Raw genomic sequence first — 44,256 nt, forward strand, 5'->3', positions numbered from 1 at the left:
ATACCGCCTTTCACTCCGGTGATGGCGGAGTTGATGAAACAGTCGGCAGCTACATTCATACCCACATGTTTCATGCAGACCAATGAACGTTTACCGGCAAATGACATTCCCAAAGCTGCTTCCATGGCTGTTTTCTCATTGGAACACCAACGGTTGTGGATGTTCTTTTCAGCAGTGATCGGAGCTGTTTGAATATATTCGGTGATTTCTGTAGAGGGAGTACCGGGGTAGGCATATACACCCGAAAGTCCGGCATCCAATGCTGCTTGTGCAATGGCTTCGTCGCCAAGTAAGAGTTGCTTGCTCATATTTGATCGGTTAAGTGTTAGTCATAAATTAAATGATAGGCGCAAATATAGGATTTTGCTTTTATTTTATTATCAGATTAGTTGAATATCTTTCTTTCGTTTAATGCATTCCAATATTTCCTTGCATTTTTCATGTGGTCGGCATAGTTGGATGCAAAGTTGTGAGTGCCTGAGAAATCTTCTTTGGCACACATGTAGATATAGTCATGCTTTGCATAATTCAACACGGCATCCAATCCGATAGGTGTCGGTATGCGTATCGGTCCGGGCGGCAGACCGGTATTGCGGTAGGTATTGTACGGAGAGTCGATGTTAAGATGAATATTGGCTATCCTTCGCAAGCCAAAGTCTTGTAAGGCAAATTTAATGGTAGGGTCGGCTTGCAGAGGCATGTCAAGGTGCAAGCGGTTGATGTATAGTCCGGCCACCATCGGTTTTTCCAGATTATTGTTGGTCTCTTCTTCTATAATGGAGGCGAGGGTGCAAACTTCTATAGGTGTCATTCCCATTTGGGTGGCTTTTTCCAGTCGTTCTTGATTCCAGAACTTTTGGTGTTCTTTTTGCATTCGTTCAATGAAATTTTCTACGCTTATATCCCAATATACCTGATAAGTATCAGGAATAAACAGACAGGGAATAGTTTCTTTATTGTATCCTAATTTTTGTTGGAGGACGGGTGAATTAATGGCTTTTGCAATTTCGGCGGAATCAATCATGAGTTGTTTCCCTATGCTACGTGCCAGTCTGTCCATTGTACGTACACTCCCTATGGTGAGGTTCATAGGTTCCTGATGATTTCGGTAAAGGCGGCTGAATACTTTATATACACTTTCTTTGGGGCGTATGGCATAACGCCCGGTGTGTATGTTTTGAGTATATTTGCGGTATTGGATCATCCAATGGAAGCCCGTGAGTTTTTTGGGCTTTCCTTGTTCTTTTACCTTATTATATATAGAGTCTATGGTATCGTCTCGATCTACATAGATGTAAGTTGTCTTTTTAGGGTGGAACTGTGGGGAAAACAAGTAGTAATAGATGATTCCTGCACAACTGATACAGCAGAGGAGCAGTGCTATGGACACACTGATGAGTATTTTTCTTTTTTTCATGTTCCTTGCGACTTTGATTGGGGCAAAGTTAGTAAAATAGGAATATACTTAATGGCTTTGTGTCTGATATTTTATTATGTCCGGTGGAAGGGCTGAGGGGGAGAAAAAAAAGATTGATACTCGGCTTGCCGAATATCAATCTTACAGAAGAGCCGCTAGCCAGACTTGAACTGGCGACCTACGCGTTACGAATGCGTTGCTCTACCAACTGAGCTATAGCGGCAATAGGTTATCGCTTACGGGTCGCAAAGGTACGTTTTTATTTGAATAAACAAAAAGATTTGCCTCTTTTTTTAGAAAGATATTAGAGGGACTATATTTTTGTGTAATTATAGAGTATTTTTCTTTGATAAAAATTGGAAAATATAATAAAAAATCTCATCTTTGTAATCAAACTTTGATACAAAAACGAAAAATGTATTTATTCCTTTTTCTTGGCAAAGACATGAAAGGGGAGATACTGTAGACTTAAACTTAAACTTTAACCTTGACTGATTATGGAATTAAAAAGATTCTGCAAATGTTTCTTTTCTCGTATTGCTTCTAAATGGACAGTGCTGCTGGTGGATGTAGGTGTTGTGATCGTTGCTATGCTTTTTGCATGTGTTTTGCAATATGGCTTATCATTTATGAATAAGGATCCTTTGTGCATATGGTTGATACTGTTTGCTATATTATGCAATGTTTGTTCTTTTCAACTTTTCCACACTTATATAGGGGTTATTCGATTCTCTTCTTTTATTGATATTCGTCGTGTGGTCTTGAGCCTTACATTGGGCTATGGCTTTCTGATTTTGTGCAACCTTTGTTGGGTTGCCATGGGAGGTCGGCAGATTCTGCCAAATAGTTTTCTTTTCATGGCATATATTTTCACATCTTTCATTATGGTATGTATGCGTATTGTAGTAAAGATACTTTATGAATCTGTCATTTTCGATGCACATCGGTGTGAAAATGTCTTTATTTATGGAATTCAAGGGACGGGAGTGGGAGTCGCAGAGTTTTTGAGAATCAACCGTAGTGATTCTTATCGCTTATGCGGGTTTATCTCGGATGAAGCGGATATGATAGGTAAACGTGTTATGGGATATCAGGTATATCCCAATGATAAATTCTTATTTAAACGGTTGAGAGATAAGAATGTGCATATCATTGTCGTCTCTCCAAATAAAATCTCCGAATTGGAACGTTCCGGAATATTGGATAAATTCCATGCCCATCATATTCATGTGCTGACAGTTCCACCCTTGAGCGATTGTGTAGATGAGGGGTTGATAAAGGAAAAGCAAAATGAAGAGATACACAAGAAGACACAGAGGCGCATTGATAAGAAGATGGGGCTGGTTTGTATGGAAGGTTGTAGAATCATGGTAACGGGAGCTGCCGGAATCGTGGGGAGAGAAGTTGTTCGCCAATTGGCTGTTTTGAATCCTTCCCAGTTAATTCTGGTAGATCAGGCAGAGTCCCCTTTGTATGATGTGCAATTGGAACTTGCTGACCGTTGGAAGAATCTGGCTGTTCGTGTATTGGTGGCCGATGTTGCTAATTATACTCGTATGGAAGCCATCTTTAGGGAAATACGCCCACAATTGGTCTTTCATGCTGCGGCTTATAAGCATATGCAGTTGATGGATGACTATGTATCGGAGGCCATTCAAACAAACGTGTTGGGTACGGTCAATATAACTGACTTGTCGGTGAAGTATAATGTAAATCGTATGGTTATGGTTTCTACGGATGGAGCACATCATCCGGAAAACTGCATGGAGTATAGCAAGCGGCTGGCAGAAATATATATACAGTCGTATAGCCGGAGTCTGTGGCGTGAAAGGAAGAACGATACTTGTTTGCTGATTATTCGTTTTGGCGATGTTTACCCAAAGAGAGACTGCAACCTGATGACTTTGTCCGAAGCTTGTAAGCGCATTTTAGAAGTAGGGGCCAGAGGGGAGTCCGGAGAAATATATTTGTTAGATAAAATCAATGATGAAGTTTCAATGCAAGATACACCATTCGTTTTTGAACATGAACTCGTGCGGAAACGTGTGGCTGATTTGATAAAGCATAGTTATACGGATGAGGCTTCTGTTCTGATGGCTGAAATGAAGAAATATGTGCAGAAGTTTGCAAAAAGAGACAAGCTGTTTATACAATCGTTCCGGATTGATATTTCTCAAAAATCATACATCTAAATGTTGTACACTTTTTCTTTTCCCATGTTATTGGAAATCTTTCATTAAACGTCTTGGCTGTTTTAAAAAACCTCTTTATCTTTGCGTCCATTAATGTATTGTATTTTTAATATATCAAAACTCATGCGCTCATTTTTAATCTCGTTTTTCTGTTTCTTTCTTTTCTGTAGCACTGTTTACGCTCAACGTATGTCCGATGAACAGGTTGTGGAGTATGTGAAGCAAGCACAGGCATCTGGAAAATCTCAAAAACAGATGACAACCGAATTGTTACGCCGTGGTGTTACTCAGGAACAAGTCTTGCGTATAAAAAATCGGTATGAATCTACCACCGGAATATCGAAAAGTACGAATGATCAGCTAAGTAGGATACGCAAAGGTGGCCCTGCCATAGGAGAATCTTATGAGGCTGCCGAATTGAAAGACCAAAAGGTTGTTATTGATGAGAAGCGGGAGAGCAGCTCTTTGCCGGAAGTGACATCCAATCGTCAGATTTTTGGCCATAATTTATTCAATAGCAGGAATCTGTCATTCGAACCGAGTGCCAATCTTGCTACTCCTCTGAATTATCGTCTCGGCCCGGGTGATGAGGTGATCATTGATGTTTGGGGGGCTTCTGAAAATACCATTCGCCAAGTAATCAGTCCTGAAGGAAGTATTCAGGTAAAAGATTTAGGACCTGTTCATCTGAATGGAATGACAGTCAAGGAAGCTAATCAATATTTGCAACGGGAATTTTCCAAGATATATGCAGGAATAGGAGGTAATGAGCCTAATTCCCAAATACGATTGACTTTGGGTGATGTACGTACTATCCAAATTAACGTGATGGGTGAAGTCTCTGTGCCCGGTACTTATACTCTTTCTGCTTTTTCCACGATTTTTCATGCACTGTATCGTGCGGGTGGTGTGAACAATATCGGTAGTTTGCGTGCCATTCGGTTGGTACGTAACGGAAAAACGATAGAAACCCTTGATGTATATGGGCTCATCATGAAAGGAAAGATGAACGATGATATCCGTCTTCAGGAAGGTGATGTGATTATCGTAAGCCCCTATCATTCTTTGGTTGAGGTGGTAGGTAAAGTAAAACGTCCCATGTATTATGAGATGAAGTCTACCGAGACTGTTGCTAATTTGTTGGATTATTCCGGAGGGTTTACCGGTGACGCCTATAAAAAAGCTGTACGTATCATTCGTAAGAGTGGTCGCGAACATCAGGTCTTTAATGTTGATGAAATGGATTATTCTGTATTCCGTTTGGATGACGGAGACATGATCACCATTGATGCCGTGCTCGATCGCTTTGAAAATAAGGTAGAAGTGAGTGGTGCTGTCTATCGTCCGGGAATTTATCAGCTGAATGGGGAGGTTAATACTGTGAAGCAGTTGATTAAGAAATCGGAAGGCCTTCGTGGGGATGCTTTCTTAAATCGTGTTTTGTTGAATCGTGAGCGTGAAGATTATACACATGAGATGATCGCTATCGATTTAAACAAACTCCTGAATGGAACTGAAGCGGATATTCCCCTTCGTAAGAATGACCACCTTTATATTCCGAGTATTCATGAATTGAAAGAAGAAGAGACAGTCTCTATTTATGGTGAAGTTCTGAATCCGGGCACTTTTCTTCATGCAGATAATATGACGATTGAGGATTTGATCATTCGGGCAGGAGGATTGAAAGAAGCGGCGGCCAGTACACGGGTAAGCGTCAGTAGAAGAATTAAATCTCCCGGAAGTACTTCTTACAGTACTAAATTGGCCGAGACCTTTATGTTTGATATTAAAAATGGTTTGGTAGTGGGGACGGAGAACTTTAATCTTGAGCCTTACGATGTTGTCCAGATACGTCGGAGTCCTGTCTATCAGGAACAGCGTACAGTCAGCCTTGTGGGAGAGGTTCTTTTCGGTGGTAGCTATACGCTCTTGAAGAAAAACGAACGCTTAAGTGAACTTGTAGGAAGAGCCGGTGGCATTACTCCGGAAGCCTATGTCAAGGGTGCTCGTCTTATTCGTAAACGGAATGATGAGGAGCGTCGTCGCGAGATGGATGCGCTTCGTATGGCTCGTAGTGCTGAGGGTAAAGACAGTATTGTTGTAAAAAAACTGGCGATTTCAGAGAACTATACGGTAGGTATGGATATGGAGAAGGCGTTGGCTAATCCGGGTAGTGATTATGATGTCGTTCTGCGCGAAGGCGATGTGGTTTATATTCCGGAGTTTATCAATACCGTGAAGATCAGTGGTTCTGTGATGTATCCTAACACGGTTACTTGGACGAAAGGAGCAAAGCTGAAGTATTATATCAATATGGCCGGTGGCTATGGTGAGAATGCCAAGAAAAAGAAAGTATATATTATTAATCTGAACGGTACGATTTTCCGTGCTAAAAAATATAGTACGGATTTGATACAGCCGGGATGCGAAATCGTAGTGCCCACAAAGAAGGAACGTCAGGGACTGAAGACCGCTGAAATTCTAGGTATGGGTTCCATGACTGCGAGCATTGCGGCAATGGTTGCTACTGTGGTTAATACCTTAAAAAAATAATAAAGAATCGGAACAATGGATGAAGAACAACTTAATAAATCTGTCCAGCCTCAGGAAGAGGAGATTGACTTGATAGAGCTGGCTCTTAAAGTCTGGACAGAACGTAAATGGGTACTGAAATGTTGTGGATTTGCTGTCATTGTAGGTTTGATAATTGCTTTCAGTATTCCAAAGGAATATACGGTTACCGCTACTATCGCCCCTGAAATGTCTGATAAGAAAGCGGGAGGAGGGCTCTCTTCTCTGGCTGCAATGGCAGGTATTAACTTTGCGACGTCCACAGCCGATGCCATTTATCCGGATTTATATCCGGATATAGTAAGGTCAACTCCTTTTATCACAGCTCTTTTCGATGTTCCGGTGAAAAATTTGGATGGAAAAGTTGACACTACGCTTTATTGTTACTTGGATGAGCATCAACGTGCTCCTTGGTGGAGTATGATAACAACCGCCCCTTTCAAGTTTATAGGTTGGACTGTTTCCTTATTTAAAGATAAAGAAAAAGCAGGAGAGAGCCGGCTCAATCCTTTTCAACTGACAACAGATGAAGCTGAGCTAGCCACGTCGTTAAGCAACCGTATTGGAGTTTCTGTTGATAAGAAAACGGGAGTCACTTCACTTTCTGTCACGATGCAAGATCCCCGTATTGCTGCTTGTATGACTGATACGGTGCTTCGTCGTCTTCAAGAATATGTTACTGAATATCGCACAACGAAAGCCCGTAAAGATTTTGAGTTTCAGCAACAGCTGTTTAATCGCAAGAAGAAAGAATACGAAGAAGCTCAGGAAAACTATGCGAAGTTTTCGGATACCAATAAAAATATTATCCTTCAAAGTTATCGTGCCGAGCAAGTTCGTTTGGAAAATGAGATGAATCTTGCTTATCAGGTTTATACCAGTGTTGCCCAGCAGTTGCAAATGGCGGAGGCTAAGGTGCAGGAGATTACACCGGTCTATACAGTGGTGGAGCCGGCTACTATTCCGATAAAAGCTGCAAAACCCAATAAGCTGATGGTGTTGCTGGGAGTTGTATTTCTTACCGCAGCCGGCTGCATAGGTTGGATATTGTTTGGTCGAGACTTTATTGCCGGCATGAAAGAAAAATTCTGATTAGAAAATGAGGGTGTGTCAAAACTAAAATGACCTCTCCGAAAAGTTACAGAATGTAACTACAAGACCTAAAAAGAGTCGTATCAAGCTCTGTTTTGAGTAATGATGCGACTCTTCTTTTTGCCTTTAAGGATGTTCAACTTTCAAATCAAAAGCTCATCTGGACTAGAATTGGGTTTTGACACATCCTCATAATACAGTCTTTAGTCGAATAAGCTTTTAAATTTCTTGAATATTTTTTCTTTTATCGAACTGTTGGGTTTGAAGTTATCAGAGGTTTCCATTTCTTCCAATGCTTTCTTTTCATCCTTGCTGAGAGTTTCAGGCACATATACACTGATGTTCACCAGTAAATCGCCCGTGCCATACCCATTGACACTTGGTAATCCTTTGCCGCGCAGGCGGAGTACCTTGCCGGGTTGTGTGCCCGATTCAATCTTTACTTTTACTTTGTTGTCTATGGTGGGGATTTCGACAGTACCACCCAAAGCAGCTGTGGGGAAGCTAAGGAGCAGGTTGTAAATCAAATCATTCTCATCACGTATCAGGTTGGGGTCTTGTTCTTCTTCTACAAGAATCAGAAGGTCTCCAGCTACGCCGTTGCGTTTTCCGGCATTGCCTTTACCACTCATAGAGAGCTGCATGCCTTCGGCCACGCCTTTGGGAATCTTCACGGTCACTACCTCTTCACCATATACGATTCCTTCACCGGCACATTCTTTACATTTGTTTTTGATAATCACTCCTTCACCATTACATGTAGGACATGTCGTTCTCGTTTGCATGGTGCCGAGGATGGTTTTTTGGTTGCGGATAACCGTACCGCTACCTTTACATGTGTGGCAAGTTTCTGTGCCATCATTGCCTTCTGCTCCTGTACCATGACAATGTGCACATGGAACATATTTCTTTAACTTGAACTTTTTCTCTACACCGGTGGAAATCTCTTTTAAGTTGAGTTTTACTTTGACACGCAAATCCGAACCACGATAACGACTTTGGTGTGCATCACCATTTCCAAAACCTCCAAAACCGCTGAAGCCTCCACCAAAACCTCCATGTCCACCGAAAATATCGCCAAACATAGAGAAGATATCATCCATGGACATGCTTTCGCCGAAGCCTCCAAACGGTCCTCCGTTACCGGCAGCACCACCTAACCCGGCATGGCCGAATTGATCATAGCGGGCACGTTTGTCCGGATTGCTCAAAACATCGTAAGCCTCTGCTGCTTCTTTGAACTTTTCTTCGGCCGTCTTGTCACCCGGATTTTTGTCCGGATGGTATTGGATTGCTTTTTTGCGATAAGCTTTTTTTATTTCGTCTGCCGTAGCGGTCTTTCCCACTTCCAGTATTTCGTAGTAATCTCTCTTTTCCATACTATTCTACATTATTCTCCAACAACTACTTTTGCATGACGAATTACTTTGTCATTCAATATATATCCGGTTTGCACACAATCCAGAATTTTGCCTTTCAGGACTTCCTCTGGTGCAGGAATAACGGCAATAGCTTCGTGATAGTCTGTATCGAGTGGTTGTTCTTTCGTTTCGATTACTTTTACTCCATTCTTTTCCAATACAGACATGAACTTGTTGTAGATGAGTTCTACCCCTTCTCTCACAGCCGCTACGTCAGTGGCAGTCTCCATGTTTTTGAGAGCACGTTCAAAATCATCTACGACCGGAAGAATGCTACTGATGCTTTTTTCGCTTCCGTTCAGGATAAGCTCCGCTTTTTCCTTCATGGTGCGTTTACGATAATTGTCAAACTCGGCAGATAAGCGCAAAAACTTGTCTTTTTGCTCTTCTATCAGTTCATTAGCCTTTTCTAACTCTTGTGCCAGTCTTTCTTCTTCTGTCAAAGGGGTAACTTCCTCTTCTTGTGTTTCCTCTTTTTCAGCGACCTCTTCAGTACATTCGTCCGGGGCTGTTTGAGTCTTCAGTTCTTCTTCAAAGTTGTTTTCTTTTTTTTTCGGATCCATATTGTTATGTTTATTATTTTTCTAATTAAATACTTAGTTCTGATGGTTGTAATGAAACCAAGTGTTAATAATGTGTCTTTTGCAAAAACCTTGCCAAAGGAGAGTTTTTTTCAAAAAACGTTGCAAAGGTAACACTTTTATGCCAGATTGACAGCGTATTCCTATCTCTTATTCTTGAAAAATGTCTATCTTTGCACTCGCAAATCGCAGATTAATAGGTATTAAATGGTAATTTGTAAATACACATAAAATCGTAAATATAAAGATGATTACAGTTTCTAATGTTTCGGTGCAGTTTGGTAAAAGAGTGTTGTTTAATGATGTAAACCTGAAATTTACAAGTGGTAACTGTTATGGTATTATTGGCGCTAACGGTGCCGGAAAGTCAACTTTCTTGAGAGCTATCTCCGGAGAATTGGACCCGACGACAGGTTCTATCATGTTAGCTCCGGGTGAACGCCTTTCTGTTTTAAGTCAGGACCACTTTAAGTGGGATGCTTTTACGGTAATGGATACCGTAATGATGGGGCACACCGTGTTGTGGGATATAATGAAGCAACGCGAGGTGCTGTATGCCAAAGAAGAGTTTACGGATGAAGACGGATTGAGGGTTTCTGAATTAGAAGAGAAATTTGCCGAATTAGACGGATGGAATGCCGAAAGTGATGCTGCCGCCCTATTGAGCGGATTGGGCATTAAGGAAGATAAGCATTATCTGTTGATGGGCGAATTGAACAATAAGGAAAAAGTGCGTGTCATGTTGGCACAGGCCCTCTACGGCAATCCGGACAACTTGTTGCTGGACGAGCCTACCAATGACTTGGATATGGAAACCGTGACTTGGTTGGAAGAATATCTTTCGAACTTCGAGCATACAGTTTTGGTAGTGAGTCACGATCGGCACTTCCTCGACTCCGTATGTACGCACACGGTGGATATCGATTATGGAAAGATTAATCTGTTTGCCGGTAACTACAGCTTCTGGTATGAATCAAGCCAGTTGGCTCTTCGTCAGCAGCAGAATCAGAAGGCTAAGGCCGAGGAAAAGAAGAAAGAGCTTGAAGAGTTTATTCGTCGTTTCAGCGCGAATGTGGCAAAGAGTAAGCAAACTACCAGCCGCAAGAAGATGCTGGAGAAACTGAATGTGGAGGAAATCAAACCTTCGTCCCGTAAATATCCCGGCATTATCTTTACACCGGAGCGCGAGCCGGGTAATCAAATATTGGAAGTTGCAGGTCTGACGAAATCGTTGGAAGACGGTACGATACTGTTTCGCGATGTCAACTTCAATGTAGAAAAAGGGGATAAGGTCGTATTCCTTTCGCGCGACCCGCGTGCCATGACTGCCTTGTTCGAGATTATTAACGGTAATATGAAGCCGGATTCAGGAACATTCAATTGGGGTGTTACGATTACCACTGCCTACTTGCCATTGGACAATACCGCTTTCTTCAATACGGATTTGAATCTGGTGGATTGGTTGAGCCAGTTTGGTGAAGGCAATGAGGTTTATATGAAGAGCTTCCTCGGCCGTATGCTTTTCTCAGGTGAAGAGGTGCTGAAGAAGGCAAGTGTATTGTCGGGAGGTGAGAAAATGCGTTGTATGATTGCGCGCATGCAGCTTCGCAATGCCAATTGTCTTATTTTGGATACACCCACCAATCACCTTGACTTGGAATCCATTCAGGCCTTCAATAACAACCTGAAAGTATATAAAGGCAATATCCTATTCTCTTCTCATGACCACGAATTTATTCAAACCGTGGCCAACCGTATCATTGAGTTGACGCCGAATGGCATCATAGATAAAATGATGGAATATGACGAGTACATCACTTCGGATCATATCAAGGAGTTGAGACGGCGGATGTATGGAGAGTAAGAAAAGTCATTTGTAAATCAATTTGCTTTTTCCTTCTCCGAAGAGGTTATCGCCCAGTGTGGATATTTTGTTTCCTGTGGCCAATACATAGCGTAGGTTGTTACACCCCATAAAGGCACCATATTCAATGGCGGTCACGGTGGGGGGCAACTCGATTGTTCCGCATAGACGCCCGCAACCACTGAATGCACGCTGCCCGATACTTTTCAGTGCATGAGGAAGCAAGATGCTCAAGAGGTACTTCTTTTGGGTGAATGTATAGTCGGGAATGACGGTGGCATTGCTTCGGGTGAGGTCGATGGAAACCAGATTGGGCATATAGTTGCGTATCAGGATAAAGTCGGCCTCATCCAGCTTGCCTTCGATAGTCAGGAAGTTCACGTCTTTGGGTTGTATGCCGGAGCTTACCAGTTCGCCTGCAAGGCTTCCCATCTGGCCTATTTGCACATATGCCGTTGTCGGTTCGCCTTCGATGAAGGCAAATGTCTCCCATTTCTTTTTAGTCCGGTAGGCGTCGTTGCATCCCAATGGAACAAATACGGCGGTCACACTGTCGGCCAACGCTTCGGGCAGCAGGTTGGGTGCTGTTTTCCTTTTTATTTGGCATATCTTGAGGTTGTTGCAGCCTTTGAAAGCTGCATCCTCAATGTTTTTGATTTTGTCCGAGAGGATGATTCTTGTCAGAGACTCCTTGCCGACGAAAGTGCTGTCGTTGATTTTTTTGCAGAAGGCATAGGCCGGGATGCAATTGGCGGGATAGATATAAAAACGGTCGGGATAAGTGCCGTTTTTACCTGCATACATACTGATGGAAGCGTTGGATATGTCCAAATACCGGAGGTTTTTGAATTCATCTCTCAGGTGTCGGAAGTCAATGGCATTCAGTTTGCCTTGCAAGGTCAGTTGGGTGATTTCGTTGGCTTCAGCTTCGGTCATCAGTTCTACCAGTATGCCCGGTTTGGCAACGTAGTATTTCTCGGCTTTTTGTGCCGAAGCATTGGACATAAGCGTCAGTCCGGCAATCATGAACAATATTCCTTTCAGTTTCATTTCTTAATGATTTCAGATGATTCGAGTTTCCAAATATAAGAAGAAAGGGTAAAGAATGGATGCTGTTTTTCTTTTTATGACTATTTTTGTCGGATATTAATCAATTATGAGCACTTTATGGAAATAGAAGAAAAGGTTGAAATACCTGTAACGAAGGACAAGCGTATCCGGAGGGTGGTAATCGATATCGTCTGTTTTTTTGTATTATTGGTTTTTATAGGCTCTGTTGTCTTCTTGCTTTCATCCTTTCTGAACAGACTGATTCCGCAGATAGCAATGAATAGCACCCTTCTGCTTATTACAGAAGAAACACTGATGCTGGGCAGTGTGTTTCTGTCATCATGGCTTGTGCTGCGATATAACAGGATGCCTCTTTCCGTATTAGGCTTGTCTTTGAGAGGGCGTTGGAAAGATTGGCTTGCCGGCATGCTCTTTGCCATCGGATTGTATATAGTGGGTTTCGGGGCTTCGCTTAGTTTGGGTGCAGTGGCAGTCAGCGGAGCATCATTTCATTTTCCTTCTTTATTGATAAGCCTTTTGTTTTTCCTTCTGGTGGGTGTCACGGAAGAATTGATGATGCGCGGCTTTGTGCTGGGGCGCATGCTGGATGGCGGGGTGAATAAGTTTACGGCCCTGTTTGTCTCTTCCGTGCTGTTCTCGTTGTTGCATTTGTTCAATCCTAATTTCGAGTTTCTTCCGTTCCTTAATATCCTGTTGGCGGGAATTCTTTTGGGAGCTTCTTATATATATACGCGCAATCTCTGTTTCCCTATTGCTTTGCATTGGTTTTGGAATTGGATACAAGGACCGGTATTGGGTTATGAGGTCAGTGGCAATCGGTTTCAAGACAGCTTTCTTACGCTCAGCCTTTCCGGGCCGAACCTTATAAACGGAGGAAGCTTCGGATTTGAAGGCTCCCTCTTTTGCACCATCCTGCTGATAGCAGGTTCAGCGATTATTTTCAGATATTATAGCCGAAAGTGAAGGGCTTATTGCTGTTGCACTCCTTTCAATGTCAGTTGTATCCGTTTCCGGTCCATATCTATGCTAAGAACTTTTACACGCAGGGTCTGATGGATGGAGACCACTTCATTGGGGTCTGATATGAATCTTTCGGCAAGCTGCGACAGATGTATCAGCCCGTTTTCCTTGATGCCTATATCGACGAATGCGCCGAAGTTTGTGATATTGTTTACGATGCCGGGCAGCTCCATGCCTTCCCGTAAATCGTTGATGGTATGCACGTGCTTGTCGAATTCGAAGATTTCTATCGGCTTGCGCGGGTCGCGTCCGGGTTTTTCCAGTTCTTGCAGGATGTCTTTCAATGTAAGCATGCCGACGGTAGGAGAGATATATCGTTCCGGATTGATTTTCATGCGCAACTCCTTGTCGGCTATCAGTTCGGCCACGTTGCATCCCAGGTCTTTGGCCATCTGCTCTACGATGCAATAACTTTCGGGATGTACGGCTGTGTTATCCAATGGATTCTTTGCTTCCGGAATACGCATGAAGCCGGCACACTGTTCGAAAGCTTTGGCACCCATTCTCGGAACTTTCATCAACTCTTTGCGCGAGGTGAATACACCATGCTCTGCACGATAGTTTACGATGTTTTGCGCCAGTTGCGGCCCTAATCCCGATATGTAAGTCAGCAGGTGACTGCTTGCCGTATTCAGGTTGACACCCACCAGATTTACGCAGTTCTCCACGGTTTGGTCCAGCGACTTTTTCAGTTTGGTTTGGTCTACATCGTGTTGATATTGTCCTACACCGATGGACTTAGGGTCAATCTTTACCAGTTCGGCCAACGGGTCCATCAAGCGTCTTCCTATGGACACGGCACCGCGCACCGTGACGTCGTATTCGGGAAACTCCTCCCGGGCAATCTTGGAAGCCGAGTAGATGGATGCCCCCTGTTCGCTGACGATGAAAATCCTTACTTCCCGATTGAACGTCTGTCTTTTCAGGAAATCCTCTGTTTCCCGGCTGGCGGTTCCGTTTCCGATGGCCACGGCATCTATCTTATACGACTCCAGCATCTGTTGTATTTTGGCAAATGCCTCTTTCGGTTTGTTTACGGGCGGGTGCGGATAGATGTTCTCGTTGTGAAGCAGGTTTCCCTGTGCATCCAGACATACTACTTTGCAACCGATGCGGAATCCGGGGTCTATGCCCATCACGCGTTTTTGCCCCAACGGAGAAGCCAGCAACAGTTGTCGGAGGTTTGCTGCAAACACATCAATAGCTTCTTCGTCGGCACGCTCTTTGCTTTGCGTGGCAAACTCTGTTTCAATGGAAGGTTTCAGCAGACGTTTGTAGGCATCTTGTACGGCTTCCATCACTTGTTGTCCGCAGGCATTATTGCTTCGTACGAACCGGCGTTTCAGGTGTTCCAGGCATTCTTCGTCGTCCGGACTGATGCTTACTTTCAGCAGGCCTTCCGCTTCGGCGCGGCGTATGGCGAGCAAGCGGTGCGAACTGCATCGTTTCAGGGGTTCGGAGCAGTCGAAGTAATCCCGATATTTGGCTGCTTCCTCTTCTTTGCCTTTCACCACCTTGGCGGTCAGTATGCCATGACGGGCGAAAGAGTTGCGCACGTTGTTTCTTGCCTGTTCGTCTTCACTCACATGCTCGGCTATAATATCTCTTGCCCCTTTCAATGCGTCGTCCACATCCTTGACATCTTCCTTTACATACCGGGCGGCCTGTTTTTCAGGATGAGGTTCGCGTTGCAGCATCAGTAAAGTGGCGAGCGGTTCCAGTCCTCTTTGGCGGCCAGCTTCGGCACGTGTCTTCCGTTTGGGCTTATAGGGAAGGTAGATATCTTCCAGAGCGGTGTTGTCCCAAGTCTCTTCAATGCGTGCTCTGAGTTCCGGAGTCAGTTTCCCTTGTTCCTGAATGGTGTTGAGGATGGTTTCCTTGCGTTTGGCTGTTTCGTTCAGCTTTTCATATTGTGTCCGGATGGCCTCAATCTGTACTTCGTCCAAACCTCCCGTCACCTCTTTGCGGTAGCGGCTGATGAACGGAATCGTTGCCCCGTCATTCAGCAACTCCAAAGTTCGCTCTGTTTGTCTTTCTGATATGCCGAGTGCGGCGGCTATCATGCGATGATAATTTTGTGACATTTCTGTATCTTTTTTATTCTAACAGAGGGCAAAAATAGGAAAAACAATCGGTTTATCCGATATGTTGCCTCCTACAAATAGCCTTTTCGACAAAGTATCTTGTCGTATTATTTAACTACCTAGGTTCGGGATAAGAAACAGGTCGATAACCTCACCCAACGGCTTGTATCTTAAAATTAAACCTTATTGATTATCAATTGTTTACCTCTTGTCTGTCAGACACTTGCGTCTGTCAAGACAAAGGCTTGCAGTTGTCAAACAGGGGGAAGGCAGTTGGCGCGAAAGGCGCTCTTCTCTTCTGCCTAATCGCTGTAAACCGGTGCATGCAAGAAATATCTGCCCGACAGGATGCAGCCCCTCATCTTTAGCGAAAGCAACCGTCTATCCCGAATTCAGATTAACTGCAATCCGAAATGAGAATCAGTTGTTTCTATGGAGTCAGGGCGATTTCAATACATGCGTTAGTTTTCATCATGGGAAGTAAGGTTTCATTCGGAAGGAGGAGGGGGAAACTTTCTGTCAGATAAAGTCTTGACTAATTCACATAAATAGACTATTAGCGGTGTTCTTTACGCTTGTTTTTGCTCCTTTTATTCCTTTCTTTTGCAAACGTTTTCGTCCTCCATCGTCTAAAAATAATTCTCTGTTATTTCTCCATTACTTTTTGCTTTCTTACCTTTGAACGGAATAATAATTTGTAAATCTAATGTCATGAGGATTCTAAAGGACTATTTTTTTTCGTCTCTCTTGTTGGTGATACTCTGTTGCGGCTTGTCATTCTCGTTGCAGTCGTGCAGTGACGACAAGACCGAAGATATACCGACGGTCATCGGTAACAGTACATCTTCCGGTGTGGTGCTTGGCAGTGAGTATACTTTTACTGCTGCTGCGGGGACACAATCTTTGAGCTTTTATGCAAGCCGGGACTGGACCATTCAAAGTGGTGCCGACTGGTGTAAGTTGTCGGCAACAAGCGGAAAAGCCGGGAATGCCAACGTAAATATTCAAGTTACGGAAAATACCGAAGCGGGCGACCGCAATACGGTTATTACAATAATTGCCGGTGAAACGGGAAATACGGCAAAGAAGGAGATACCCATCGTCCAAAAGAAAACGGATGCCCCGGTTGTAGGATGGAGTGCTGTTGTGGCTTCTCCCGATAGTTGGGATAATCAAAAGCGTGCCGACATATCTTATCAGCTATTGCTCTACTCGTTTGCCGACAGTAACGGGGATAAATATGGTGACATCAACGGTGTGATTTCCAAGTTGGATTATATCAACTCTTTAGGCGTGAAAGCCATCTGGCTTTCTCCCATCCATCCCTCGCCTTCTTATCATGGGTATGATGTGACGGATTATACCAAAGTCAATCCGAAGTTTGGTACTGAAGCCGACTTTGACCGTTTGGTGGCTGAAGCGCGCAACCGTGGCATCAAAATTTATCTGGACTATGTGCTGAATCATACCAGCGTGGAACATCCTTGGTTTCAGGCGGCAAAAACCTCCACAGACAATGCTTATCGCGACTATTATACTTTCTCGCAAGACCCGGTAGCCGATATCAAGGCAGGAAAGATCGACATGATTGCCAGCGAGGGTGCAGGAGGGTATAATGCGGGCGAATGGTTCTCGACAACCACTTCATCGGATGCAGTCAAGGCATGCTATAAGTTTAGATTGGATTGGTCGAATGCTTCCAAACCGACAGTCACGGTTACTAAAGCCGAAACGGCCGATAAAGATAATCCCGACCAAAGCACAACGGGAGCCAAATATCTTTATTTTGGCGAGAGGGTGACTAAGAAGTTTTATGATAAAGGCAATGGCATCTATGAGTTGACGGTAGACTTTGCATCTGCTTGGGGATTTTTGATTCGTACCAGCACTACGGAGTGGGGAAATCACAAATATGGAGCATCGTCTGCCGGCACTAAGGTGAAATTCGGCGAAGCCCTCGCTTTAAAGCAGGGTAATGATGCTAAGGATATCTTATTGGAATCAATGAACCTGTGGTATTATCATTCTCATTTCTATACCGGTTCGTTTGCCGACCTCAATTATGGAAAAGTCGCCAACTTGAAGAATTCACCGGCTTTCAAGGAGGTGGTTGTGGCAGCTAAGGGTTGGGTAGACCGTGGGGTAGAAGGTTTCCGATTGGATGCGGTGAAACATATCTATCACAATGCCAAGGGTACGGAAAATCCTGATTTCCTTAAAACATTCTACGACCAACTGAACAACTATTATAAACAGAAAGGCAATGCGGACGAGCTGTATATGGTGGGCGAGGTGCTTTCCGGTGCTGCTGAGGTAGCTCTTTATTACAAGGGCCTTCCGGCCTTGTTCGAGTTCGACTTTTGGTATCGTCTGGAATGGGCCATCAACAATGCTACAGGCTGTTACTTTGCCAAAGATATTATGGGTTATCAGGAGCTTTATAAAAAAAATCGTTCAAACTATATTGAAGCCACCAAACTTTCCAACCACGACGAAGACCGCACGGCTTCCAAGCTGGGGAGGTCTGTCGACAAAGAAAAACTTGCGGCTGCCGTCCTGCTCACTGGTCCCGGCGAACCATACATTTACTATGGTGAGGAGTTGGGACTTTACGGTATGAAAACGAATGGGGATGAATATGTGCGTGGTCCGATGTTGTGGGGAGACAATACAGTGACTTCATATACGGACAAGATAGACAAGAACGTGGCCTCCAACATTCAATCGGTTGCCGAACAGCAGAAAGACGAAAAGTCCCTGCTCAATGTATATGTTCGTTTTGCCAAGCTGCGCAACACTTATCCGGCTTTGGCGGAAGGCACCATGTCGAAGCATGCGGTTTACAACGAGAACAACTCAACTGTCGGCAAGAACATTGCCGCATGGTATATGACGAAAGGTAGTGAGAAGATGTTGGTTGTACATAACTTTGGCTCGAGTGCTGTGGAGATTGCGTTATCCGACAAGATAGAAAAAGCGGTCGGCTTAAATGGTGATGTACAGCAAAAAACGGCAGACAACAGCACACAGGTCAAGATGGGTGCATATAGCTCCGTCGTATTCAGAATAGCGCAATAAGATAGTGCATTGTCATTCGTAAATTTTTATCAGCATCCGGTTCAGCCAGTTCCAACGAAAACGGAACCAGCGCCGGGTGCTGCTTTGTTTCCCTCCGAATCGAAGAACAAAGTCGCGGTATCCGTGTCTGCGAAACGGCAACCCGACATCCATAAATTCCAGGTGGCGATATCCGTGTTGCTTGGCATCGTCCAGTGCTTTCCATACGGCCAGAACGCCCGGATATTGCAGGGCATAGGTCTTGCGCATTCCGCCAGAGAACCAGAGGTAGGCATTATCACCGGAGTAGATGCAGGCACTGCCCCCGATAATCTTGTTCTTATAGGTGACGATGAAGATTTTGCTTCGTCTTTCAGCCAATCCGCTTTCGAGGTGTTCGAAGAACCGGATGCTGGGAAAGTGTCGGCGTATCTTGGAAGAATAGATGTGGCGCAACATGTGGGCAAAGTGGAGTGTTTCCTCCATGGTTTGCGTCTCTCGCACTTGAGCCCCGTTTTTCAATCCTTTTTTTACCTGTCGGATGCGTGACGGACTGAATCGCTCTTCTACCTTTTCGATGCTGTGCAACGAATTGCGTACCCGCAACCAATTGACGGCAAAATAGCTATTTTCACGGAAAGATTTGTATCCGAACAATGCATTCTCCAGATTGCGGAACTCAATGAGAAAAGCCTCGCGCAACGCCTCGTCGGTGAGCCGTTGCAACATGTCGTTAAAGATAACTTCTTTGTCCGCATTGTCGTCGAAATACTCTCCTGTGCCATACACTTCGCATCTTTTAATGATGCCGGGAGGGAACATACGGACGCTTTTTCGTATCACGGCCAGCAGTTTGGCAATGGGTTTGTCGTTTTCGGAAGCTACGATGAGCACAGGAGTATATCCCGGAGTTGCTTCGTAGATTCGGAACAATCCGGTAGAATGAAAGGTGTCGTTCCCCGGCAGTTCGGGTATTTTGCTTCCACGGTAATATGTTGTCAGTTTCAAAGGCATCGCTTGCAAATTTAGAAAAATAATCTTGTGAGGATGTGTCAAAAGCGATATTATTTGTGATTTAGGCAGAGAGACGAAAAGATACCGGGCTTTAATCGGAATTTTGCATTATCTTTGCACGTATTAGCCTTAAAATGAATTATAATAAGAAAATAGAACATGGAAAGTTTCAGTGATTTGATAAAGACACGTCGCAGCATGCGAAAATTTACGGAAGAAGAGCTGACGCAGGAGCAGGTGGTTGCCTTGATGAAGGCAGCCTTGATGGCACCTGCCTCAAAGCGTAGCAACCCATGGCAATTCATTGTGGTGGATGATAAAGAGAAGCTGAAAGAACTGTCATACTGCAAGGAGCAGGCTTCGCAATTCATTGCCGATGCGGCATTGGCAGTGGTGGTTACGGCCGATCCGCTGGCAAGCGATGTCTGGATAGAAGATGCGGCCATTGCCTCCATCTATTTGCAGTTGCAAGCGGAAGATATGGGATTGGGCAGTTGCTGGGTGCAAGTGCGCGAGCGGTTTACGGCAGCCGGTGTGCCTTCCAATGAATACGTGCATGATGTGCTCGACATTCCTTTGCAATTGCAGGTGCTTAGCGTTATAGCAATCGGGCATAAGGGTATGGAACGCAAACCTTTTGATGAAGACCACTTGCAGTGGGAAAAAATACATCTCAATAAATATGGAGGGGAATAACAGTGAGCGCGACAAAGGCTAACAACAATCGGGATACATACAAGGCAACTGCCATCATATTGATAGCATTCGGCATCCTTTACTTGGTAGACAAGCTGATACATTTTTCTGCCATCGGCTTGCCATGGGTGATGAATAGGGATAATTTCCTGCTTTATACGGCAGTGATTTTTCTATTGTTCAAGCATGATAAATCGGTAGGATTGGTATTGACCGGTTTGTGGCTGATACTGAATTTCGGATTAATAACAGCTTTACTTGGTACGATGTCTGCCTATCTGCTGCCATTGGCACTGTTGGTAGTGGGGATTCTTATGTATTGGTTGGCGACAAGATAGAGGGGTATGGCAGGAAGAGATATGGAGGAAACGTCCATTGTTTTTATCGGTGCGGGCAATCTGGCCACCAATCTGGCAAAAGCACTATATCGGAATCGGTTTCGTATCGTGCAGGTATATAGCCGTACGGCTGAGTCGGCCAAACTTCTGGCGCAGACGGTAGGAGCCGGTTACACAACCGAGCTTTCCTGCATAGTAACAGATGCGCAGCTCTACATCGTTTCGTTGAAAGATGCGGCTTTCGTTGAACTATTGCCCCGAATGGTGCGGAATAAGGAGAAAGCCTTATGGGTGCATACGGCCGGCAGCATTCCTATGGGCATTTGGGAAGGGCATGCCCTGCGATACGGGGTCTTTTATCCGTTGCAGACTTTCAGCAAGCAACGCAATGTGAGTTTCAAAGAGATACCTGTTTGTATAGAGAGTAATTCGGAAGAAGACATGCTTTTTTTGAAAGGCATTGCTTCTGTCTTGTCAGAGAAGGTTTATGAAGTCAGTTCCGAGCAGCGTAAAAGTCTGCATCTGGCGGCAGTGTTTACTTGTAATTTTACCAATCACATGTATGCCTTGGCAGCCGAACTGTTGAAGAAATATCAACTTCCGTTCGATGTCTTGCTGCCTCTGATAGATGAAACAGCCCGCAAGGTGCATGAGTTGGAACCTATTGTGGCGCAAACCGGGCCGGCTGTGAGATATGATAAGAACGTGATTGACGAACATGTGCGCATGCTTGCCGATGAACCTGAGATACAGGTGTTGTATAGCTTGTTGAGTGAGAGCATTCACCGGCTGGCGCTTAAAAATGTTTGCAGTGATTAGAACTAAAAAAAAGAGCATGAGTACCATAAATTATGATTTGAGAAAAATAAAAGCCCTTGTTTTTGATGTGGATGGTGTGTTGAGTGCCAACGTGATTCCGATGAGCGCAGAAGGAGAACCGTTGCGTACTGTGAACATAAAAGACGGTTATTCACTGCACATGGCTGCCAAGCAGGGGATATTGCTGGGCATCATAACCGGTGGCCGAACAGAAGCTGTGCGTAAGCGTTTCATGGCTTTGGGATTTGCAGAAGAGAATATCTACATGGGTTCTTCCGTTAAAATTCATGATTATCGGGATTTTCGCAAGCGCCATGGTTTACTGGATGAAGAAATACTTTACGTAGGCGATGACATCCCCGATTTGGAAGTGATGCGTGAGTGCGGCTTGCCTTGTTGCCCTAAAGATGCGGCTCCCGAAGTAAAGGCGGTATCCCGTTATATTTCGCATGCGGAAGGCGGCTACGGCTGTGGGCGCGATATTGTGGAACAGGTCTTGAAAGTAAAAGGTCTTTGGCTGGCCGATGAGCAGGCTTTTGGCTGGTAAATTGTCGTAAATCATTAAATAGTAAATAAGATGCTGTTTGATAATCTGAAGAGATATAAAATAATTTTAGCCTCCAACTCGCCTCGGCGAAAAGAATTGCTGTCGGGCTTGGGGGTGGAATATGAAGTAAGAACCTTGCCCGATGTGGACGAATCTTATCCTGAAACATTGAAAGGGGCGGCTATTCCTCTTTACATATCCGAAGAAAAAGCAGATGCCTATCGTGCCATGATGCAGCCGGATGAGTTGATGATTACAGCGGATACCATCGTATGGTTGGATGAGAAAGTACTTGGAAAACCTCGGAACAAGGAAGAAGCTATACAGATGCTAATGGCTATGTCGGGGCGTACTCATGAAGTTTTTACCGGTGTATGCCTGACAACGACAGAATGGCAGCGTAGTTTCACTGCGGCAACCGAAGTGCGTTTCTCCCACTTGAGCGAAGAAGAGATTGCTTATTATGTAGACAAGTATCAACCGATGGATAAGGCCGGAGCCTATGGTGTGCAAGAGTGGATTGGCTTTATCGGGGTGGAGTATATTTCAGGAAGCTATTATAATATAATGGGACTCCCCGTACAAAAGTTGTACAGGGAGTTGTTGAAGATTTAAAGTCTATAGGTTTTTCTTTCGATGATTTATTGACTTAAAGGAACACGGGATAGAACTAATAGTCAATCGAACTGTTTGCTCAAATCATATCCAGCATCAACGGAATATCTTCTTCAGTAATACCTTTCTTGAGGAGGATATTTCGGTCTCTGTTGAATAGTTCAAAGAAAGACTCCCGGCTGTTACTTTCCAAAGCTGCTTTACTGTAAAGTTCTGCGGCTTTCTCCGTATTGCCTTGCTTCCATGCTACATGTCCTGCATTGAGATAGTCAATGGCAACCGGTCGGGAAGATAGAATTTTATCGTAATACTTTATGGCTTGCTCGTTTTTATCGCATATAAATGAACACCACCCGATGGCACGCCACGTTTTGATGTTTTCATTTTCAATAAAATCCAGTTTGAAAAAGTATTGCAGTGCTTCTTCGTATCTTTCCAGTTCGGCAAGACAACTGCCGGCATAGAAGAGTATGTTGCGATTCTCCGGTTGTATGCTTTCAGCTTTTTTATAATACTCCAGTGCGGTAGCAAAGTCTTTCATTTGCCGGTAGCAGGCTGCCAGATGCCGGATTGTCCATATATGGTCAGGTTTCAGAATATCCGCTTTCAGGTAAGCATCTATCGCTTCCTTATATCGTTTCTCTTTTTGCAGACAATAGCCTGCCTTTTGGAAAATGTCGGCATCTGCCCGATTCATGGTTATCAAGTCCTGATAAAGCTTCAGTGCCTTTGCAGGATGCTCTTTGAGAAAATGAAAGTCGGCAACGGTAGCCAGCAATTCGGGTTTGTGTAAGATGGCTTGCAGCACAGGGATGCGGTGCAAGGCTATTTCTTCTTTAAAGATGTCCCGAAACTCATGCCGGCGTTGATTGAGTTTAAAGAAACGGTATAAATCGTGGATATATTGGTTACTGATTACATCCGGACGCCGGGCATATTGCTGCAAGGTAGAGGATTTGCTTTCGTCCATCAGCTCATTCAGCTCTTGTGAAGTCATTTGGCTGAGCATGGCATTGCGTTGCGATTGAGGGACGTGCGCCATGGTGAAGCAGAGGGAATACTTGTCGCTATTGCAAAAGAATCCCGATTGTAGGATAAGAGAAAGAATGGCATTGTCTCCCGTTGGCTTAAGGCCGAACTCTTTCACGATGCTGGAATGGTGCATGTCGAATGGATAAAGCCAATTGTGCGGCTGTTTGAAGAACGGATAATTTTTGAGTTGTGCAAACGTACTCATATATACATCAGCTCCTTCTAATTGCAGTTCGTTCATCTCACGGATCTTGTTTTCTAAACCGGAGTTTTCAAGAGCCTTTTCCCAATCCGGATTAAAGTCATTCTCATCCGGATTATCTTCAAAACCGAACTTCATGTTACGCATGATATTTACATTCTTTATCATCTCCGGGATAATCTCTTCGCGCATCTTCTTGTCAATCTTTTCCGTTTCCTGACTGCGGAGCAGTTCGATATAAACGCGATTCATCTGTTTGCCGAAGCTGCCGTCTTCGTTCAGAAGAGACAGGCGGGTTGTCAATTCGGGGTAGAGAGACAGACGGGTGGGGTGGCAATGAAGCGTGATAGCTATTCCTACCAATGCACGTTGACTTACTTGCGCATCAACATGCGTCACGACATCCAGCAACCATGAAAATTTTCGCGCATCGAAGCATTCCATCAAGCTAAGCATTACAGCACTGGTAAACAAGCATAAGGCATTGACCGGCAGTAGCTCCGAAGTCAATATTCTTTGGGCTTGTTGTTCTTCTTCTACCGACCAGTGGCTGTTACTCCATGTGGAAAGAAAAAGTGTTTGATTTGTTTCTTCATATCGTTTCAATATGGCGTCCAATCCTTGGTTATCCGGCATTAACAGGCAAACGGCCAACTCGTCAGGAAAAGATTCCAACACTTTTGTAAGGGTGGCAATGTCATATTCGTTCGGAAGCCTGTTTCGGTTGTTACGCAGCGAATGATAATAATGGTTTGATACTTTGTCCAACAAGAATAAACGTGCTTGATCGGCAATCTCCCATGTTTCGGACAACAAGCGGCGGTATAGCTGGGAGCGTTCAGGGTCGTTTACTCCTTGACGCATGTATCGAAGCATATATTGGTAGGATGTTTGCGCTTGCTCCAAGCGGTTACGAGGGGAGCGATCGTCGATATCCCATAGAAAAGCTTCCAATTGGGATTGTGCTTCTTTCAATCTTTTCTGTTCTAACAGGACTATGATGTTTTGATATTGTTCTTGTATAGATTGCTCGTTCATATACGGATATCTTTAGAAATATATACGTTGACAAAGCTACAAAAAGAATACCAAAATATTGTGTTTAGTTTATTCTTTTTCAGTATCATCAGAAAGTATCTGTTGATACTGAATGTTCAGAATCTTACTTGCACTTGTGTTTGCAGCAGATTATAGTTTTCTCCTTTGTGTGGATTACAGTATGTGTATTGAACTTGCAGCCGGCATTTCGGGTAGAACCACCATTGAATGCCTGTCATGTAGTTTGTCTGTTTACTATCAATCACCTTGTTCTTGTTAAAATAATCGTAGGACACAACGATGTCAAATTGAGGGAGCACATGGATAGATGCCGTTGCATAATATCCGTCACTTTTCACTTTTCCGTCTTTTCCGGCAAGGTATTCGGTGCGTAAACTTATCGGCTTGGCATTGACTACTGCACCGATTGCCCAACGGTTACGGGTATAACTTTCACTGACCTTGATGTCCGGAACATCGGGAGAAGCAGCTACGGCACAGCCCTTTCCTTTGATAAACGAACCTCCTATAGACAGCCAGTTCAAAGGATGCAGCATCAGACTTCCGACAATGTCTTTTTGATTATTTTTATCTTTCAGGTTGATGCCTTGCCCGTTCATGACGGCAAGGTTGTAGTTGACGAACTTGTCAAAAAGGTCACCATAGATAAGCAGCCCCATGTCACGTCCGGTAGTGACACCGAACAACGGGTCGCTACCGTTGATACCTGCCAAATAAGCCACGGCCTGTGCATTGCAGTTTATCAGTTCTACGATGCAGGGAGATAGGGGATTCTCAATGGAATAAGGTGTCTTGAACTGGCCGAGGCGCACATTGAGCTGGGGTAGAAAATGATACTCGGTGTAGGCTTCCAGTATCTTTCCTGTGTTTCCGAAGCTATACATGAAGAAAGCCGACCACTTATCGGTTATTTTGCCGTTTGCGAACAGAATAGCTCTTTTAAGGTCGAAAGAATGTTCCGTTCTTTCGTTCTTATTGCCATAATTGTACCCCACTTGGATATATCCCGAAAGGGTAATGCGTTCTTTAAGGGTATTTACCGTTTTGTTTACGTTGACCTCCTGTGCAGTAGCAAATAGGGTGGAAAAAATAATACTGAATGATAGTAGGTATCGTCTAATGCATGTAAACATCTGATTAAGAGAAATAATTTATTGCAGGATGCAAAGGATTGGTATCATAAATATAATATTAAGCACGGATTCTATGGAAATTACACGGTTTTGAATCCGTGAATACCATACCATCCGTGCTTGTGAGAAACGACAAAAGTGTTTAGAAATACTTTTGTCGTTTTATCTACTCATTTCTTATTCGTTGATAGCGGCAATGCCCGGAAGAATTTTTCCTTCAATGGCTTCGAGCAATGCACCGCCACCGGTAGATACATAAGAAACACCGCTTGCCAAACCGAATTTGTTGACGCAAGCAACAGAATCACCGCCGCCTACAAGTGAGAAAGCTCCGTTTTTGGTAGCTTCTACAATGGCTTCGCCTACTGCACGTGAGCCATGAGTAAAGTTTTCGAATTCAAATACTCCTGTCGGACCATTCCAAAGGATGGTCTTGGAGTTTTTGATTACGTTGGCAAATATTTCTTCGGTCTTCGGACCGATGTCCAGACCTTCCCATCCATCGGGGATTTCGTTCACCGGACAGAACTTGGTGTTGGCTTCGTTGGAGAACGAGTCGGCAATCTTGGCGTCAACGGCCAATACAAGATTAACGCCTTTCTCTTTTGCCTTCTTTATCAGGTCGAGAGCAAGATCCAGCTTGTCGTCTTCGCAGATAGAAATTCCAATCTTGCCGCCCAAGGCTTTTGTGAAGGTATATGTCATACCGCCGGCAATAATCAGGTTATCTACCTTGTTCAACAGGTTCTCGATGATTTCAATCTTGGAAGAAACTTTGGAACCACCCATGATGGCTGTAAAAGGACGGTGAATATCATTCAAAACTTTGTCTACAGCTTTTACTTCTTTTTCCATCAGGTAACCGAACATTTTATTGTTCTTGTCGAAGTATTTAGCAATCAATGCCGTAGAAGCATGTGCACGGTGAGCTGTACCGAAAGCATCGTTTACATAGCAATCGGCATAGGATGCCAATTTTTTGGTAAATTCTTTTTGACTTTCTTTGACGGCTGCTTTGGCCACTTTCTTCTCTTCGTCCGTGGCGTCTTCAGCCAAGCCGCGAGGTTTGCCTTCTTCTTCTGCGTAGAAGCGGAGGTTCTCGAGCAGCAGTACTTCACCCGGTTGCAGAGCTGCGGCTTTAACGGCCGCCTCTTCACCCATGCAATCGTTGGCAAACTGTACCTCAACGCCCAACAATTCTTCAAGGTGTTTCAAGATATGCTTCAAAGAGAATTTATCGGCCGGGCCTTTCGGACGACCGAGGTGAGAACCGATTATTACACTGCCACCATCAGCCAAAATTTTCTTCAACGTAGGAAGAGCGGCACGCATACGGGTATCATCTGTAATGTTGAAGTTTTCGTCCAAAGGAACATTGAAGTCCACGCGAACAAATGCCTTTTTTCCGGCAAAGTTAAATTGGTCAATTGTCATAATATTCTATATTTTATTAAATGTGTTACGGGTTTTGTTTCGTGAGTGCAAAGATAATGTTTATTTCTTTTTTTTGCTATTAAATCGTTATTTATTCTTTGTCTTCGCTACCCTCATGGCTTACTTTATATTTCCGGCAGTAATACTTACACATCAGTTGTAAGCCGCAGTTGTCACATTGGGGAGTACGTGCCTGACATACATATCTGCCGTGCAGAATGAGCCAGTGATGAGCCTTTGCGATGTCGGCTTCGGGGATATGTTTCACTAATTCTTTTTCTACGCTGAACGGGGTTGTGCATTTATCCGACACCAGCCCCAGACGATGGCTGACGCGGAACACGTGTGTGTCTACGGCCATAGCAGCTTTGTTGAAGGCAACCGATTGGACAACGTTGGCTGTCTTGCGTCCCACACCGGGAAGCTTGATGAGCTCTTCCAGCGTGTCGGGCACTTGGCCATGGAAGTCTTTCACCAACATACGAGCCATTCCTACAAGGTGTTTGGCTTTATTGTTGGGATAAGACACGCTGCGGATATATTCAAACACTACTTCGGGAGTTGTGGCAGCCAGTGCTTCGGGAGTGGGAAAATCAAGGTAGATGGCAGGAGTAACCATGTTTACTCGTTTGTCGGTGCATTGCGCTGATAGAATGACAGCTATCAGCAACTCGAACGGATTGTCATAATGTAGCTCGGTTTCGGCTATGGGACGATTTTCTTTGAACCATGCAATGATTCTCTCGTAACGTTCTTTCTTTCTCATCTCAATTTGTTTTTATGATAATGCGGTGCAACTTTCAGGTTGAAGTAGAGGGTAGAAACAACCGTCAGGCAAGCACCGAATAAATAGGCTCTGTCGAAAGTACTGATTTCGGCGATATAGCCGCCGGCCAGCATGCCGATACCGATGCCCACGTCCCAAGACGTGAGGTAGGTGGAGGTGGCCGTACCGCGCTGGCTGTTGGGGGCCAGATTGACGAACAGAGTGTTGTATGCCGGAAACATGATGCCGAAACCTGTTCCCAACAGCAAGGCGATAACGAAGAATGTCACTGTGCAGAGTATGCTGTTCCATTGAATGATATGGGCGCAGGCCGAAAGCAGAAAGAAACTGAGTACGACAAGGTATAAACCGGTAGAGATGACCTGAGTGATTTTTCCCTTATCGACCTGCCGGCCGGAAAAAAGTCGCGAGACGGCCATGCCCAATGCCATAAAAGTAAAGAAGAAGCCGGTAGAGGCTTGGATGTTTATTTGTTTGGCGTACATAGCCACGTAGTTGGTGGTCATGCCATAAGGGATGGAGAGTAGCAGCAGGTTGAATCCGGCCGGAAGTCCTTTCAGCAGAATGAAGCGGTCAAGAGAAATCGCTTCTCGCTTCACGGGCGGCTTGTAGGCGGTCTTTACGGCGGAGGCGCACAGCAATCCTGCAAGGCACGAGCCTAAAGAGCAACAAAAGATAACAGGGTAGGAGACTTCTGCATCGTGCAGAAACAATCCCGTCATGGGGCCTATGGACATGGCGATGTTATTGGCAAGTCCGTAATAACCCAATCCTTCTCCGCGCCGCGATGAGGGCATGATGTCGATGACGATCGTGTTTCCGCCCACCGTTACCATACCGAATGATACGCCGTGAACGATGCGGAACAGAATAAAAAACGTCAGTGTTCCGGCAATGATGTATCCTCCGAACATGGCCGTAAAGATGAAATAGGCCAACAGATAGAGGGGCTTACGGGCAAAAGAGTCGAGCAAATAGCCCGAAAAAGGACGGATGCATAATGCCGCGATAGTATAGCAGGAAAGCACGATGCCGATGGTCGTCTTGTTTGCCCGAAACACTTCCGACAGATAAAAAGGCAATACCGGCATCAGCAGCCAAAAACCGAAAAACAGCAAGAAATTGGCAGCGAGAATGAAGCAATAGTCGGATGTGACGAGTCTGTCTTTCATAATGCTTAAATTTTTAGGCATGGATTGCACAAATCTCACGGTTTTGCACTTTGAGTAATCCGTGTTTTCCATGTAATCCATGCCTAATTATGTGGATGGCAACCTGCCTATAACTGCGGATGCCTTATATTGACAGTTGTATGGCCTAATAAGCCGATTCAAATTCTCTCAAGAAACGGGTGTCGTTCTCGGAGAAGAGACGCAGGTCGTTGACACGATACTTCAGGTTAGTAATGCGCTCGATACCCATTCCTAAGGCATATCCGCTATACACCTTACTGTCTATGCCATTCAGTTCCAATACATTCGGGTCTACCATTCCGCAACCCAATATCTCTACCCAGCCTGTTCCTTTGCAGAAAGGACAGCCTTTGCCACCGCAAATATTGCAGCTGATATCCATCTCTGCACTGGGTTCGGTGAACGGAAAGTAGGAGGGGCGCAGTCGAATCTTGGTGTCATTGCCGAACATCTCTCGCGCAAAAAGCAACAGCACCTGTCGCAAGTCGGTGAAAGAGACGTTTTTGTCTACATACAATGCTTCTACCTGATGAAAGAAAGCATGTGCACGATAACTGATGGCTTCGTTACGGTAAACGCGTCCCGGACACAGTACGCGGATGGGCGGTTGGGTAATGTCCATTACACGGCTTTGCACGCTGGAGGTATGTGTGCGCAGGATGATATTGTTTGACACATTTTCGGTATTGTTTGCAATGAAGAACGTGTCCTGCATGTCGCGTGCGGGATGATCTTCAGCAAAATTCATGGAAGAAAATACGTGCCAGTCGTCTTCTATCTCCGGACCGTCGGCAATGTTGAAACCCATCCGGGCAAATATGTCGATGATTTCGTTCTTTACGATTGTCAGTGGATGACGCGTACCCAGTTTTACGGGATAGGCGGAACGGGTCAGATCGAGATCGTCGCAGTCGGTGTCTTGATTTTCAAATAGTTCTTTCAATGCAGCAATCTTTTCTTGTGCTTTGTTCTTGAGTTCATTCAGCCGCATACCCACCTCTTTCTTCTGTTCGGCAGCTACGTTGCGGAAGTCTGTCATCAACTCATTGATAGCACCCTTCTTGCTGAGATATTTAAGGCGCAGTAATTCCAGTTCTTCGGCATTGGTTGCCTTCAGAGTTTCTACTTCTTGTAGTAACTGATTGATTTTCGCTATCATATTGTCGTTGTCTTTTTTAATCCAAAGTTGAAAACGATGCAAAGATACAATTTTCTTTAAGACATCGTTCCCATGAGAGGTACTTAAATTTGTCGTTCTTTGTTTTTTGTCTTTAAAGGACTTTATTTATTTTCATAAACATTTGGCAGGTTCGAAAAAATGCTCTACTTTTGCGCCCCGAAGAGGAGAGGTGCTCGAGTGGTTGAAGAGGCACGCCTGGAAAGCGTGTATACCCCAAAAGGGTATCCGGGGTTCGAATCCCCGTCTCTCCGCAGAAATACGATATAAAGTTTAGGCATTCAAAGAAGATTTTATTTCTTTTTTTGAATGCTTTTTTTATGCCGGTTTGTTTTTCAGTGTTCTGTTCAATCACGATGCTTTTTTTGTTGAGAATTAGTACTAAGTGTTTGCTGAGAGGCATCCCTTGCGAGAGATATCTGTATGATGGCTTTGATGGAGATATATCTCCACCGCGCTGCATGTATATGCCGAGCGTGCTGCATCTATATTTCCAGCCGAGGGCATCTATATAGCGAGCTGAGGCGAGGAGGAGAGCTGTCCAAGAAATAAATGTTTTTCTTTTCCTGAAAAGTTTCGGGATTGGAAGTGCGTGGTGTATCTTTCATTATATTAAGACAGAAATAATTTTTGCGGAACACTTCGGGAAGAAATATTACTTGAGTTCGGGATAGGCTGTTCCTTTTGCTGAAGATGAGGGGCTGCATCCTATCGGCGGATATTTCCTGGATGCACCGGTTCACAGCAGTTAGCCAGAAGAGAAGAAAGCCTTTCAGGCCGGCTGCCCTCGTCCTGTTTTGACAGCTGCAATCCTTTGTCGTGACAGAGGCAAGTGTCCAAGCTGACAGACACAAGTCTCTGACGTGACAGACACAAGTGTTTGAGCCGTCAGACGCAAGTGTCTGATAAGACAGGGGTAAACACCTGATAACCAATGCAGTTTGGCTTTAAAGCACAAGCCGCCGTGCGAGGTTATCGCCCTGCTTCTAATCCCGAACTCAGTAAATATTAGTGCTCTATACCTCTCTCTTGATTTGTTTCTCCTAAAGTGTGGGCTGGTGTTTCCTAAAGTGTGGGCATACCTTTTCTGAAGTGTGGGGTTACGGTTCTTAAAGTGTGGGCATATGATTGCTTAGGTGTGGGCATAAGATTGCTGAGATGTGGGCTTAAGATTGCTCTAATGCGAGTTAGCAACTGCGTCAATTAAGGGGGAATACAAAAAATCCGCTTTTGGAAGCGGATTGTGGAGCGTATCGGACTCGAACCGATCACCTTAACACTGCCAGTGTTACGCTCTAGCCAGATGAGCTAACGCCCCTTTTTTTAGGGATTGCAGAGTTGCTCTGCTTTTTTGATGGCGCAAAGATAATGCATTATTCTGAAATAATTGCTATGTTTGCGGAATAAATTGAAAAAAAACGTATCATGCTGATATATAATACAACGTATCATGTTGAAGAAGGGGATGAGAAGAACTTCTTGATTTGGATGCAGGAATATTATCTTCCTGAAGTAGAAAAAAAAGGAATGTTGCATGCTCCCCGGATATTACGTATATTGAGCCACATAGAGAAGGGCAGTGTTTGCTTCTCTGTTCAATTCGAGGTGGGGGATTCTGCTCTTTTGCACCGTTGGCATCGGGAACAAGGAGCAGAACTGAATGGCGAACTGCAAAGGACATTTAAGGATAAAGTTATCGGCTTTCCTACTTTAATGGAGGTTATGGAGTGATACAACCGGTCAAAGAGAAGATTATTCTGGGCATTGACCCCGGTACGACTATTATGGGATATGGCGTATTGTGCGTGAAAGGAGTGAAGCCTGAAATGGTGGCTATGGGGATTATCGACCTTCGCAAGTTTAGCAACCACTATCTGAAACTGCGGCATATTCATGAGCGTGTGTTGGGGATCATTGAAGGCTACCTGCCGGATGAGTTGGCCATTGAGGCACCGTTTTTCGGAAAAAATGTACAGTCTATGTTGAAACTGGGCCGGGCACAAGGTGTGGCAATGGCAGTTGCCCTGAGCCGTGATATTCCGATCACGGAGTATGCGCCTTTGAAGATAAAGATGGCGATAACCGGAAACGGGCAGGCATCCAAAGAGCAAGTGGCAGATATGTTGCAGCGAATGTTGCATATCTCAAAAGAAGATATGCCGATATTTATGGATGCAACGGACGGACTTGCCGCTGCTTATTGCCATTTTCTGCAGATGGGGCGTCCGGCAGTAGAGAAAAACTATCACGGATGGAAAGACTTTATAGCCAAGAATCCGGACAAGGTGAAGAAATGAAACAGAAAATCCGGAAAAAGATATTTAAATAGCATATATAATAATGTGTAATAGCATGAGACATCATCGTTATTACGAAGAACTGAAAATAAGATTATGAACCTGAAAGATTTAGCCATTATAGGAGTAACTGCAGCGACTGTTGCAGGTTGTGCTTCTGCCAAAAAGGAATATGCTTCTTACGAATTATATCCGGTACGTTCGGGTAGTCTCACAGAGATGGAATACAGCCCGACCGTGACTCGTTTTTCTCTATGGGCACCTACGGCCGACGAAGTTCGTCTGATGTTGTTTGAAACCGGAGACGGTGGACATGCTTATGAGACTATCTCAATGCAGCTTTCTGAAGAAGGGACGTGGAAGGCAGATGTTGAGCGAGATATGAAAGGGAAATTTTATACTTTCAACGTGAAAATCAACGGTAAATGGTTGGGTGATACTCCGGGCATCAATGCTCGTGCCGTAGGCGTAAACGGCAAACGTGCGGCAATCATTGACATGAGGACTACCGACCCTGAAGGTTGGGCAGACGACAAACGTCCCGCGTTGGTTTCTCCGGCAGATGTGATTATCTATGAGATGCACCACCGGGATTTCTCAATAGACTCTTTATCCGGCATTCGGCATAAAGGTAAGTTCTTGGCGCTTACCGAGACGGGCACAGTGAACCCTGACAACTTGCCGACCGGAATCGACCACCTCAAGGAACTGGGCATCACGCATGTACACATCCTTCCTTCCTATGATTATGCTTCGGTTGATGAAACCAAGTTGAGTGAGAACAAATACAATTGGGGATACGACCCGCAAAACTACAATGTGCCCGACGGTTCTTATTCCACGGACCCTTATACGCCCGAAGTACGTATCCGTGAGTTCAAGCAGATGGTGCAGGCATTGCATAGAGCCGGCATCCGGGTGGTATTGGATGTGGTTTATAATCATACCTACAATACGTCCGACAGTAATTTCGAGCGTACGGCACCCGGCTATTTCTATCGTCAGCGACCCGATGGAACGTATGCCGACGGTTCGGCTTGCGGAAATGAGACAGCCAGCAATCGTCCCATGATGCGCAAATATATGATAGAATCCGTACTGTATTGGATGAACGAGTATCACATCGACGGTTTCCGTTTCGACCTGATGGGCATTCACGATATTGAAACCATGAACGAGATACGTAAGGCTGCAACGGCTGTCGACCCCACCGTTTTTATATATGGTGAAGGTTGGGCTGCATCGGCTCCGCAGATGGCGGCAGATTCTTTGGCCATGAAAGCCAACACATACAAGATGCCGGGCATTGCCGCTTTCTCTGATGAGATGCGTGATGCATTGCGTGGCCCGTTCAATGATAATCATCAGGGGGCTTTTCTTGCTGGTCTGCCGGGAGGAGAAGAGAGCATTAAGTTCGGTATTGCAGGCGCAGTGAAGCATCCGCAAGTCAATTACGATTCCGTGAACTACAGTAAAGCTCCGTGGGCAGAACAACCAACGCAGATGATCGGCTATGTGTCTTGCCATGACGACATGTGTTTGGTGGACAGGCTTAAGGCGAGTGTTCCCGGCATAACTCCCGAAGAATTGGTGAAGTTGGATAAATTGGCACAAACGGCAGTGTTTACTTCGCAAGGAGTTCCGTTTATTTATGCCGGTGAGGAAGTAATGCGCGATAAGAAAGGAGTACATAACAGTTTTGAAAGTCCTGACTCCGTAAATGCGATAGATTGGCGTCGCAAGACACAGCATGCCGATGTATTTGCCTACTACAAAGGTTTGATACAACTGCGTAAGTCGCATCCGGCTTTCCGTATGGGCGATGCCGATATGGTACGCAGGCATTTGGAATTTCTTCCGGTAGAAGGTAATAATCTGATTGCTTTCCGGCTGAAAGACCATGCTAACGGAGACGGATGGGAAGAAATTATCGTGGTGCTCAATGCCCGCAAGGAACGTGCCCTCATTTCCTTGCCCGAAGGAAAATATACCGTGGTATGCAAGGATGGGTTCATCGACCGGCAGGGATTAGGCACATTGTATGGTGGCGAGATAGGCATCTCCGCACAGTCGGCAATGATCTTGTGGAAGTGATATGACGGATATTTCGCTTTGTTCCCCATTCTGAATAGTTTGGTGCAAAAAGCGTAGGTACGTTTGGTTGGGTATTGAAATAATAGGGATTCACTCGAAGATTGTATGATATAAATCGTTATATTTGTGACGTTAACCATCTTAACCATTATATCATGAAATTTTTTATTGATACGGCCAATCTGGAACAGATTCGGGAAGCCTATGATTTAGGTGTGCTCGATGGCGTTACAACCAACCCTTCGCTTATGGCCAAAGAAGGAATCAAAGGAGTAGATAATCAGCGTAAGCATTATGTGGATATCTGCAATATTGTGCAGGGAGATGTGAGCGCCGAAGTGATTGCCACCGATTACGAAGGTATCATTCGGGAGGGAGAAGAGCTGGCAGCTTTGAACCCCCACATTGTGGTGAAAGTACCTTGTATTGCCGACGGCATCAAAGCCATCAAATATTTCTCGGAAAAAGGCATTCGCACGAACTGTACATTGATTTTCTCTGTGGGACAGGCACTGTTGGCTGCCAAAGCCGGTGCCACGTATGTGTCTCCATTTGTGGGGCGGCTCGATGATATCAGTGAAGATGGCATTGCATTGGTGGGCAAAATCGTTGAGATATATCGTTACTATGGTTATGCCACTCAGGTGCTTGCTGCTTCTATCCGTCATACGGCACATATCATTCAGTGTCTTGAAGTAGGTGCTGATGTGGCAACTTGTCCGCTTTCGGCCATCAAGGGATTACTCAATCATCCCTTGACAGATGCAGGCTTGAAGAAGTTTCTTGAAGACTACAAGCGGGTGAACAACTAATCGGCTTGGCTCTTAAAATATCCTATAAGCTTTTCTATTATCGTAAAAAAAGACCAATATCTGTGTGGATTAGAATAAAAAGATTTACTTTTGTCTCTCATGTTTAAGAGATGGAATAAGACACAGATGAAAGAAAGGCTTATAGGATTTATAAAGACTTACTGTTTGTTCGTCTTTATTTTTGTACTGCAAAAACCTTTGTTCATGCTATTCTACCAATCGTTGTATTCCGAGGTTTCACGGAGTGATTGGTGGAGTGTTGTTTGGCATGGATTACCGCTTGATTTTTCTTTGGCCGGTTATCTGACCGCCATTCCCGGCTTTCTTTTTGTTGCTTCCGCTTGGACACTGTCCGGTTTTCTTCATCGCCTTCGATGTGGCTATTGCCTTTTCATTTCCATCCTGCTTTCCATTATCTTCATTGTAGATTTAGGATTATACGAATATTGGGGATTCCGATTGGATGCTACGCCGCTTTTCTATTTTTTCTCTTCACCTAAGGATGCAATAGCCAGTGTCAGTGTCTGGGTGGTGTTGGGAGGAATAGTTGCTATAGCTGTTTATGCGGCATGTATATATGGTCTATTCTATGCCGTTTTGTTACAAAAGAAGCAATGGCAGCAGATAAAATTACCCTACTACCGTTTGAGGACATCCAGTGTATTGCTGCTGATGACCGGATTGTTGTTTATACCTATTCGCGGAGGTTTTACGGTCTCTACGATGAACGTGGGGAAGGTCTATTACAGTGCTAATCAACGTCTGAATCATGCTGCCATCAATCCGGCATTCAGCCTGATGGAGTCGCTCGCCAAGCAGAAAGACTTCGGCAAGCAATACCGCTTTATGAAGGCCGAAGAAGCCGATGCTATCTTCAAGAGCCTGCTCGACCCGTCTGTGCTTGAGGACAATGCCGAAACAACCGTTTCCTTACGGCAGCCTGAAGATTCATTGCATACATTGTTTACTACTCGACGTCCGAATGTACTTTTTGTTATTCTGGAGAGTTTCTCCTCCAAGTTGATGACAGCGCTGGGCGGTGAACCGGATATTGCCATACATCTGGATAGCCTGAGCAAGGAGGGGGTACTTTTTACAAACTTCTATGCCAATAGTTTCCGTACAGACCGTGGCTTGGTGTCCATCTTGAGCGGTTATCCTGCCCAACCCACTACAAGTATCATGAAATATCCGCGTAAGACGCAGTCTATTCCGGCCATTGCAGGCTGCTTGAAGAAAGCGGGTTATGAAACCAAATACTATTATGGCGGTGATGCCGATTTTACGAATATGCGTTCTTATCTCATGTCGTCAGGTTTTGAAAATATAGTTTCAGACAAAGACTTCCCTATAGCGGAACGCTTGAGCAAGTGGGGAGCACACGACCATGTGGTATTCAATCGTCTGCTGGAGGATCTGACCCGACGTTCGGAAAGGAGCGAAGGACGATTCGTGTCGAATGAGGAACAAAGGTCGTTCTTCTATGTATTGCAGACTTCCAGCAGTCACGAACCCTTTGACGTTCCTTATCGTAGGCTGGAGAACAATCGTTTGAATGCATTTGCTTATACGGATAGTTGTGTAGGCGACTTTGTAAATCGCTTCCGTAAGTTGCCGGCATGGAAAAATACGGTGATAGTTTTTGTGCCCGATCATTTGGGGGCTTATCCCGAACATGTTGACAATCTTTCTTTGGAACGTTACCGAATACCGTTGTTGATGGTGGGCGGTGCAGTTCGCGAGCCGCAACGCGTTGACGTGTATGGTTCGCAACATGATATTGCCGCTACGTTGTTGTCTCAGTTAGGCTTGCCTCATAATGAATTTATTTTCAGTAAAGATATGTTGAACCCTTCTGTTCCTCATTTTGCTTTCTTCACAGTGCCCGATGCTTTCGGCATGGTGACGGAGGAGAATCAGGTGATATACGATTGTCAGGCTGGCAAGGTGGTGGTAGACGAAGGGGAGTCAAAAGGTAAAAACCTGTCGCTTGGGCAGGCTTATCTGCAAAAATTGTATGACGATATAGCCCAAAGATAAGTATGGTATTATTCATGAATATTCTTCAGCAGGCGGTGGAAGCGGACACAAACGTTTTCTTTTTCTTCAACCGGATGCATAGTGAGTTTTTCGACTATTTTATGAGTGCTTATAGCGGCAAATGGGTGTGGGTACCTATGTATGCGGCCATCTGGTATGTTATGTTGCGCAGCTTTCATTGGAAGGTCACTTTATGTTGTGTGCTGGGATTGGCTTTGACAATTGTTTTGGCCGATCAAGTGTGTGCCACATTGATACGCCCCTATGTAGAGCGTTTGCGTCCTTCCAATCTTGAAAACCCTATTTCGGAGATGGTGCATCTTGTGAATAATCGCCGTGGGGGACGCTATGGCTTTCCTTCGTGCCATGCAGCCAACACTTTCGGTCTGGCTTTCTTCATCTTCTTTTTGTTTCGTAGGCGATGGCTTACCCTTTTCATGGCTCTATGGGCTTTGCTCACCTGTTATTCAAGGGTTTATCTCGGTGTGCACTATCCCGGTGATTTGCTGGCAGGCACATTGGTCGGTCTGGCCGGTGCCTATGTCATGTATCGTTTGTTTATGAAGGTCAGCGGTCACAAACATGCCCAGCAGGTTGTCCACATTTATGCTCCTGTATTGATAGGAGGAATAACCATTGTGGGAATATTTATTTATGCACTGATAAGCACGCTCAGAACTGATGACTTGCCGTTATCATGACCTCTTTCGGACGGATATTCAGACGTGAGGTGCTGCTTTGTGTGGCCGAATAGAGTGTATAGGCATATCCTTTCTTGTTTAAGAGATTGTTAAAGTTGGTTTCCAATCTCCATTTTCCTTTTTTATAGACGAGCGATGCATCTGCGAACACTGTGCTGAGATGTGTGTTGCTATTTAAGTCATTCCGATAGTGTTCTCCCGAAAGGCGGAGTTCGAACTTGCCGAAGCTCATGGTGAGATACAAGCGTTGCACGAAGTTCAGTAGTGGAGTGAGGTGGGTGCCATTGCCTATCTTGCTGCCGCCGTAGCCGACGGTAGCATGATATTCGGCTTCCAGATTAGGGGTAGGTTGCCAGATTATTTTCGGTTCTATTCTAAGGTAGTCGTACCGGTATGTTTGCAGCAACTTGTTGGTGAGTTGCTTCCCCGTGTTGCGGTTCAGCGAGAAGTTCAACGACGTTTTCAGATGCCAGTCATAAAAACCTTTGGAGAGTGTGCCTGTAAATGACCAGTATTCCGTTCTGTTGGGCAAATCATGAAGTGTGTGGATAATGGAGTCTTGCGAAATGCTTTGTCCGTAGAGCGCATTCTTCCACGCGTGTTGATAATAAAGGGAAGCGGTTATGAAAAATTCTTGTACGGTATTCTTGTATTCTCCGTATAGCCGGTAGTTTTGGCTGAGGCTGACGGGAGTTGTTCCGTTATTGCGCCAAGTCCGGTAATCAGTCCGGTAAATGGGACGATAAAGATCGGTTCCATTTCCGGCAGAACGGGTCAGGCTGCTGAAGAAAGTCAGTTTCCAGTGATAGTCTATCTGATAACGGAGATAGATGGAAGGGGCATACAGAAGATAGTTTTCCTTTTGGCTGAAGAATCTTTTTCCTCGGAAAGGAAGCGTGAGGTTACCTTGCCATTTGCCTCGTTCCAATTGGAAAAAAGGGGTGAAATAGACGGAAAGGTTGGAGATGTCGGTCGGGCAACCGGAGGCTTGTGAGAGCCTGCCCCATTCTCCTTGCACCCCTGCCCGATATTGCTGTGTGAAGTCGTTATGTTTGCGCAGATAGCTTATGCTGTTGTCCGTATGGAGGCTTTGCCGGCGATACGTTTCTTTCTCGTCTGCCACTTGCAGAGATGAGGGAAGAAGAGTATATTGCATTGCGGAATTGACCTCCCACGTATTCATTCCTTTGTTGCGGAGTAAGTGGAAACTGTTGTCGGCTTTCAGTTGCGAGGTTTGTATTTTCTGGTGTAATTCTTGCAGAGTGCTCCGTTCTGTTGTTCCCTCTGCCCTGAACCGGTTGCTCAGATAGTGCTTGGGACTGTTGTCCTCATAATGAAGCTCTGCATAAGCATCGTCGCTCAGCAGGCGATGGTGATACGTCTCGTCTATGCGGATGGTGTCGCCGGGCCGGTAGTAGGACAGTGTGTTGCTCCGTTCCTGTTCGATTTGGTCGTGTGTATATCCTGCTTGCAAGCGGAGACTTTTCTCGTCGTTCCATTTGTACATGCGATTGCCGTTGACAGTGTGCGTGTGGTTGAAGAGCAGGCGTTTCTTATCGAGCGGTGCACTGATGCCGGGTTGCGAGAGGAAAGAGGAGTTATCGAAATTGGTACTGTTGTTGTTTATAAACAGCATTTGCTCTTTGCTCAAGTCGGTGCCGTTGTTGTTTGTCTTATAGTTGTACAGGCTTTGCTTGCCCTTGCCTAACTGCAAAGCATTGAGGGCGCCCTTCCAAAGGATGCCTTTATTTTCATTGGAAGCCTCTTCCTTTTCGACGACATTGCTCAGCCCCATTCCCAACATGCCATTCATTATCCACTGGTCGCGGGCTTTCGGGTCGAGCTTCAAGTTCAGAGCCACTTCGTCGGAACTTATTTTGCCCTTTAATGTTTTTAAGGACTGGTAGTTCTCCATGATTTCCGCAGTCTTTACGGCTTTGGCGTTCAGGTTGTTGTTCACTTGGTTGTAGCGTCCGCCCGTCACATCCATGCCTTCTACCAGAAAGTGGTCGATGGCTTTGCCTTTGTACTTTACTTGCCCGTTTTCTTCTACGTCCACTCCGGGCAACCGCTTCAATACATCTTTAATGTGCACGTCTTTGGAGGAGGCAAACTGCGAGAGGTCATAGCGTACCGTATCTTTGCGGCTATGGATTCGTCCGGGGCGTATTTGCACTTCTTTCAGGGCAATGGCCTCGGATTGCAGGGAAAGGTTCAGTATTCCGGCTGCCGCTATTCGGCGGACTTCTCTCCTATATCCCAATAAGGAAGCACAGACTTGCAATGTGTCTTTATACTTCCACGGCAAGGCATATCGGCCTTGGGCATCGGTCAGTGCATAGTCTATCGTCGTGTTGTTGCGCATGACGCTGACTACAACAGCTTCCAACGGTTGACCGGTTTCGGCATCTGTCACCGTGCCGTTGAGGGTTTGGGCTTGTGCGGCTACTGAAAACAAGACAAGATATACCGGTAAGTACTTTCTTATTGTCGTTTTCATGTTTATCTTCGTTCGAGTGGATTGTAGGGTATATTCATCGGATTTCTCGTTTTATTGCCTTGCTGGTCTTGTACGGTGACACTGACGTTGGGCATACTGCCGGTGATGAAGCCTACCGGGTCTGCATGGTATCTTTCGTGGATTTTATCGTATGCTTTACGGCTTATGGGTTCATAATCTTTTCCACTGAAGAGGAGGGGGCGATAAGAACGACATTGCTCTATACCTGCGCAAGTGAAGGTGTAATGCTTATCGCCGTCTTCGGCTTTCAATATCAATCCCGGAAGGCCGAACAGTTTCCATGGCCCTTCACCGGAAGGAATTTCCGGGCTATACCAAGCCGTCCATCTTCTTCCCTTGAAGAAGCATTCCGCCTTGTTGCATACATAACCTATAATGGTGGCCGTGTCTGCCGATAGGGTCCATTGCGGACGCTCTTCCGTTTCTTCGCAACGGAGCCTGCTGATGTCTCCCGCTATTTCGTTCAGCGTGGTGACTTTTCCTACCGGATACCGTTTGTATGTTTGTTCATTAAGTCTGCTTTTCCCGAATTGTTTGGCATGCTCCATCATGACTTCTTTGGAGACGTTATTGGCAATATCGGCGGCAAGCACGGAATCGCTTACATATTTCGTATAGCTATAAAATCTGGAAGATTTCTTTCCTACTTCCAGCATCATGGTTTCTTTGAAGCGTTCTTTTTTCAACGTGTCTATACAGCCGTCTACTTCGTATTGAACGATGAACACGGCTTGGTCTATGGTATCCTTTCGGAAGGTCTTGCCCATGCCTATGTTGATACTGAATTGTGCATGCGCAGCCAATGCTATTATGGTCAGCATTGCGGTGAGTGAAGCTTTCTTTTTCATTGTTTTGTTGTTTTTAAAGGTGATATCGGTAACAGATTGATATTTCTGTTTGTCGCAAATCTACACGAAAAGATTGTACCGGAGCAGGAAAGTTATTACTGAGATATTACTCCGAAAGAAAAAAGAGAGCCTCGTACGTACATCCGATTCCCTGAAAAGATTACCTTTGCCACTGTGGAGAAAAGGAATATCGCAAAGATGGAACGGAGAATAAAGATTATATGGGCATTGTCGTTCGCGTCCATGATACTGATTGTGGCAGGGCAGGGGTATTGGTTATGGAATCAATATCAGTACAAGAACGGAGAGTATGAGGAAGAAATTCGTCGGTGTGTAATGGATGCCGTGGCGGTAAACGATTCCGTCCGCCGCATGCAGCCCAAGAAAGTGTTTATCAAGCCCAATGTCTCTTTCTACAATACCAATGTGGATATGCGTGCGGACAGGGATTCTGCGACCGGAAAAGCGAAGGAGTGCTATACGCGTACCTTTATCATCGGTTCCACGTTTGCCGACTCTTTGCGGACGATAAAGAAGATTGCCAAGACCGCTGACGCCGACTTCAACCTTAACATATCGATAGATAGTGTTGTCCATAAAGAGAAAATAGTGATATACGGAGATGATAAAGCCTTGTTCGATATGAGCTTCACTGAGGCGATAAACGCCTATCAGTTGCAAGTGGATGTGCCTTTCACCTTGCAGCGTTTCGATTCGGTGCTGGCTGCGAAACTGGGCGACATGACTTTTGAGACGAAGTTGACGATGAGGCCGGACACCCTCTATCAATGGGCGGAAACGGTAGAAAGGTTGGGCAATGGTTTGCGTCCGGTTCTCCGCATAGTCTATCCTTATAATCCGTTGAAACGCGAGTTGGTGCAGATAGACGTGCGGATTCGGCCTCATACCCTTTTGCTTCGTATGGGCCGGCAGTTACTCGGAAGTCTGTTCCTTATATTCTTGCTGGCCGTCTGCCTGTTGTTGCAGATAAAAACGATTCTGAAACAACGCCGCATCGACGAGTTGCGTAAAAGCTTTGTAAATACGATGATACACGAACTGAAGCGCCCGGTGCAGGCTTTGAAAATGTGTGTGGCTTTTCTCAGCGACAAGAACATGCGCACGGACGAGCAGAGCATGGACGAGGTAGTGAGCGATTCCATGTCCGAACTGGACAATCTTTCGGCCTATCTCCAAAAGCTTCGCGACATGACGCGTGCCGATGATGAACAAACGCACTTGTCGGTAAGTACTTTCGATTTGAAACCGGTTGTGGAAAAGCTGATACGCTTGCAGCATGCTCCCGAGGGCAAGCATGTGGCATTTACAACCGGCTTTACGGACCGTCTGCTCGTCACTGCCGACCCGGTGCACATCTCCAACATCGTCAGTAACCTGATAGAAAATGCCGTGAAGTATTCGGGAGCTTCGGTTCATATTCTTGTCGACTGTGCGTTGCACGACCATAGGCTTACGATAAAAGTCACCGACGATGGCATCGGCATCCCCGCGTCCGAGCAACTGCGTGTGTTCGATAAGTTCTATCGCAGCAGTAACCTTCCCGACAAGGCCCTTCCCGGCATCGGTTTGGGATTGAGTTACGTCAAGCTCTTGGTGGAAGCCCATCGGGGCACTGTCTCTCTGACAAGTCGGGTGGACAAGGGCACGACGATAGAAATATCCATACCTCAATAAGCTAATCTCAAGTACTGAATATGAAATCCCTGAAGATACTTTTTGCCGACGATGATTTGAAGTACTCCATGCTGCTGAAACGTTTCCTCGAAAAAGAAGGTTACGAGGTGACTTATGCCGGTAACGGCAACATCGCCCTTGAGCAGTTTGTCCGTGTCAAGCCCGATTTGGTGTTGCTCGATATCAATATGCCCGGCCTTAACGGTTTTGAAGTGGCCGAACGAATTCGGGAAACGGATAAGCACGTCCTTATTTTCTTTCTCTCCGACCGTAGCGACAAGGCGGACCGTCTGCAAGGTTTTCAACTGAAGGCAAACGATTATCTGGCCAAGCCTTTCTATCCCGAAGAGTTGATGGCACGCATCCGCGAGCGCTTCGCCGTGCAACTTTCCGGTGTTGTGGAAGACGAGACCTACTCCTTCGGCAATTCCGTATTTAATTACAGCACCAACGAGATACGCACCGGAAACAACAAGGTGCTGGTCACTTCCCGCCAGGCAGACATCCTCCGCCTGCTTGTCTTGAATCGTAACACTTCCGTCAGTCGCGACAGACTGCTGGAACTTGTGTGGGGCAACAGTTCTTATGCCAATTCCCTTGCTCTGAATGTTCAGATTTCCTATCTGCGAAAGGCTTTGAAAAACGACCCGACTGTAAAGATTGAGTCGCTGATGAAGAAAGGGTATGTATTTGTCGTTATGGGGGTGTGACGGGAAACCATGAAGCAGATATTTCTATTGCCCATGAGATGCTGATGTCGTTGCCCATGAGATGCTGATGTCGTTGCCCATGAGATGCTGATGTCGTTGCCCATGAGATGCTGATGTCGTTG

The 44,256-nt window shown here is 45.1% G+C and carries 34 protein-coding genes and 3 tRNA genes (1 of these 37 cut by a window edge); 20 read left to right on the forward strand and 17 right to left on the reverse strand.

The features are described from left to right. From EV202_RS07215 to EV202_RS07225, 3 genes are all read right to left on the reverse strand, one after another. Positions 1 to 308 carry the start of a thiamine pyrophosphate-dependent enzyme gene (locus EV202_RS07215; RefSeq protein WP_131926401.1) on the reverse strand. 1,285 nt of this gene lie to the left of the window's left edge, so only the first 308 of its 1,593 coding nucleotides appear in the window; it begins with the start codon at positions 306 to 308; its stop codon lies off the left edge, out of view. 77 nt (positions 309 to 385) lie between these two features. Beyond that, a complete protein-coding gene (gene mltG / locus EV202_RS07220; RefSeq protein ID WP_106068308.1) occupies positions 386 to 1,417 on the reverse strand; it encodes an endolytic transglycosylase MltG in 1,032 nt (343 codons plus the stop codon). 150 nt (positions 1,418 to 1,567) lie between these two features. Then, positions 1,568 to 1,640, reverse strand: a tRNA-Thr gene (locus EV202_RS07225). Between the two features lie 634 nt (positions 1,641 to 2,274). Here EV202_RS07225 and EV202_RS07230 point away from each other — a divergent pair. The 3 genes from EV202_RS07230 to EV202_RS07240 all read left to right on the forward strand — a co-directional run bounded on the left by EV202_RS07230 (position 2,275) and on the right by EV202_RS07240 (position 7,272). Continuing rightward, positions 2,275 to 3,609, forward strand: coding sequence for a polysaccharide biosynthesis protein (locus EV202_RS07230; protein WP_317127781.1), 1,335 nt, complete (start codon positions 2,275 to 2,277; stop codon positions 3,607 to 3,609). Between the two features lie 123 nt (positions 3,610 to 3,732). Next, a complete protein-coding gene (locus tag EV202_RS07235) occupies positions 3,733 to 6,162 on the forward strand; it encodes an SLBB domain-containing protein (protein WP_131926405.1) in 2,430 nt (809 codons plus the stop codon). A gap of 15 nt (positions 6,163 to 6,177) precedes the next feature. Continuing rightward, positions 6,178 to 7,272: a Wzz/FepE/Etk N-terminal domain-containing protein gene (locus EV202_RS07240; RefSeq protein ID WP_106068311.1), complete on the forward strand. Its 1,095-nt coding sequence runs from the start codon at positions 6,178 to 6,180 to the stop codon at positions 7,270 to 7,272. Positions 7,273 to 7,475: 203 nt separating this feature from the next. Here EV202_RS07240 and dnaJ read toward each other — a convergent pair whose 3' ends face one another. Next, positions 7,476 to 8,651, reverse strand: a complete 1,176-nt coding sequence (gene dnaJ, locus EV202_RS07245) for a molecular chaperone DnaJ (protein ID WP_125238476.1) — start codon at positions 8,649 to 8,651, stop codon at positions 7,476 to 7,478. Between the two features lie 11 nt (positions 8,652 to 8,662). Next, positions 8,663 to 9,256 (reverse strand): nucleotide exchange factor GrpE, encoded by a 594-nt coding sequence (locus EV202_RS07250; protein WP_125238477.1) that lies wholly within the window; start codon positions 9,254 to 9,256, stop codon positions 8,663 to 8,665. 265 nt (positions 9,257 to 9,521) lie between these two features. Between EV202_RS07250 and EV202_RS07255 the strand changes: the two genes are divergently transcribed. Beyond that, positions 9,522 to 11,138 carry an ABC-F family ATP-binding cassette domain-containing protein gene (locus tag EV202_RS07255; protein WP_106068314.1) on the forward strand — a complete coding sequence of 539 codons (1,617 nt, stop codon included), beginning with the start codon at positions 9,522 to 9,524 and terminating at the stop codon, positions 11,136 to 11,138. Between the two features lie 6 nt (positions 11,139 to 11,144). On the opposite strand, the gene EV202_RS07260 is transcribed toward EV202_RS07255, so the two are convergent. Then, positions 11,145 to 12,188 (reverse strand): leucine-rich repeat protein, encoded by a 1,044-nt coding sequence (locus EV202_RS07260; RefSeq protein WP_106068315.1) that lies wholly within the window; start codon positions 12,186 to 12,188, stop codon positions 11,145 to 11,147. A gap of 117 nt (positions 12,189 to 12,305) precedes the next feature. Here EV202_RS07260 and EV202_RS07265 point away from each other — a divergent pair, with 117 nt between their 5' ends. Next, the gene (locus EV202_RS07265) at positions 12,306 to 13,172 is read left to right on the forward strand and encodes a CPBP family intramembrane glutamic endopeptidase (RefSeq protein ID WP_106068316.1); all 867 of its coding nucleotides are present in this window, start codon (positions 12,306 to 12,308) and stop codon (positions 13,170 to 13,172) included. Between the two features lie 5 nt (positions 13,173 to 13,177). Here the strand turns inward: EV202_RS07265 and EV202_RS07270 are convergent, their stop codons facing one another. Continuing rightward, entirely contained in the window at positions 13,178 to 15,313 is a 2,136-nt protein-coding gene (locus EV202_RS07270) for a Tex family protein (protein WP_131926407.1), read from the reverse strand. 711 nt (positions 15,314 to 16,024) lie between these two features. Here EV202_RS07270 and EV202_RS07275 point away from each other — a divergent pair. Next, positions 16,025 to 18,391 carry an alpha-amylase family glycosyl hydrolase gene (locus EV202_RS07275; RefSeq protein ID WP_131926409.1) on the forward strand — a complete coding sequence of 789 codons (2,367 nt, stop codon included), beginning with the start codon at positions 16,025 to 16,027 and terminating at the stop codon, positions 18,389 to 18,391. Between the two features lie 12 nt (positions 18,392 to 18,403). Here the strand turns inward: EV202_RS07275 and EV202_RS07280 are convergent, their stop codons facing one another. After that, a complete protein-coding gene (locus EV202_RS07280; RefSeq protein WP_131926411.1) occupies positions 18,404 to 19,384 on the reverse strand; it encodes a GNAT family N-acetyltransferase in 981 nt (326 codons plus the stop codon). 159 nt (positions 19,385 to 19,543) lie between these two features. Between EV202_RS07280 and EV202_RS07285 the strand changes: the two genes are divergently transcribed. Genes EV202_RS07285 through EV202_RS07305 form a run of 5 tightly spaced genes read left to right on the forward strand, consistent with a single transcriptional unit; the run spans position 19,544 to position 22,399 of the window. Next, positions 19,544 to 20,080, forward strand: a complete 537-nt coding sequence (locus tag EV202_RS07285) for a nitroreductase family protein (protein ID WP_106068320.1) — start codon at positions 19,544 to 19,546, stop codon at positions 20,078 to 20,080. A gap of 2 nt (positions 20,081 to 20,082) precedes the next feature. Next, positions 20,083 to 20,418 (forward strand): hypothetical protein, encoded by a 336-nt coding sequence (locus EV202_RS07290; RefSeq protein ID WP_131926413.1) that lies wholly within the window; start codon positions 20,083 to 20,085, stop codon positions 20,416 to 20,418. 6 nt (positions 20,419 to 20,424) lie between these two features. Then, the gene (locus EV202_RS07295; RefSeq protein WP_106068322.1) at positions 20,425 to 21,237 is read left to right on the forward strand and encodes a Rossmann-like and DUF2520 domain-containing protein; all 813 of its coding nucleotides are present in this window, start codon (positions 20,425 to 20,427) and stop codon (positions 21,235 to 21,237) included. A gap of 16 nt (positions 21,238 to 21,253) precedes the next feature. Further along, positions 21,254 to 21,784 (forward strand): KdsC family phosphatase, encoded by a 531-nt coding sequence (locus tag EV202_RS07300; RefSeq protein ID WP_106068323.1) that lies wholly within the window; start codon positions 21,254 to 21,256, stop codon positions 21,782 to 21,784. A 33-nt stretch (positions 21,785 to 21,817) separates the two neighbouring features. Beyond that, positions 21,818 to 22,399 carry a Maf-like protein gene (locus EV202_RS07305; protein ID WP_106070401.1) on the forward strand — a complete coding sequence of 194 codons (582 nt, stop codon included), beginning with the start codon at positions 21,818 to 21,820 and terminating at the stop codon, positions 22,397 to 22,399. Positions 22,400 to 22,478: 79 nt separating this feature from the next. Here the strand turns inward: EV202_RS07305 and EV202_RS07310 are convergent, their stop codons facing one another. The 6 genes from EV202_RS07310 to pheS form a co-directional block, all read right to left on the reverse strand. Continuing rightward, entirely contained in the window at positions 22,479 to 24,671 is a 2,193-nt protein-coding gene (locus EV202_RS07310) for a tetratricopeptide repeat protein (protein WP_131926415.1), read from the reverse strand. A gap of 116 nt (positions 24,672 to 24,787) precedes the next feature. After that, positions 24,788 to 25,813, reverse strand: a complete 1,026-nt coding sequence (locus tag EV202_RS07315) for a porin (protein WP_131926433.1) — start codon at positions 25,811 to 25,813, stop codon at positions 24,788 to 24,790. Positions 25,814 to 26,002: 189 nt separating this feature from the next. Further along, positions 26,003 to 27,262 carry a phosphoglycerate kinase gene (locus tag EV202_RS07320; RefSeq protein WP_131926417.1) on the reverse strand — a complete coding sequence of 420 codons (1,260 nt, stop codon included), beginning with the start codon at positions 27,260 to 27,262 and terminating at the stop codon, positions 26,003 to 26,005. 88 nt (positions 27,263 to 27,350) lie between these two features. Continuing rightward, positions 27,351 to 28,025 carry an endonuclease III gene (gene nth, locus EV202_RS07325; protein ID WP_106068326.1) on the reverse strand — a complete coding sequence of 225 codons (675 nt, stop codon included), beginning with the start codon at positions 28,023 to 28,025 and terminating at the stop codon, positions 27,351 to 27,353. Next, the gene (locus EV202_RS07330; protein ID WP_106068327.1) at positions 28,022 to 29,218 is read right to left on the reverse strand and encodes an MFS transporter; all 1,197 of its coding nucleotides are present in this window, start codon (positions 29,216 to 29,218) and stop codon (positions 28,022 to 28,024) included. The genes nth and EV202_RS07330 overlap by 4 nt, the downstream gene beginning before the upstream one ends. A gap of 145 nt (positions 29,219 to 29,363) precedes the next feature. Then, complete coding sequence (gene pheS, locus EV202_RS07335) at positions 29,364 to 30,398, reverse strand: phenylalanine--tRNA ligase subunit alpha (protein WP_131926419.1); 1,035 nt, start codon at positions 30,396 to 30,398, stop codon at positions 29,364 to 29,366. 184 nt (positions 30,399 to 30,582) lie between these two features. On the opposite strand from pheS, the gene EV202_RS07340 reads away from it, so the two are divergent. Further along, positions 30,583 to 30,670 (forward strand) — tRNA-Ser (locus EV202_RS07340). Between the two features lie 990 nt (positions 30,671 to 31,660). On the opposite strand, the gene EV202_RS07345 is transcribed toward EV202_RS07340, so the two are convergent. Further along, positions 31,661 to 31,734: transfer RNA gene (locus EV202_RS07345), tRNA-Ala, on the reverse strand. Positions 31,735 to 31,841: 107 nt separating this feature from the next. Here EV202_RS07345 and EV202_RS07350 point away from each other — a divergent pair. The 6 genes from EV202_RS07350 to EV202_RS07375 all read left to right on the forward strand — a co-directional run bounded on the left by EV202_RS07350 (position 31,842) and on the right by EV202_RS07375 (position 38,360). Further along, a complete protein-coding gene (locus EV202_RS07350) occupies positions 31,842 to 32,147 on the forward strand; it encodes a DUF4286 family protein (protein ID WP_106068337.1) in 306 nt (101 codons plus the stop codon). Next, positions 32,144 to 32,713, forward strand: a complete 570-nt coding sequence (gene ruvC / locus EV202_RS07355) for a crossover junction endodeoxyribonuclease RuvC (RefSeq protein WP_106040043.1) — start codon at positions 32,144 to 32,146, stop codon at positions 32,711 to 32,713. The genes EV202_RS07350 and ruvC overlap by 4 nt, the downstream gene beginning before the upstream one ends. Before the next feature lie 96 nt (positions 32,714 to 32,809). Continuing rightward, positions 32,810 to 34,807 (forward strand): type I pullulanase, encoded by a 1,998-nt coding sequence (gene pulA, locus EV202_RS07360; RefSeq protein ID WP_131926421.1) that lies wholly within the window; start codon positions 32,810 to 32,812, stop codon positions 34,805 to 34,807. 155 nt (positions 34,808 to 34,962) lie between these two features. Continuing rightward, entirely contained in the window at positions 34,963 to 35,619 is a 657-nt protein-coding gene (fsa, locus tag EV202_RS07365; RefSeq protein WP_106040045.1) for a fructose-6-phosphate aldolase, read from the forward strand. A gap of 126 nt (positions 35,620 to 35,745) precedes the next feature. Next, a complete protein-coding gene (locus EV202_RS07370) occupies positions 35,746 to 37,659 on the forward strand; it encodes an LTA synthase family protein (protein ID WP_131926423.1) in 1,914 nt (637 codons plus the stop codon). Between the two features lie 2 nt (positions 37,660 to 37,661). Further along, the gene (locus EV202_RS07375) at positions 37,662 to 38,360 is read left to right on the forward strand and encodes a phosphatase PAP2 family protein (RefSeq protein ID WP_106068340.1); all 699 of its coding nucleotides are present in this window, start codon (positions 37,662 to 37,664) and stop codon (positions 38,358 to 38,360) included. Here EV202_RS07375 and EV202_RS07380 read toward each other — a convergent pair. Both EV202_RS07380 and EV202_RS07385 read right to left on the reverse strand, forming a co-directional pair. Continuing rightward, positions 38,332 to 40,860: a carboxypeptidase regulatory-like domain-containing protein gene (locus EV202_RS07380; protein WP_131926425.1), complete on the reverse strand. Its 2,529-nt coding sequence runs from the start codon at positions 40,858 to 40,860 to the stop codon at positions 38,332 to 38,334. The two genes, EV202_RS07375 and EV202_RS07380, sit on opposite strands and share 29 nt — an antisense overlap. Before the next feature lie 2 nt (positions 40,861 to 40,862). Beyond that, entirely contained in the window at positions 40,863 to 41,729 is an 867-nt protein-coding gene (locus EV202_RS07385) for a GLPGLI family protein (RefSeq protein ID WP_131926427.1), read from the reverse strand. A gap of 198 nt (positions 41,730 to 41,927) precedes the next feature. On the opposite strand from EV202_RS07385, the gene EV202_RS07390 reads away from it, so the two are divergent. Both EV202_RS07390 and EV202_RS07395 read left to right on the forward strand, forming a co-directional pair. Then, positions 41,928 to 43,424, forward strand: a complete 1,497-nt coding sequence (locus tag EV202_RS07390) for a sensor histidine kinase (protein WP_131926429.1) — start codon at positions 41,928 to 41,930, stop codon at positions 43,422 to 43,424. A gap of 20 nt (positions 43,425 to 43,444) precedes the next feature. Then, positions 43,445 to 44,134: a response regulator transcription factor gene (locus EV202_RS07395; RefSeq protein WP_106040050.1), complete on the forward strand. Its 690-nt coding sequence runs from the start codon at positions 43,445 to 43,447 to the stop codon at positions 44,132 to 44,134. Positions 44,135 to 44,256 lie beyond the last annotated feature (122 nt).

Origin of the sequence: Prevotella heparinolytica, assembly GCF_004342845.1 — a bacterium.
GTDB lineage: Bacteria > Bacteroidota > Bacteroidia > Bacteroidales > Bacteroidaceae > Bacteroides > Bacteroides heparinolyticus.

What these genes read in the sequence shown, in the direction of transcription:
- fsa (WP_106040045.1), top strand. Translation starts at nt 34,963, where the DNA reads ATGAAATTTTTTATTGATACGGCCAATCTGGAACAGATTCGGGAAGCC.
- EV202_RS07330 (WP_106068327.1), bottom strand. Translation starts at nt 29,218, where the DNA reads ATGAAAGACAGACTCGTCACATCCGACTATTGCTTCATTCTCGCTGCC.
- EV202_RS07235 (WP_131926405.1), top strand. Translation starts at nt 3,733, where the DNA reads ATGCGCTCATTTTTAATCTCGTTTTTCTGTTTCTTTCTTTTCTGTAGC.
- EV202_RS07240 (WP_106068311.1), top strand. Translation starts at nt 6,178, where the DNA reads ATGGATGAAGAACAACTTAATAAATCTGTCCAGCCTCAGGAAGAGGAG.
- EV202_RS07285 (WP_106068320.1), top strand. Translation starts at nt 19,544, where the DNA reads ATGGAAAGTTTCAGTGATTTGATAAAGACACGTCGCAGCATGCGAAAA.
- dnaJ (WP_125238476.1), bottom strand. Translation starts at nt 8,651, where the DNA reads ATGGAAAAGAGAGATTACTACGAAATACTGGAAGTGGGAAAGACCGCT.
- pheS (WP_131926419.1), bottom strand. Translation starts at nt 30,398, where the DNA reads ATGATAGCGAAAATCAATCAGTTACTACAAGAAGTAGAAACTCTGAAG.
- EV202_RS07230 (WP_317127781.1), top strand. Translation starts at nt 2,275, where the DNA reads ATGGCATATATTTTCACATCTTTCATTATGGTATGTATGCGTATTGTA.
- EV202_RS07255 (WP_106068314.1), top strand. Translation starts at nt 9,522, where the DNA reads ATGATTACAGTTTCTAATGTTTCGGTGCAGTTTGGTAAAAGAGTGTTG.
- pulA (WP_131926421.1), top strand. Translation starts at nt 32,810, where the DNA reads ATGAACCTGAAAGATTTAGCCATTATAGGAGTAACTGCAGCGACTGTT.
- EV202_RS07380 (WP_131926425.1), bottom strand. Translation starts at nt 40,860, where the DNA reads ATGAAAACGACAATAAGAAAGTACTTACCGGTATATCTTGTCTTGTTT.
- EV202_RS07350 (WP_106068337.1), top strand. Translation starts at nt 31,842, where the DNA reads ATGCTGATATATAATACAACGTATCATGTTGAAGAAGGGGATGAGAAG.
- EV202_RS07250 (WP_125238477.1), bottom strand. Translation starts at nt 9,256, where the DNA reads ATGGATCCGAAAAAAAAAGAAAACAACTTTGAAGAAGAACTGAAGACT.
- mltG (WP_106068308.1), bottom strand. Translation starts at nt 1,417, where the DNA reads ATGAAAAAAAGAAAAATACTCATCAGTGTGTCCATAGCACTGCTCCTC.
- EV202_RS07295 (WP_106068322.1), top strand. Translation starts at nt 20,425, where the DNA reads ATGGCAGGAAGAGATATGGAGGAAACGTCCATTGTTTTTATCGGTGCG.
- EV202_RS07280 (WP_131926411.1), bottom strand. Translation starts at nt 19,384, where the DNA reads ATGCCTTTGAAACTGACAACATATTACCGTGGAAGCAAAATACCCGAA.
- nth (WP_106068326.1), bottom strand. Translation starts at nt 28,025, where the DNA reads ATGAGAAAGAAAGAACGTTACGAGAGAATCATTGCATGGTTCAAAGAA.
- EV202_RS07265 (WP_106068316.1), top strand. Translation starts at nt 12,306, where the DNA reads ATGGAAATAGAAGAAAAGGTTGAAATACCTGTAACGAAGGACAAGCGT.
- EV202_RS07260 (WP_106068315.1), bottom strand. Translation starts at nt 12,188, where the DNA reads ATGAAACTGAAAGGAATATTGTTCATGATTGCCGGACTGACGCTTATG.
- EV202_RS07390 (WP_131926429.1), top strand. Translation starts at nt 41,928, where the DNA reads ATGGAACGGAGAATAAAGATTATATGGGCATTGTCGTTCGCGTCCATG.
- EV202_RS07300 (WP_106068323.1), top strand. Translation starts at nt 21,254, where the DNA reads ATGAGTACCATAAATTATGATTTGAGAAAAATAAAAGCCCTTGTTTTT.
- EV202_RS07275 (WP_131926409.1), top strand. Translation starts at nt 16,025, where the DNA reads ATGAGGATTCTAAAGGACTATTTTTTTTCGTCTCTCTTGTTGGTGATA.
- EV202_RS07370 (WP_131926423.1), top strand. Translation starts at nt 35,746, where the DNA reads ATGAAAGAAAGGCTTATAGGATTTATAAAGACTTACTGTTTGTTCGTC.
- EV202_RS07375 (WP_106068340.1), top strand. Translation starts at nt 37,662, where the DNA reads ATGGTATTATTCATGAATATTCTTCAGCAGGCGGTGGAAGCGGACACA.
- EV202_RS07310 (WP_131926415.1), bottom strand. Translation starts at nt 24,671, where the DNA reads ATGAACGAGCAATCTATACAAGAACAATATCAAAACATCATAGTCCTG.
- EV202_RS07385 (WP_131926427.1), bottom strand. Translation starts at nt 41,729, where the DNA reads ATGAAAAAGAAAGCTTCACTCACCGCAATGCTGACCATAATAGCATTG.
- EV202_RS07270 (WP_131926407.1), bottom strand. Translation starts at nt 15,313, where the DNA reads ATGTCACAAAATTATCATCGCATGATAGCCGCCGCACTCGGCATATCA.
- EV202_RS07395 (WP_106040050.1), top strand. Translation starts at nt 43,445, where the DNA reads ATGAAATCCCTGAAGATACTTTTTGCCGACGATGATTTGAAGTACTCC.